Genomic DNA, 57671 nt, shown 5'->3' on the forward strand with positions numbered 1-57671 from the left:
CTATTCTTTGCATCACTGTTTGCTCTTCCATTTGTCAAATTAATTCCTGATAGTGCCATTGCACCAATCTTAATTATTATTGGCGGGCTGATGATTACAAGCATCCAACAAATTCCTCTGAATGACTTTTCAGAAGGATTTCCAGCATTCTTAATTATCGTTATGATCCCGCTCACATATAGTATCGCTGATGGCATTGCGTTCGGATTTATCGCTTACCCTATCTTAAAAGTTGCTCTTGGAAAGCGTAAAGAAGTCGCACCATCTATGTATATCATTACATGCTTATTCTTAGCTATGTTTGTATTACATGCTATTGGTTAAAAAAACACCGAGGAAATCCTCGGTGTTTTTTTACTTAAACCATCCTTTTTTATAAAACCAGGCCATCATTCCGCCGCCAATTAGTGCCATGATAAGTAGACAAATAAAATAACTATATTGTCCACCAAGCTCTGGCATATGCGTAAAGTTCATTCCATATACTCCCGCAATAAATGTTAATGGCATGAAAATAGTCGAGAATACAGTTAATGTTTTCATAATGTTATTCATATGATGTGAGTTTAATGAAAAATAACTATCCCGAATATCTGCTGTTAACTCTCGACTTGCCTCAATCATTTCTGTTAGTTTAAGCAAATGATCATGTATATCTTTAAAGTAAATTTCATGATCGCTTATACCATAAAAACGAGTCGAATTTAAAATACGATATAATAAATCACGCATTGGAATGATTGTACGCCTTAGCTTTGATAAATCTGCACGTATATCAAATACCTCTTCTAATACGCTTCCTGCTGTCTCCCCGGTTAAATTATCATCAATTGCATTTAAATGATCCTCAATGTAATATACAGGCGCAAAATAGTCATCTACAATTTGGTCAATAATTGTATGAGCTACGTGTAAAGGACTATTTTTAATACGCTTCTTTTCTCCAAGTGTTTTCCATACTCTTTCGATTGCATTGTTATGAGAAAAGTGGAAAGAAACAATATAACGATCACTAATAAATAAATCGATTTCGTGCGGTTCTAGTCCATCTTCCCCAAATGCATGAAGAACTAAAAAGTTATATCCATCATAAAAATCAACTTTTGGCCTCTGTACGTATTCTATACAGTCTTCAATTGCAAGGGGATGGAACTTAAAATGGTCCTGCAGAATATATGTATACTCTTCTTTCGTTGGCTTATATAAATCTAGCCAATACCATACAATATGGTCTTTCTTTGTTTCTTCTAGAGAAACATCATATAATACTTCATCTGTTTTTGTTACTGCACAAATTCTAATCATAATTTCACCCATTATTATTATAAACAAAAAATAGTAAAAAAAGCCAAGGAGAAACCTCCTCAGCTTTTTTTATTACTTCGTTACGATACCGTGTACTAAAGTTGGTGCATCTACGTGTTCTTTAGAGATCTTCATGTTCTCATAAATTTTCGCTTTTACATCTTCAACATTTTCGCGGTTTGCGTAAATTGTAACGAGAGATTCACCTTGCTTCACGCTATCGCCTACTTTTTTGCGCAGCATTAGACCAACTGCTAAATCAATTTCAGACTCTTTCGTTGCACGTCCTGCTCCTAAAAGCATTGCTGCTGTTCCGATTTCGTCTGCAACGATTTCTGATACATATCCGTCTTCTTTCGCTTCCACTTCAATTTTAAATTGTGCTTGTGGCAATTTAGAAGGGTCATCAACAACAGATGCGTCACCGCCTTGCGCTGATAAGAACGTTTTAAATGATTCTAGCGCTTTTCCGTTGTTCATTACTTCAATTAGCTTTTCACGTGCATCTTCTAAAGATGAAGCTTGTCCAGCAAGGTACACCATTTGACTTCCAAGTGTTAAACATAGCTCTTCTAAATCTTTCGGCCCTTTACCTTGTAATGTATCAATTGCTTCTTGAACTTCTAATGCGTTACCGATAGCTTCACCGAGTGGTTGACTCATATCAGAAATAACTGCCATCGTATTACGACCAACGTTATTACCGATACGTACCATTGCTTCTGCTAAACGTTTTGCATCTTCATCCGTTTTCATAAATGCACCTGCTCCAGTTTTTACATCAAGAACAATTGCATCTGCACCAGCAGCAATTTTTTTACTCATAATCGAACTTGCAATAAGCGGAATTGAGTTTACTGTTGCTGTTACATCACGAAGTGCATATAGCTTTTTATCAGCAGGTGTTAAGTTACCACTTTGGCCGATAACAGCGATTTTGTTTTCATTTACAAGACGCATGAATTCATCGTTTTCAATTTCCACATGGAATCCTGGAACTGCTTCTAATTTATCAATTGTACCACCAGTATGTCCTAAACCGCGTCCAGACATTTTCGCTACTGGTACATCTAAAGCAGCTACTAATGGACCTAATACAAGTGTCGTTGTATCACCAACACCACCTGTTGAATGCTTATCTACTTTTACACCTTCAATAGCCGATAAGTCGATTGTATCACCGCTATTTACCATTGCCATCGTTAAATCAGCACGCTCTTGATCGTTCATATCTTGGAAGAAAATTGCCATTGCAAGTGAACTTACTTGATAATCAGGAATATCACCATTCGTATATCCTTCAACAATAAAGTTAATTTCTTCTGTCGTTAATGCATGTCCGTCACGTTTTTTTGCAATTAGGTCCACCATTCTCATTGTGAAGTCACCCCTTCATTTGTTTTACGATTGCTTTTACTAATGCTAAGAAGTTAGCTTTAACACGTTCTGTCGTTTCAATTACTTCATCGTGATGAAGTGGTTGATCTAAAATACCAGCTGCCATATTTGAAATACAAGAAATACCTAATACTTTCATACCAGCATGACGCGCTACAATTACTTCAGGTACTGTTGACATACCAACTGCATCTCCGCCAAGTGTACGAAGCATACGAATTTCAGCAGGTGTTTCATATACAGGACCTGTCATTCCCACGTATACACCTTCTTGTACTTTAATATTTAAGTCTGCTGCAACTTGTTTCGCCATTTCGCGAAGTTCTACTGTATATGATGTAGACATATCAGGGAAACGTACGCCCATTTCAGAATCATTCGGTCCGATTAATGGATTCGTACCCATGAAGTTAATGTGGTCTGAAATTAACATAAGATCGCCTGGCTCAAATGATGTATTTACACCACCAGCTGCGTTTGTTACAACTACTGTTTCTACACCTAGTTCTTTCATAACACGAACTGGGAATGTTACTTTTTGCATGTCGTATCCTTCATAGAAGTGGAAACGTCCTTGCATTGCTACTACTGTTACACCTTGAAGTGTACCAAATACTAGTTGACCTGCATGGCCTTCTACAGTTGATACTGGGAATTCAGGGATTTCACTGTACGGTACTGTTACTGCGTTCTCAATTTCGTCTGCTAATACACCTAGTCCTGATCCAAGGATTAGTCCTACTTGTGGTGTCTCTTGAAATTTCTCTTTTAAGTATGAAGCTGATTTTGTAATAAGTTCACGATTCATTTGTTTATCCCCCTATTTCTTTAGCTCATTTAAGAAGCTTGTTCCGTATTCTGGCATTTTCACACCGAAGTTTTCTGCTACTGTTGCACCAATATCAGCAAATGTTTGACGAAGTGGTAACTCTTGTCCGCCTTCTTTCATGCTTGGGCTATATGCTAATAATGGTACATATTCACGTGTATGGTCAGTACCAGGGTGAATTGGATCATTACCGTGGTCTGCTGTAATTAATAATAGATCATCTTCTTTTAGTTTTGCGAATACTTCTGGAAGACGTGCATCATATTCTTGCAGAGCTTCTCCGTATCCTTGTGGATCACGGCGGTGGCCGAATAATGCATCAAAGTCAACTAAGTTTAAGAAGCTAAGACCTGTAAAGTCCATATTTAATGTATCTACAAGCTTATCCATTCCATCCATGTTAGACTTCGTACGAAGTGATTCCGTTACCCCTTCGCCATCATAAATATCAGAGATTTTACCGATAGCAATTACATCGTAGTCACTATCTTTTAATTCGTTCATTACTGTACGGCCGAATGGTTTTAATGCATAGTCATGACGATTTGGTGTACGTGTAAAGTTTCCAGGTTCACCAACGAATGGACGAGCAATAACACGACCTACCATGTATTTCTCATCTAATGTTAATTCACGTGCAATTTTACAGATTTTATATAACTCATCAAGTGGCACTACTTCTTCGTGTGCTGCAATTTGCAATACGCTATCAGCAGAAGTATAAACGATTAAAGAACCTGTTTCCATTTGCTCTTGACCAAGTTCATCAAGAATCTCAGTTCCAGAAGCTGGCTTATTACCGATAATTTTACGGCCTGTTTTTTCTTCTAATTCATCAAGTAATTCTTTCGGGAATCCTTCCGGGAACACTTGGAATGGTGTATCAATGTAAAGGCCCATGATTTCCCAGTGACCTGTCATTGTATCTTTACCAGTAGATTTCTCTTGCATTTTTGTGTAATATCCAAGTGGTTTCTCTACTTTAGAGATACCTTTCATTTCTCGAATGTTACCAAGACCTAATTTCACCATGTTAGGCATTTGTAACCCACTCATATGTTCAGCAATGTGACCAATTGTGTCAGATCCTAAATCACCAAATTGCTCAGCATCTGGTGCTTCACCGATTCCCACAGAGTCCATTACGACTAGGAATATACGTTTATATTTATTCATAACTGCGACCTCCTATAAGTTCAGTTCTACTTCTTGTAGTATGTTCAAAACGCTATAAAGTGAAACTGTTATCAAAAAGAATTCTCATTGTCAAACAGTACTTCTTTAAATCATTTTCTAACCTATTTCGTTTACTTGAAACGATTCAAAAACATTTCTAGTTTTTTCTAAGTCAGATGTCAGACATCTGATACTGATATCATAACATGTTTACGCTTTCTTTTTAATACATTTTCGTAGAATTTCTCATTTTCTTCACACTTCTATTGTAATCCATTCTGCAACGAAGTGCTAATTTTTTTATGATTTATTTCTTCATAAAAAATAAAAAGTAGCTCTAAAGAGCTACTTTTTATTTTACTTCTATTGTTTCCTCTTTATGTTCATGCAATTCGCCTTTTCTTACATGTACTTTCACTTTGTAAGCACCGTTCTCTTTGAAAGTATGTTTCGTTTCATACTCTCCTTTATTCCCTTCTTTCGCTGGAATAAATTCGTGTTTTTCAACACCATCTTTCCAAATCTCTAGTTGTACTTCAGCACCAGTTAGGGCTTCTTCTTTTTGTTTTAAATGAACTTTCATTGTAGATTCAGCATTTGCCTTTATGTCTCCAGCCATAAGATGGATCATTGTGTCACTTTTATGATCTCCATGTCCTGCACTGTGATCACTATTTTCTTTTTTCGCATCTTCTACTTTCGCATTTCCTACAGCAACTTTCACTTCTGGCATAACGTGCATTTCACGTGCATTTGTGTGAGCGATAATATGGTATACTCCATCCGTTTCGAATGTTTTCTCTACTGCATAAACACCTTTTCCTTTATGCTTACCATCTAACATCTCGTGCTTTTCGTCGCCATCTTTCCAAATTTCAAACTTTACATCATCGGCATCCGTTACTTTTTCTTTCCCTTGTGTAACAAGTGCTTGTACTTCTGTTTTTTCACCTGGTTTAATTTCTTTCGGATTTGTTTGGACTGCTACTTTTACAGCTTCAAGTTTCTGTTCTTCTTTGTTTGTATTACAGCCAGCCAACGCTAGCATCGCGATAAATAAAGTTATAATCAGTTTTTTCATCATCATTTCCTCCTTTATACTTTATTTAGTATAGAGGAAATACATTGTAATATTCCAGTCTTCTGCTGAAAACAATATACGAAATGTTTGTGAAGTTTCTGTGAAACGGTCTTCCCCTCTTAATCTATGAAAAAAAGAGCATAGTAACTATGCTCTCGGATGAAACTGTTTATATACATCTTTTAATCTAGTTTTTGAAACGTGCGTATAGATTTGCGTCGTTGAAATATCTGCATGTCCAAGCATTTCTTGTACAGCACGTAAATCTGCTCCATTTTCTAATAAGTGCGTAGCAAACGAATGACGCAACGTATGAGGTGTAAGCTCTTTTTCAATGTTTGCTTCTTTCGCTAATCGTTTTAATATTTTCCAAAATCCTTGTCTTGATAATCGATTACCATGATGGTTTAAAAAGAGTGCATCTACTACTTTTTTCCCCATTAATTCTCTTCTTCCTTTTTCAATATACTTTTGAATCGCTTCCGTTGCTAAACTTCCTAGTGGAATAATTCTTTCTTTATTCCCTTTCCCTATGCAACGAACAAATCCCATCGTTAAATGTACATCTTCTAAATTGAGTGTAATCAATTCTGAAACACGAAGTCCTGTCGCATACAGTAACTCTAGCATCGCCTTATCACGAATACCAAAAGCACTTGTCATTTTTGGTGTTTGAAGTAACGCCTCTACTTCATCAACTGATAATACTTTTGGTAATTTCCGTTCCCCTTGTGGCGTTTCAATATGTACGGATGGGTCGTGTTCTACCGATCGTTCACGAAGTAAAAATTGGTGGAACGAACGAATTGATGCGATATGACGCGCCAATGTTTTCGAAGATTTTCCGTTCTCTTTTAAATACTGCAAAAAGTTAACAATGTGTAAACGGGTCACTTCATGAAAAGTTTTCGTCTGTTCCACATTTTGCAAATACTTTACGTAGCTTTTTAAATCACGTTCATACGATACTACTGTATTCTTTGCTAATCCTTTTTCGACAACCATATAATGAATAAAATCTTTTAATTGATCTTCCACTCTACACTACTCCCCATTTTCATAGAAAAACATCATTCTATTTACGAAAGCATCCTTTGCCGGTTCTTCATTCCCTGATACTTTTTCTACAGTCTCTTCTTTAGGTTTTTCATAACGATGATAGCTTTCATATTCTTCATTTATCCATAGTATAGCGAAATAAAACAAAATCGTACAACTTGTAAATAATAAAAATACTTTTATTCCATCAAAAGTTAATTTTAAAGCTCGGCGCATTGTAAATTCCTCCAAAATATAAGTTATTACAACATATGCCAAGCTTTCACCAATTTATACCTTATTCAAATAAAAAACCTCTTCCTAGATAAATAGGAAAAGGTTATTTTTCATCCGTTTCATTTTCTTGACAATTTTTACAAATCCCATGGAATGTTAAACGATGATCTTTCACCTTAAAGCTCCAGTCTCGTTCTACTTTCCTTTCCACTTCACCAAGTAAATCTTCTTGTATTTCTTGTACAGCACCACATTGTGTACAAATCAAATGATGGTGGAAACGCTGCGCACCTTCTTGGCGTAAGTCATAGCGTGAAACACCGTCTCCGAAGTTAATCTTATCGACAACTTTTAACTCAGATAATAGTTCTAAAGTTCGATAGACGGTTGCTAATCCGATCTCTGGCGACTTTTCTTTTACAAGGAGGTAAACATCTTCTGCGCTTAAATGATCTTCTTCATTTTCTAGCAGCACACGAACTGTTGCTTCACGTTGCGGTGTTAATTTGTAGCTCGCTGCATGTAATTGCTTCTTAATTCGTTCAATTCTTTCTTCCATTCGGTACTACTCCCTCCTCGCCACTCTTACACCATTATATCAGAAGAAGGGCTTCTGTCAAAAGAAAAAACAATAAAAACAAATTGATAATTATTCTCAAAAAGTATTTATTTTTTATTAATAGCCTCAACGACTTCTTTCATTAAAACTGGTGATGCGTAAGCCTCCACACTAGAAGCAAGTGCTAACACCACTCCAATTACGAGAAAGAAGCATGTATAACGGATTAATAATGGTAATAGTGGCTCGGTTATTTTTCTAATAAATTGATGCCTAATCATCCGTAAAGAAAAACTTGCAGCAATGGTTGTCATAACGAGAAAGACTGGAATGATAATTAAATTTTGTGGCAAAACAGATACAAATGCTAATAATAGTCCATTCCATCCATGCTGACTTACTAAAAAACCAACTGTAAATCCAACGACAACTCCTTTTACAAATAATAAAATAAAAATAAGTGGTAATCCAATAATTGAAATTCCTAAAATCCAAATAAATCCGATGTATTTTAATTGCGAAAAGTAACTTTCTCGAAACATTTCGCCCGCAATGGCAAATTCTCCTTTAGAGACTTGTCCAAAAAAACGTTGTAAATAAAATGATAAATCTTGTTTTTGATTGATTTGTAAACTATTCACGAGAATGGCTCCGAATATTACTCCCATCAATAATAAAACAGCGTTAAATATATATAATGAAGAGTTTTCCTGTATGTGAGACATTACACGGTCTTGCCAATTTTTTCGCCACATTTTTCTTCCCTCCGTTCACACTCTTATTAAAAATGTATGAAAGAAAGAAAAAAGTATGACGAATTAACATTGAAATTCCGCTCTACTTTGCTAAACTAAAAAGTAGAGAATAGGAGGGATTTCTCTTGAAACCATTATTATTAGATTTTCCAACATTATTTCAAACTGAACGCTTGCAAGTTCGTAAACCATTTCCAGGTGATGGTGCAGAAGTATATGAAGCAATCCAAGCTTCTCTAGAAGACTTAGTACCGTGGATACCAATTAACGCTGAAACAGAAGAGAGTGCTGAAGAAATTGTTCGCGAAGCTCACGGACAGTTTTTACTTCGTGAAACACTTGATTTTCACTTATACGATAAAGTATCTGGTACATTCATCGGAGCAATTACACTAAAGCCTGAAAACTGGGATATTCCAAAGTTTTCACTTCACTTCTGGCTACATAGTGCCTATACAAAACAAGGCTATATGACCGAAGCTGTTAAAGGTGCAATTCAGTTCGCCTTTGATAAACTAGGCGCTAGAAGAATTGAAATTCGTACTGATGCAACAAATATAAATGCATGTAGCTTAGCAGAACGTCTAGAATTCATTCTAGAAGGGACAATGGAAAATGATTTCCTAGCACCAGATGGTAGCTTACGTGATGCACGTGTATATGCAAAAATCAATTAAAAAACACTCGCCTTTGGCGAGTGTTTATTTTTGTAGTTGTAAATATTGTACTGCAAACATCGTCTTCGCATCATGAATACGAAGATCTTTCATAAGAGTAATCGCTTCTTCTAACGATACTTCCATTAATTCCACAAACTCATCTTCATCTAACTCAGCTTTATTTTCTTTTCTTGTCAAACCTGTCGCTTTATATACATATAAAATTTCATCTGCGAATCCTGGAGATGTATAGAAAGAAGTAATGAGCTCCATATTTTCACATACATATCCTGTTTCCTCTTCTAATTCACGAACTGCTGTTACCTCAGGTTTTTCACCAGGTTCTAACTTGCCAGCCGGAATTTCTATAATCGCCTTTTCAAGTGCTTTACGATACTGCTCAACAAGCACAATTTTCCCCTCATCAGTAATAGCAATAATAGCAACTGCACCAGGGTGATTTACAATTTCACGTTTACTCATTGCTCCATTTGGTAATACTACATCATCAACACGAACTTTTATAACTCTACCATCAAAAATTGGCTCAGTTTTTACTGTTCTCTCTGCAAGATTACTCATACTACTTCATCTCCCTGTTCTATTTCCTATTCTTTCCTCATACATTTTACCACATTGAAAGGAGCGTGATAGAAATGAAAGTTTATATTTTACCAAATCGCGTCACTTTAGTCGGAAAAGCATGGCAAATTCGCCATAAGCTAAAGCAATATAGCAAAGAGTATACAACTGTACAAGAGTGGATTACAGCAAATAAAGTGAAACATTAATCATGCTTTTACGGGCAGTTAATGCGAAGCGGAAAGTAAACGTTTGTCAACCTCTTTTCCCTCTCGTACAATAAAGGTAAGGAGGTTGACCTATGAAAAAACGTCAATTAGGAAACTCAGATTTGTTTGTTACAGAAATGGGCCTTGGCTGTATGTCTCTCGGTACATCTGAAACAGAAGCTATGCATATTATCGATGAAGCGATCGATTTAGGAATTAATTTTTTTGATACAGCAGATTTATATGATTACGGATTAAATGAAGAATTTGTTGGAAAATCCTTGAAGGGAAGAAGAGACCAAATTGTACTTACAACGAAGGTTGGAAATCGTTGGACAGAAGAAAAAAATGGCTGGTCTTGGGATCCTTCTAAAGCTTACATAAAGACTGAAGTAAAGGAAAGTTTACGTAGACTTCAAACTGATTATATTGACCTTTACCAACTTCATGGCGGAACAATTGAAGATCCAATAGATGAAACAATTGAAGCTTTTGAAGAATTGAAAAAGGAAGGTATTATTCGCCATCACGGTATTTCTTCTATACGCCCAAATGTCGTTCGTGAATATGCAAAACGCTCAAACATCGTTAGTGTACTAATGGAATATAACCTTTTAAATCGTCGTCCAGAAGAATGGTTCCCCCTTCTAAATGAACACCAAATTAGCGTCATTGCCCGCGGGCCACTTGCAAAAGGAATTTTAACTGACAATAATGCAAGAAAGATAGAAAGAGTAAAGGAAAAGGATTATCTCTCTTATTCTTACGATGAATTACATGCAACTCTAGCAAGTGTAAAAGAAATAATTGGAGAACGCTCTTTAACAGGAACAGCTATTCAATATTGCTTACATAATAAGACTGTTGCAGCTATTATACCTGGTGCAAGCTCTCTTCAACAATTACAGGAAAATATACGAGCTAGTCAACAGTTACCTTTAACGAAAGAAGAATATATACAACTTCAAAAGATTGTTAAATATGACACATATGCTTTGCATCGTTAAAAATATCGAATTACCGATAAAACAGAAGACTGTCTCCAGTATTAGGAGACAGTCTTTTTTATAACGTATCATATTTATCAGGATTCGTTCCTACATGTAAATCACGATTCAACGTGTTAATTTGACGTATCTCTTCTTCAGTTAGTGCAAAATCAAAAATAGTAAAGTTTTCTTTAATACGAGATGGTGTAACAGATTTAGGAATTGTAACAATCCCGCTTTGAATATCCCACCTTAATATAACTTGTGCAGGTGTTTTTTCATATTTGTTAGCAATAGCCTGAATGATTGGATGCTGGAATACTTCTCCGCCCCTCATTAACGGACTCCATGCTTCCATTTGAATTTGCTCATCTTGACAATAATTTCGCAACTCAAATTGCGTCAACATCGGATGAAGTTCCACTTGGTTTACCATCGGCTTCACTTTGCAATTTGGTAATAATAGTTCTAAATGATGTTTATGAAAATTAGAAACACCAATCGCACGCACTTTACCTTCTTCATACAATTTCTCTAAAGCTCGGTACGTATCAACATACTTCCCTCTTACCGGCCAATGTATTAAATATAAATCTACATAGTCCATTTGTAATTTTTTCAAACTCTTTTCAAACGCCTCGAGTGTCTCCTCATATCCTTGATCGTCGTTCCATACTTTTGTTGTAATAAATATATCTTCTCTTGGAATTCCTGATTCACGTATCGCCTCTCCGACACCGCTTTCATTTTCATATACAGTTGCTGTATCAATCGAACGGTATCCAACTTCTAACGCTGTTTTTACTGCTTGCTTTACTTCGTCTCCTTCTTTCGCTTTATATACGCCTAGACCAATCATCGGCATTTTCACGCCATTATGAAGTGTAGTTGTTGGAATATGCACAGTCGTCTCCCTTTCATTGTTACATTTTTTATAAGCCACAATTTTATTTCAACAAGATTCATCCCAAAAGTCAAAACATACGTACAGTTTACATAACACTTTTATATAGCTAAAAAATAGCGTGAACTCATTCATTCACGTTATTTTTTCTCCATTCTTTCGCTTTTTCATCCACATTGCGCACAAACTCATTTTTTCCTTCCATATATAACGCGCCATCATATGTATACTTTTCGGCTAATTCTTTCTTTAAGGTTGCATATGCCTCTGCTTCTTCACAATGAGCCATCATATAATCACGAAATGCTAAATGCCTTACTATCTCTGGATTTCCTTTTTCAAACACGTGTAAATGATACGAGCGTTTTTCTTCAGTTCCATGAATAAAATATCGGCGTCTTGAAATACCATTTTCCCCTTTTACGATGTAACCAAGCTCTATAAATCGTTCATTCCACCCATCTACTCTTTCGATATTTTCTACTTCCATGATCATATCAATAATAGGTTTAGCTGCCAGTCCGGGAACTGACGTACTTCCAATATGATGAATTTTTACCGTTTCTGGCATCGCTGATTTTAATCTTTTAGCCTCCATTTGAAATTTTTCACTCCAATGGTTTTCATGTGGAACAACGACAATTTTTCTCATTCTAACTCCCCTTTTCTTACAAGCTCGTCAAAAAATGATCAGTGGTATTTCACTGATCATTTTTTTATTATTTAAAGTCTTTCCAAGTAAGGTTACTTTCACTTAGCAGTTCTTCAAATGATTTATTCTTTTCACGTTCTTTTTGTTCTTGGCGCTTTCTTTCCAGTTCAGCTGCCTCTTTTTCCTCTTCCCTCACTTGCAACTCTTTCTTCTTACTCTTTAATTGTTGCATGAGTGAATCATTTAATTGATCGCCTAATGTAAGTGTTTCTTTCTTTGGTTGATTCACTTGTGATTGTCTTTGCATTTGTCTTTGTCTTTGTTTCTTTTTCTTCATGCTACTCACCTTTTACTTTTTTCTCCATTATAGTAGATACACAATGAAATCGACAATAAAAAAGGGTCTTTACTCTATTATTCACTTTTTGTAAATATGTTAATTTTTCGAAAAGACTAAATTTTTATGTAGCTATAATCCTATGAATCTATTAAAATTATGTCGTATGATGTCAGATTATAAAAAAGGAGAATTATATTATGTGGAAAAAAATTATTCCTGCCGTTGCTGTTTTAAGCACCATTACTTTTTCAAGCGTATTTGCCGCTCCCCCATCTCAGAATCCAGCTGAACAAAACCGCTACATAGACGTACAAATGCTTGGTATTAATGATCTCCATGGACAACTAGATACTGTTAAAAAAATCAATAATAAAGAAGCTGGTGGCGCTGATTACTTAGCTACTTATTTAAAAGAACATAAAAAACAAAACCCTAATACACTTCTCGTACATGCTGGTGATATCGTCGGAGCTAGTCCACCAGTTTCAGCATTATTACAAGATGAACCGACGATTGAATTTTTAAATGACTTAAAATTTGATGTCGGTACAATCGGGAACCATGAATTTGATGAAGGCATTGATGAAATGAAACGCCTCATTTACGGTGGATATCATGAAAAAACAGGAAATTTCAAAGGGGCTAACTTCCCCTATGTAGCTGCTAATTTCTATAACAAATCAACTGGCCGCTTATTTTTACCACCATTTACTGTAAAAATGGTAGATGGTGTTCCTGTAGGATTCATTGGGGTTGTTACAACTGATACACCAAATGTTGTTATGCCTACGATGCTTAACAATGTACAAATTACTGATGAAGTAGAAGCAATTAATAAATCAACACAACAATTAAAACGCCTCGGCGTTAAATCTATCGTCGTTCTTGCTCATGTCGGTGGAACAACCGATGAGTCTGGGGTAACAAATGGCGACCTTACTCGAATTGCAAATGAAACAGACCCAGAAGTTGATGTTATCTTCGGTGGACATAGTCATACGTATGTAAATGGTACAGTAAATAATAAACTAATTGTCCAAGCAAATTCATATGGAATGGCTTTCTCAGACGTCGATGTAACAATTGATCGTAAAACAAAGGATATTGTAAAGAAAAAAGCTGAAGTTGTTACAACGTATCATGAAGGTGTAGAACCTGATAAACAAGTAAAGAAAAAACTAGATCAATATAAAGAAAAAATCGCACCACTTGTAAATGAAGTGGTCGGAAAATCTACAGCACCTATCGACCGTAAACAAAATGATGCTGGTGAGTCCACTCTTGGAAATTTAGTTGCCGATGCTCAGCGTCAAACGATGCAAACTCAAATCTCCCTCATGAATCCTGGTGGCATTCGTAATGACTTAGATGCTGGTGATATTACGTGGGGTGAGTTATACGGCATTCAACCTTTTGGAAATCAATTGATTAAAGTAAATTTAACAGGTCAAGACATTCGCGATATTTTAAATCAGCAATGGCAAAAGGGAACAACAAGAATGCTTCAAATTTCAGGTATTCAATATACGTGGGATGCAAATAAACCAAACGGTGAAAAAGTTACAAATATACGTTTAACAAACGGAGAAGAATTATCTCCATCTACAACGTATAGCGTAGTTGCAAATGCCTTCTTAGCTTCTGGCGGTGATGGATTCGTATCATTTAAAAATGGTAAAAATGCAGAAACTGGGCCAAACGACTTTGAAGCGTTAGTCAATTACGTAAAACAATTAAAAGAACCAATTCAGCCAGTTATTGATGGAAGAATTCAAAAAGTAAATTAAGTGTTTCTCTAATAATAAATTTCATTTTTCACGCATAAAGGATTTGTACTGGTCCTCTATTTTATACGTAATATACATCATAAAAAGGATACTCGTTCTTCTAATGAACACAGTATCCTTTTCTTTAGTTATCAAAATGTGATGTTTTGTCAACTTCATATTGCTGTAAAAATTGTTGCAACGCCTCTTCTACAAGTTTAGATTTTTGAATTCCTTTCGATTCTGATATAAGGTCCAATCTTGCTAATATTTCTGTATTAATAGAAAAGGTCCGTCTCTTTTTCTCTGTACTTTTACTCACAATTGGTGCAATTACTTCTTCTCTTTTTCTTAATAACTCATAAATGCTTTGTAATTGCTCATAAATTAATAATTGATAATCTGTTTTCTCATATTGAAGGGCGGTCGCTTCTTGGAGTTGTAAGTGACGTGGTTCTTCTCCATCTCCTACAAAAATACGTTTCTTCTGCTCTCCATCATATTCGTATCCAATCAATCTTAATTTCTTCGATAATGTATACGGGCTTATTTCAAGACGTTTTGCTATAATAGCGATGGATTCACGTCTATTTAAACCATCTATAATTTCTCCAATCGTCACAATTTCCCTCCTCCCGTGTTGAAATGACACTAGTATGGTATGTTACAATGATTTTCTAACAGTATATGCAAAATGAATAGCCTGTGCGATTCATACGATTTCACAAAAGGAGGTTTTCAATATGCTTTTTCGTAGCTACACCCCTCAGTTCTATAACGAAAACAAACAACTCATTCCTAATAGTATCGCTACGATAGAAAGCGTTATGATTAATAATCGAAAACAAACTCTCCTTATGCGTGGACAAAACGTAGAGCAACCTATTTTATTATGCTGTCACGGCGGACCTGGGATGGCACAAATCGGATTTATTCGCCATTTTCAAAAAGAATTAGAGAAGCAATTTATTGTTATTAATTGGGATCAGCGCGGGGCTGGTAAATCCTTTTCAATGAAAGATTTCGGAGCAAATTTCACAATCGAACAATTCGTTTCCGATGCAAAAGAAGTGATTCAATATGTACTTAAAAGGTTCAACAAACAAAAACTATTTCTCGCTGGTCATTCTTGGGGAAGTATTATTGGGCTTAACATAGCACATCAATATCCAAAGTATATCGAGGCTTACATCGGTATTGGGCAAATTGTACATATGAAACAAAATGAAGAATTGCTATATCAACATTTAATTCATTCTGCAAAAAAACATGATCATAAAAAAGCATTAGCTTCCCTTTTAAAATTAGGCAAACCACCATTTTTAGATACGAGACGTCTCATTATTCAAAGAAAGTGGCTTGGCACATTTGGAGGCGCAATCCAAAACGGATCTTCCTTTTCTTTCATACGAAAAGGTTTCTTTTCTCCTGAATATACGCTATTAGATTGGTTCAAGTTTCTCGCAGGAAATTTAAAATCTGGTGTTTTATGGGAAGAAATGCTGACAATCGATTTCTTTTCTTCTATTTCAAGTTTATCTATTCCAGTTTATTTTTGTTCTGGTCGCTATGATTATCAAACTCCTTATGCACTCGTTCAGGAATATTGCGATATTATTGAAGCGCCTATAAAAAAGATGATTTGGTTCCCAAATTCAGCACATTCTCCTGATTTAGAAGAACCAGAATTATTCGCTAATTCTTTACAATCAATTAAACAAGAGCTAGCTTTTCAGCATTAGTAACAAAAGGCTCTTTTACATTTCATAGAAAACATTTTATAATAATATGTCGCAAGCATGTATAAACATAGCAAAATGTTTCATATTTACTTGTCTTAACAGAATAAAAATTTAGGGAGATTACATTTATTATGAACGCTGTACTCGTCGCAGTAGCAATTATGCTATTGCTTAGTTTGTTACGTGTCCAGGTCATTGTCGCCATCATTGTTGGAGCTTTAACAGGCGGACTTATCGGCGGACTCGGTATTTCAGAAACGATTAACACTTTTACAACTGGTCTTGGAAACAGTGCTCCAATCGCTTTAAGTTATGCAATGCTTGGTGGTTTCGCTATTTCCCTTTCCAAAACAGGACTTCCAGATGCTATGATTCAAACTGCATTAAAATGGATTGGCAATGAACAAGACACGAAAAAACAAGTTTATTCTAAAATACTTATTTTATTCATTATTTTAACGATGGCTTGTTTCTCACAAAATGTGATTCCTGTTCACATTGCTTTCATCCCCATCTTAATTCCAGCACTTTTAAAAGTATTAAATGAGCTGAAAGTGGATCGCAGACTTGTCACATGTATTATTACATTTGGATTGATTACTCCTTATATGTGGATCCCTGCAGGATTCGGAAAAATTTATCATGACGTATTACAAACCAACGCTGCGCAAAGCGGCCTTACATTTGATGTCACACTTATTCCAAAAGCAATGACTATTCCAGCAATTGGTATGATTATTGGATTATGTGTAGCGGTATTCATTACGTACCGAAAACCTCGTACGTATGAAACAGAACAAATTCATACTACCGAAAATGAAATCGTTCCCTATACAAAACGTAGCATTACTTTCGGTTTATTATCTATCATTGCTACATTAACTGTTCAATTAACAACAGAATCAATGATTTTCGGTGCTTTAGCAGGTATTATCGTCTTATCAGTTAGTGGCAGTCTACCACTTAAAGAAGCAGATGCGATATTAACAAGCGGAATGCGTATGATGTCCTTTATTGGCTTTGTTATGATTGCTGCCGCTGGATTCGGCGCTGTTCTTCGAAAAACAGGACATGTTGAATCTCTAGTGCAAACGAGTGCACATATAATTGGAAATAACAAACCACTCGCTGCATTTCTTATGCTCGTTATTGGACTTCTCGTTACGATGGGAATTGGTTCATCCTTTTCAACCATCCCTATCTTAACAACCATTTTTGTACCTCTTTGCATTCAGCTTGGATTTAGTCCAATGGCCACAATTGCAATTATCGGTACAGCCGGAGCACTAGGTGACGCAGGATCTCCAGCATCGGATAGTACCCTTGGACCAACATCCGGTTTAAATGCTGATGGTCAGCACCATCATATATGGGATACATGTGTACCCACTTTTCTACATTACAATATACCGTTACTTATATTTGGCTTTATTGCCGCAATTACATTATAAAAAGGTGCGTATAAAACGCACCTTTTACTTTTTTATTTTTCCTTTTAATTGTTGAAAAGCTACTTTTCCGTTATCTTTGACATAGCTTTCAATTGTCGGTAGTGATGAACCTATCCATTCACACTCTATACTCCCATTCGGTCCAACAATTTTTAATTTATCTGGTATATGTATATTTAGAAATCTCGCTGACCGAATTAACTCAATAGCAATCTGATCACTTGAGGCTACAATTCCATCTATATACGGATTGTTTTGCAATAATGTAATAAATTGTTTATTTGTATACCCTTGTACACATTCTTCTCGATAAGAGATTCCTTCATCCCAAACAGCGTCTAAAAACCCTGCTATATGATCTTCCATTTCTTCACTTTCTTCTCCCTCACCGAAATATGCAAGAAAATGACACCCTTTCTCTTTTAATAAAGAAACAGCTCTCTGTCCACTTTCATAATAATTTCCATGTGATTGTTGCTCATCGATCACAACAAACGGAAATGGAATTTCTCCTACACTTTTAAAAACTGCTCTCGTCAAAATAACACCTGCAATGTTATTTTGCTTCAGCATATGTATGTATCTATCTTTATTCTCTATATTACAAATAATGATTTGATAGCCTTCTTTATATGCTATTTCCTCAATACAATGTAGCAAAGTGATGTTTGATTGGTTACATAAATTATCTACAAGTAATGCAATTATCGTTGAATTCTCTTTAAATAGTGGCTTCGCTGCACTGTTTGGCCTATAACGTAATTCTTCAATTGCTTCCTTTACTTGTTTTACTGTGTCCTCATGAACGTATCCTTTTTCATTAATAACTCGTGAAACGGTTGCGACTGAAACACCTGCCAATTTTGCAACATCACGTATAGTTGCCACATCGTCACCCCTTAATATGGTAATAGATTACAATTTTACGGTAACCTAAATTACACTATCCGTCAAGATTAATAACTCACATTTCTGAAAATTGTTACATCATTTCACTAAACGATACTCCAACTGAATTTCATGTAAAATTGGGATATTATCATATCCCATACGTGGAATTTCTTTCTTTATTTTTCGTGCCTCCTCTACCGTATTCACATATAAATTAGTCATTACAAAATTACGTTTTTGGTAAAATCGTAACGCATTCATATTATCATTTGTTGTAATAAGCAAAACCTGTCTGCACCGTTCTTCTTCTGCAACTTGTAATACACAATCCACAAGTTTCGTCCCTATTCCTTTTCTTTCTTCAAAGCTATCTAGCGATACAATTTCGCATATATTTCCGGTCACTTCATACGTTATAATTCCGATTATTCTGTCATCTGAGAGCGCAACAAATCCTGGCAACTCTTCTAATTGATGTCCCTTACCACGTGAAACCATCAATGAACTTCCCCAGTTCTCACACATAAACATTCGGATTGTTTCTTTCATCGCTGGCGTAATTTTTTGTATATGCAGCATTTCCTATTTCTCCCCTTTTATATCATTGTGATACAATATAAGTGTATCACATGTAACGGTATTTGGAGGATGAGGTAAAGTATGAAACGTTTTTTTGCAGCATTGTTTACTATACTAGGTGCAATAACTGCCCTTGGGATTTTCTTTACAAATAAAGTGATGTACTTAAAGAAAAAAACAGAGGAAGAAGTACTCGAAAGAGAAACGAAAAAACATTTTCGTATAGAGGATTTTGATGCTCTTCATAAAGAAGAAATTCATATCCCTTCACAATTCGGATACGACCTTCACGGATATTACATTCCTGCTGGTCATTCCACCAATAAGTTTATGGTTTTTTGCCACGGTGTAACTGTAAATAAAATAAACTCTGTAAAATATGCAAACTTATTCTTAAAAAGGGGATATAACGTCCTCATTTACGATCATCGTCGTCATGGTAAAACTGGCGGAAAAACAACAAGCTATGGATACTATGAAAAACATGATTTAAAATCCGTAGTTGACTGGCTAAAAAACCGTTTTGGCACCAATATTACACTTGGTATTCATGGTGAATCTATGGGAGCTGCAACACTTCTTCAATACGCAGGACTTGTAGAAGATGGTGCTGATTTCTATATTGCAGATTGTCCTTTCTCTGATTTTCGCGGACAATTACAGCACCGTTTAAAGGTTGAATTCCATTTACCAAAATGGCCTTTATTACCTTTAGCAAACGCATTTTTGAAAGTTCGTGACGGTTATACAATTCGTGAAGTTTCACCAATCGACTGTATAAAAAACATTAACAATCCCGTTCTCTTTATTCATAGTAAAGATGACGACTATATTTTAGCTGATATGACAAAAGCGTTATATGAAGCGAAAGAAAATAATAAGCAGCTTTATATTGCAGAACACGGTGCACACGCTTGCTCTTATAACGAAAATAAAGAAGAGTACGAAGCAGCCGTCGATCAATTTTTAAACACATATGTGAAAGAAACAAAAAACAGGCTTGCATAAGCCTGTTTTTTATTGCGCTAAAACGTCTGTAACTTGTTCCATATTTTCAGAAATCCATTGCATTGCATCATCTAACGTTGGGAATTCTGTCGTTTGAAATGTTACTTCATCTTGAAGTAACCAAACATCCTTTGCCTCTTGCCCTACACCTGCAATGGACCAATGTAACAAACTATATGGATGATTATCATTCAAAAATGATGCCCACGTGCGCTCATTTGCAATGTTTCGTAATGTATGTAATTGTTTATCCATCTCTCGTCACCTTACTCTAGTCAGTTATGAAAACTATTATAACACTCTCTTCTTTCTCAAACAAAGTGCTCTTTTTATATTGTCAAGCACTTCCCTTGATTATATGATGAAATTAAGCGTTTGGGAAGGAGGGATAACGTTGGCAAAAGTACAAATTAAAGTAAATGATAATGGCTCTTTTCGCGTTACAGGGGACGTGGAATTAGTCGACTCACAAGGGAATGTATTCCCAGCAAAACCGGCATTTTCTTTATGCCGTTGTGGTTTATCAAAAAATATGCCTTATTGCGACGCTTCGCATAAAGGTAAATTCGAATCTGTTGTTAGAGCACCAGAGGCAGAATAATTTTACATGTGACATGCACATTTTTTTGTGCATGTTTTTTCTTTTTAGCAACTCCGTTATATCCCTTCTCCTTACAACATTTCTAATACTTTTATTTCCATTCCAGCCTGCATATATTTTCACACAATTCTTCACATTCGAATATTTTTTACTAGCCTTTTATTTTTTTTGTGCTATAATTTGAGCAAACAGCATCCTTCGGGGTCGGGTGAAATTCCCAACCGGCGGTGATGAAGTGAAAACTTCTAAGTCCGTGACCCGTTTTCAACTCGAAAACGGTGGATCTAGTGAAACTCTAGGGCCGACAGTATAGTCTGGATGGGAGAAGGATATGTTTCTAGTTTTTTATATAGTGAATACACTTTTATTTCAGTATGCATATTTTTAAAGATTCATTTTGATTCTTTATATATGTTTAATTTTCTATACTTATTTTTTATACTGAAATAAAAAGAGACAACTAGCGTTTAAAAATTCGATATTTTGCTAGGTTTTTTCCTTATGCAGAAATATCAATTATCGTTAGGTTTCTTTCCTATGCTTTCGTATTCAAACTATATTTCTAGAAATCACGTCTCCCAAACCCCAAGGATATTAAATCCTTGGGGTTTTTTGATTTTTTTAGGAGAGGTGAAGAAAATGACAGATCAAGAATATATGAGGATTGCCCTGCAGTTAGCAGAAGGGACATCAGGACAAACAAGTCCAAATCCTATGGTTGGTGCTGTTGTTGTAAAAGATGGAAACATCGTTGGTATGGGGGCTCATTTACGAGCTGGTGAAGAACACGCAGAAGTTCATGCCCTTCAAATGGCTGGTCAGAACGCCAAAGACGCTACCGTTTATGTAACACTGGAACCGTGTAGCCACTTTGGAAAAACACCACCTTGTTGTGAATTGCTCATCGAAAAAGGAGTTAAGCGTGTTGTAATTGCTACTCTCGATTGTAATCCGCTCGTTTCTGGTAACGGAAAAAGAAGATTAGAGGAAGCTAGAATTGAAGTAACTACCGGTGTTCTTGAAGCAGAAGCAGTTTTATTAAATCGCTACTTTTTTCACTACATGAAAACGAAGCGCCCTTTTGTAACAATCAAAACAGCGATGAGCTTAGATGGAAAAACAGCAACTGTAACTGGTGAAAGTAAGTGGATTACAGGTGAAGAAGCACGTGCTGATGTTCACCAATATCGCCATACACATGATGCAATTCTTGTTGGAGTGAATACAGTTATAGCTGATAATCCTCATTTAACAACAAGAATTCCAAATGGTGGGAAACATCCTATTCGCGTTGTTTTAGATACCCATTTACGAACGCCACCATCTTCTCATGTTATAACAGATGGTTTAGCACCGACATGGATTATTGTCGGTAAGGATGTAAAGAAAGAGAAGATATCTTCTTATGAATCTAAAAATATAGCTATATTCCAAATGGAAACGAAGCATATAGAAATCGAGGACCTTCTTTCCTTTCTTGGAGAAAAACAAATTCTTTCTCTATTCGTTGAAGGTGGCCAATCGATTCATGCAAGTTTCTTAAAAACAAACAATTTTAATGAAATTGTAACCTATATAAGCCCGAAATTAATTGGTGGGAAAGATGCTCCTACTTTATTTGGAGGAAATGGTTTTTCAAAATTACAAGATGCGCTTTCCTTGAAAATTCAAGAGATGAAACAAATTGGTGATGATATAAAAATCGTTGCGAATGCCCGAAACGAGGTGACAAAATGTTTACAGGAATTGTAGAAGAATTAGGAACGATAGCAAACATGCAACAAAGTGGAGAAGCGATGAAATTAACGATTCATGCAAAGAAAATTTTATCAGATGTTCACTTAGGTGATAGTATCGCGGTTAACGGTATTTGCTTAACTGTAACAAACTTTACAACTACTTCATTTACAGTTGATGCAATGCCTGAAACGATGCAGTCGACATCACTTCGCATGCTTAAACCGCACTCTAAAGTAAATTTAGAGCGAGCAATGGCTGCAAACGGACGATTCGGTGGACATTTCGTTTCAGGACATATTGATGGAATCGGAACGATTTTAAATAAAAAACAACATTACAATGCCGTCTATTACAAAATAGCAATTTCTGATGACCTGCTGCGCTATTGTTTGCAGAAAGGGTCCATTGCTGTTGATGGAACGAGTTTAACGATATTTGATATAGACGAATCTTCCATAACGATTTCACTCATCCCGCACACAGTAAGCGAATCTGTCATTGGAGAAAAAAATGCCGGAGATATCGTAAACATTGAGTGTGACATGATTGGTAAATATATCGAACGCTTTATTACTAAACCTACAAAACGAGTAGGTTCAATGACCGAAAACTTTTTACAAGAAAACGGATTTCTATAAGGGGGAAGCACAATGTTTCATCGTATTGAAGAAGCTCTAGAAGATTTAAAAAAAGGTAAAGTCGTTATCGTATGTGATGATGAAAACCGAGAAAATGAAGGCGATTTTATTGCTTTAGCAGAGTACATTACACCAGAAACAATTAATTTTATGATTACACATGGCCGTGGTCTCGTTTGTGTACCGATTACGGAAGGGTACGCAGAACGTCTACAATTAGAACCAATGGTATCTCACAATACAGATTCACATCATACTGCGTTTACAGTGAGCATTGACCATGTCTCTACAACAACAGGGATTAGCGCTCACGAACGTGCAACTACGATACAAGAATTGTTAAACCCCGCATCAAAAGGCGCTGATTTCAATCGACCTGGACATATCTTTCCATTAATTGCGAAAGAAGGCGGTGTCCTGCGTCGTGCAGGTCATACAGAAGCTGCTGTTGATTTAGCGAAGCTATGCGGTGCCGAACCAGCTGGAGTTATTTGCGAGATTATAAATGAGGACGGCACGATGGCACGTGTACCTGATTTAATAGAATGCGCAAAACAATTTGATATAAAAATGATTACAATAGAAGATTTAATTGCTTACCGCCGCCATCATGAAACACTTGTGACGAGAGAGGTGGAAATTACATTACCTACAGATTTCGGTACTTTCCACGCAATTGGCTATTCTAACTCATTAGATACGAAAGAACATATCGCACTTGTAAAAGGTGATATTTCAATAGGTGAACCGGTACTTGTGCGTGTTCATTCTGAATGCTTAACAGGAGATGTATTCGGTTCACATCGCTGCGATTGCGGACCACAACTCCATGCAGCACTTGCTCAAATTGAGCGTGAAGGAAAAGGTGTTCTTCTTTATATGAGACAAGAAGGAAGAGGCATTGGGCTTCTTAATAAGCTTCGTGCTTATAAATTACAAGAAGAAGGATTCGATACTGTAGAAGCAAATGAAAAACTCGGCTTCCCTGCTGATCTTCGTGATTACGGTATCGGAGCACAAATATTAAAAGATTTAGGTTTACAAAGTTTACGATTATTAACGAATAACCCAAGAAAAATTGCTGGCTTACAAGGTTACGATTTAGAAGTAGTCGAGCGTGTACCGTTGCAAATGCCAGCAAAAGAAGAGAATAAATCGTATTTACAAACGAAAGTAAACAAATTAGGACACTTACTAAACTTATAATTAAAGGAGAGATTTATTATGGTATTCGAAGGTCATTTAGTTGGTACAGGATTAAAAGTTGGAGTTGTTGTTGGACGTTTTAACGAATTTATTACAAGTAAGTTACTTGGCGGCGCTTTAGACGGATTAAAGCGTCACGGTGTAGAAGAAAATGATATTGATGTTGCTTGGGTTCCTGGTGCATTTGAAATTCCTTTAATTGCTAAAAAGATGGCTAGTAGCGGAAAGTATGATGCTGTTATTACATTAGGTACTGTAATCCGAGGTGCTACAACTCACTACGATTACGTTTGTAATGAAGTAGCAAAAGGTGTTGCGTCTTTATCACTACAAATGGACATCCCAGTTATTTTCGGCGTATTAACGACAGAAACAATTGAACAAGCGATTGAACGCGCAGGTACGAAAGCTGGTAATAAAGGATATGAATCAGCTGTTGCTGCAATTGAAATGGCTCACTTATCAAAACAATGGGCATAAAAAAAGAGGCTGCGGCCTCTTTTTATTTTTTTACCTTTTTTTGTACATCTTTTATTAATTCATTCATCGTTTTTCCTTCTGTTTTTATATGAAGAGCTTGTGCTGTTCTCCATACATTCTCTCTTTTTTTCGCTTCTTCTATAATAGTAATTTCTTTTCTAACTTCCTTTAAATCTTTTCCTTCCGTTTTCAATCCAAAATGTTCAGCTTTCGTTCGAAAGTGTTGTTCGATTCTTTGTTGCATCTCTTTTTGTTCAGGATTTTCAGCAGCCTTAACTGGATCAGAACTTATTGCTTTTATTAAAATTAAACAAGTCATAATCGCTAATATGTATTTGTACATGTAAAATCCTCCAACCCAATATAAATTACATATTTACTATGTACAACTAGGGCTTGGAAAATTCGTCCACAAAAATTCTTTTTTTCGCTCAAAAACCAATAATATCAAGCGTTCACAACTATTTATTACATTTTATTTACAAAAAAGCAAACTCTTTTACAAGTTTGCTTTTTCATCTATCTTATAATGCACATTCTTCAATCTCAAATCCTAAATCTGCAATCATACCCCAGTCCGCAGTCGGCTCTTGTCCAGCTGTCGTTAAGTAGTCCCCGACAAAAATAGAATTTGCTGCAAATAAACCGATTGGCTGTACAGAGCGTAAATTGATTTCACGTCCTCCTGAAATACGAATTTCTTTTGTTGGGTTTACAAAACGCATCATTGCAAGTACTTTTAAACATTCTACTGGCGTTAACTCTTTTTGCCCTTCAAGAGGTGTCCCCTTTACAGCAACAAGGAAATTACAAGGGATAGAATCTGCATCTATACGTTGTAATTCAAATGCAATTTCAGCACGCTCTTCAATTGTTTCTCCCATGCCAAAAATCGCTCCAGAGCATGGTGAAATACCAGCTTGTTTTGCTTTTTGAACTGTATCAACACGATCATCATACGTATGAGTTGAACAAATACTATCGTAATTATTTGCATGTGTATTTAAGTTGTGGTTATAACGGTGCACGCCTGCTTCCGCTAAACGTCCTGCTTGATCTTCATTTAAGAAACCTAAACAACAACAAATCTTCAAGTCTGTCGTTTCACGAATTTCCTTAACTGCTCCAATTACGTGATTTACCTCTTTATCCGTCGGACGACGACCAGACGCTACAATACAATATGTACCTGCTTTACGGCGTATTGCTTCATGTGCCCCTTCTACAATCTTCTCCTGCGTTAACCATGCATATTTATCAATCGGTGCTTCTGAAATAATAGACTGTGAGCAATATCCACAATCTTCAGGACATAATCCAGATTTCGTATTAATAATCATATTCAATTTTACTTTCTTACCAAAGTGATGATGGCGAATAATGTAAGCTGCATTCATAATTTCTAAAACTTCTGTATCATCAGCTTCTAATATCGCTATTGCATCTTCTTTCGTAATCATTTTCTCTTCCACTACGTCGTATGCAAGTTTTTTCCAATCCCTTTTTGTTTGTACTTGTTTCATTTCATCTCTTCCCCTCTTTTGTTATATGTATAAATAAAGCATGATACGTTGCCATTATCCCTTCATTTCCCGTGAAGTCTCTTTCGTATATGCGTAGCATCGCACGAAAGAGTGAGGGACTTTGACAATATGATCCTTCATTGCTATTAGTTGCTCCTACTTTTCGAATAGAATGCAGAAACTCCTTAACTTCTGTAAAACTCTCTATGTAACATGTTTCAGAAACATGCACATCCCCTGTTTCTATCTTACATATATGAAGGAACTGATCTTTTGAATAAAAACGTTGACCAATCGATATTTCATTTTTTATATTTCTTTCTTCTTTCGCACGTTGGAACGAAGCATGCAATTCTTGAAATGTTTCATGTCCAAACGTTGAAAAGAGTAATATCCCATCTATAGACAAATGTTGAAATAAATTTCTTAACACTTGTTGAAAATTATTTAACCATTGAAATGTAGCATTTGAAATAATGACATCATATGATTCTTCTAATCGTAATTGCTCAATATCTTCACAGTGAAACGTTACATTTTTTACATTTTGTCTAGTTTGCGCAATCGCAATCATACTTTCAGCAAAATCAACTGCTGTAATATGTGCTTTCGGAAATAACTTTGATAATTGTTCTGTTACATACCCCGTCCCGCATCCCAGTTCTAAAATACGTATTGATGCCGTTTCACTATATCGTTCCTTTAAGATTGAAAGTAATGAATGTGCCATCTTTTTTTGTACATTTGCATATCGATCGTAAGATACGGCTGCCCCATTAAACCGTTTTTGTAGTAACGTTTTGTTGATCATGTCGTATCCCCTCTACAAATTGAATTATCTCATTTGCACAATATTCAAAATTCGTTACACATAATGCATGCCCTGCTTCACTTACTACTTTCAGCTCGCTGCTGCTATTCTCCGTCATACTACGTGCCGCAGACAATGGGCATATTACATCCTGTTCTCCGTGAATAAGTAGTATAGGTACTTTAATTTCTTTTAGTTCTTCTCTCATATCTGTTTCTATTAAATAATCCAAACCTAGTTGTAAAGACTGAATAGAATCACCTTTAAAACGGTCTACAATGTCTTCAAAGTTTTTATTCCCTTTTAGCTCATCTTTCGTAAACATATTTTCATAAAACCGCTTGAGCGTATCTTCTTTCCTTCTCGCCAAATTCCTTTTCAGCCGTTCTACATGCAAAGCATTCCATCCATTACTATAGTCGCTCGTATTTGTAAATTTAGCAGTCCCACCAATTAATACGATGCCTTTTGCCTGAATCTTTTTATAAGCTTCAACTGCTGCTAACGCTCCTAGTGACCATCCAACTAAAATTACGTTGGCGTTATGCGCTACATCTATAATTCGTTCCGCAAATTCACTTCGTTCTTTCACATTACGCCAATCTACGCATTGAACAGGATATCCTTTAAAATACGGAAGTACTAAATCCCAAATATTCTCTTCCATTCCCCATCCGGGGATAAAAATAATCTTTAGCTCGTTCATACGAAAATCTCCTCTTCTTTCGCAATGTGAATAATTCGGTCAATAGCCCATTTTAAATCAGCTATTGTATGTTGCGATGTAACTGCAAAGCGAATTCGAGAACTATGAACCGGCACAGTTGGCGGACGAATTGCAATGGCCGCAATCCCTACCTCTTGCAACCTTTTACTAAATCGTAAAGCATGTTCATTTGAACCGACTACAATCGGTACAATATGAGTTGAACTATTCCCAATATCAAAACCAACATCCCTTAATTTAGTTCTGAAGTATTCTCCGTTTGCTATAAGGTTCTCTCTTCTTTCGTTATCTTCTTTTACAATTTCAATTGCTTTTTGCACTGCTCCTAACGTACTTGGTGGTAAAGCTGTAGTAAAAATAAAGCTTCTCATCATATTTTGTAAATACTCTATATAAATTTCATCACCTGTCAAATACGCACCATAACACCCTAAAGCCTTGCTAAACGTCCCCATATGTATATCAATTTTTTGAGCAAGATTTTTTTCTATATGAGATAACCCAGCTCCGCCGATTCCATATATTCCACTCGCATGTGCTTCATCGACTATAATGATTGCCCCGTATTTCTCTTTCAGCTGTACTAAATCTCTTAGAACCTGTCTGAAATCTATGATATAATCTATACAAAAAAGGATGTTTCCTAATGATACATGATTATACCAGTAATATTACTCGTAAACAGTTTGAACTGATTCGTGAAGATTTAGAAAATGCACGGAAAACGACGCGCCCACGCACAGTTGATTTGTACGAGGTATTCTGCGGTGTACTATATTTGCTTACGACAGGTTGTCAATGGCGTAATCTGCCAAGGGACTTTCCAAACTGGAAAACAGTCTATTCCTACTACCAGATTTGGCGGAAAGTAGACGAGAATGGCATAAGTCTTCTTGAAAAAGTGCATAAAAAAATTGATCGAAACCTATCGTGAACAAGAGGGGCGAAAAAAACAGACAAGCTTCTGCATCGTAGATGCACAAAGTGTAAAAAACACATGGATAGCGAGTGAAAAAGGCTACGATGCGGGAAAGAAAGTATCAGGAATCAAACGACATATCGCTGTAGACACCAATGGTCTCATTCATGCGATTGAAGTAACAACTGCGAATATAACAGATCGAGAAGGTGCTATCCAAATGTGTGAAAAGCATAAAAAATCATTGGACAAAGTGACAAATATACTTTGTGATGGTGGATATACGGGCCCATCATTTGCACAATCGATAAAAGAAACGATTCATTGTTCAGTTGAAATTATCAAACGCTCGGAACTTCACAAGTTTGTTGTGTTACCCAAACGCTGGATCGTAGAGCGAACTTTTGCTTGGTTGGAAAATTACCGCAGACTGTGGAAAAACTGTGAACGAACACTTGAAAACAGTAGACAAAGTTGCTTATTGGCCGGTGTGGCAATTTTATTAAAAAGATTCTAGACAGGTTCTTAAATACGCAGTATCACCATCCATACTAAAAACGGTATCTGTTACGATTAATTTCCTTTTTTCAGGCGAAGCCATTTTCAACAGCTTCTCTAAATGATCCAAATCATTATGACGATACCTTTTATGCTCTGCCCCGCTTAATAGGATTCCATCAACAATACTTGCGTGATTTAACTTATCACTAAAAACAATATCGTGCCGAGAGGCCAAAGAAGATATGGCACCTATATTTGCCGTATACCCACTATTTACAATTAAAGCTCTTTCAGTACCTTTCCAGTCACATATGCTTCTCTCAACCTCTTCATATAATGGATGATTTCCTACAACGAGACGAGAGGCAGTCGCTCCAGTTCCATATCTTTTTGTACAGGCAATAGCAGCTTCTTTTAACCTTTCATCTCCAGCTAACCCTAAATAATTATTTGACGCTAAATTTAACATCCTTTTTTTATCTCGAATAAGCCAAGTCTCTTCTGCCTTCTCTGTTACATGCAAATCACGATACTGCCCTTGCTCATGTAATTGTTGTAATTTACATTGAAGGTGCGCCCGCCACGTTTGATTCATTTTGGATAAACTCCTCTAATTTTGAAATCATAATATGTTCTTTTGCAGATTCTAATACTTCTTCTTTCGTAAACTCACCTTCAAAGAATGGTAATAATCCTAAAACTGGTACCCCGCTCAGCTCTTCAATCATCTCTTTATTTTCTTGCACTCTTTCCATTTCACATTCTTTGCAACCTGATAAAATGACACCCGCTACGGTTAAGCCATGCGCCTTTGCGTAAGCAATCGTTAACACTGTATGATTTACTGTTCCTAATATAGGACGAGCTACTACAATAAGAGGCAACTGTAATTCTTTTGCAAAATCAATTACTAAAGCATCTTCTGTATATGGGACAGCAAGCCCACCTGCCCCTTCTACAAATAAGCTATTAAACTCTTTTAATAGTTCATTATAGTAATCAGTAATTTCTTTTAACTTTACTACTCTTCCAGCTCTTTTCATGGCAAGTCTCGGAGCAAGTGGTTCTTCAATAGAATAAGGGCAAATTTCATTTTCTTGTGTCGGCACACCTGATAATGCTTTTAACCTTGCCGCATCTCCCTCAGGGTTTGATGCAACATGCCCACTTTGCAACGGTTTATATACTCCGATGTTATATCCCAATTCTCTAAATACACCGGCTAATGCACCGGCAACGACAGTTTTCCCCACTTCAGTATCTGTTGCTGTTATAAAAAAACCGCTCATTATTCTCCCTCCGTAACATCCGAGATTGCTTTATACAAAATACGTAACATATCATCAATCTCCTCAATTGTAGAAGCAAGAGGTGGCATAAATACAATCGTATTACCGAGCGGTCGTAAAATCATACCCAGCTCTCTTGAGCGTTTACATACTTGAACACCGACTCTCTCTGTCCAGTCAAACGCTTCTTTCGTTTCCTTATTCTTCACAAGCTCAATACCAACCATTAATCCGCACTGACGAATATCACCTACATGTTTATAAGCAAAGAGCTTTTCTAATTGCGCTGCCACATAATCCGTTTTACGTGCCACTTCTTCTATTAAATTTGTTTTTTCATATAGTTCTAGATTCGCGATTGCTACGGCACACCCTAACGGATTGCCTGTGTAGCTATGTCCATGGAAAAATGTTTTTTGTTCTTCATATTCTCCTAAGAAGGCATTATATATTTCATCTGTCGTTACCGTAACTGCAATTGGTAAATATCCACCTGTTAAACCTTTCCCAGCAGTTAAAATGTCTGGCGTCACATTTTCATGTTCACAAGCAAACATTTTCCCTGTACGCCCAAATCCAGTTGCTACCTCATCTGTAATAAATAATACATTGTACTTAGTACATAAATCGCGCAGTCCTTTTAAATATCCTTTTGGCATTGTAATCATCCCGCCAGCACCTTGCATTAATGGCTCTACAATGATGGCAGCTACTTCTTCATGCTTTTCTTTCAACAATTCTTCCATTTCTTCTAAATGGCTTTTTACAATTTCCTCCTTATTATTTCCGTAAGGAGAACGATATGTATATGGATACGGCATTTTAATCGCATCAAATAAGAGCGAACTATACACTTGGTGAAACAAGTCTATTGCTCCTACTGAAACAGCTCCAATTGTATCACCGTGATATGCTTCTTTTAATGTAACGAATCTTTGTTTCTTTGGTTTCCCTTTATGCTGCCAATATTGGAAAGCCATCTTAATTGCAATTTCAACAGCGGTAGAACCTGAATCAGAATAGAATACCTTCTTCAATCCATCTGGTACAACCTCAATAATTTTTTCTGCTAATAAAATAGATGGAACGTTAGCAAGTCCTAGCATAGTAGAATGAGCAATTTTATTTAATTGCTCACGAATTGCTTCATCTAATTCCGGTACTTGATGTCCGTGAACATTTAACCATATAGATGAAACACCATCCCAATATTCATTACCATTTACATCGTATAGCTTTCTTCCCTCTCCACGTTCAATAATGACAGGATCTTCTTCTAAATAATCTTTCATTTGTGTAAATGGGTGCCATACGTAAGCTTTATTTTTCTCTGCTAATTCTTCATATGTATAAGATGATTTTTCAATCGTTTTACTATTTATTGTCACAATTGTCACCCCTAATGTTAACTTGTTTATAAACAAAGTTAACATTAAATCTGAATGACTGTCAATTATTTTAAAATCAAATAGTTCTTAAAAAAGAACAACTTATCATACGATAAGTTGTTCTACTTTCCATGCTGTATCTTTCCAATTTCTAAAATAATTTCTTCATCTTTTTTTCCCTCTGTATTAATTCCAAGCTGCTTCGCATGCTCAATTAATAAATCATGACGCTGCTCAAATCTAGCCTTATTTACTTCTTTCGTAATTTCTTCTTTTGTTTTTCCATCACTAGAAACCCCTAGTTTCGTAGCTGCTTTCTCCATCGACTTCTTCTCTTCCGCTTCTTTCGCTTTCTTCACTTCTGACTGCTGTACTTGCTTTTTCTTCGCTTGCTCTGATTCAGCTGCAAAAGCTGTGTAAATGCCAGCACTTCCGCCAATGACTAGTAAGGTGGTAAAAAGAATTATTTTTTTCTTCACTCTTTCCTCCCCTTTCAAATTCATTATAACGCACATTTTTTAGTGTTAAAACCTATCTCCTTTATTTCCCTAAAAAAATATCACATATTTTTATTGACATGTATGATGAATATATGATAAAAATTTAACTAACATCATATGAATCGGCGTTGATAGGATTTAGTAGTATTTCGATTTCTGATTTCAGAGAGCTGGTGGTCGGTGCGAACCAGTACAGAGCGAATTATGAATTACCCCCTGGAGCTTCTTTTACGAAACGTAAGGAGTAGTGAAAGACGGTTATAGACCGTTATGTCTAAAGAGTGGTGAAACGAAACTGTTTCACAATTTAGGGTGGTACCGCGAATTTTTCGTCCCTGCATATATTGCAGGGGCGTTTTTATTTTATAAGCGCATATCATATGACCCTTTATTTTGTGATACATTCATTTCACAAGCTAGGGTGGTACCGCGATTTCTTCGTCCCTGCATAATTATATGCAGGGACGTTTTTTTATCCAATCATTTCCGTATCATATAGAAGGACTAACAATTACCGGTAATTTGTCACAAAATTCTAAATTTTAGAAGGAAATATACAATATTGGCGAATTTTATATAAAAAAGAGCTATTTCACATTACTTAGGAGGGGAAAACAATGGTTTCAAAAATTGAGTCTGTTCTTTTAACAATTTTTATCTTTTTCTGTATTGGTTTTAGTGTTATTCAATTAGAAGTTTCACCACACATCCCAATTTTATTTGGTATCGTTCTTTTATTAGCATTTGGATTCTTGAAGAAAATCTCTTGGTCTACTATGGAGAAAGGGATGATTAGTAGTATTTCAGCTGGCATTCCATCTATATTTATTTTCTTACTTGTAGGCGTATTAATTAGCGTTTGGATCGCAGCTGGAACTATTCCCACTTTAATGGTATACGGCTTCCAACTTGTATCTCCAAAAATTTTCGTTCCAACTGTTTTTGTTGTTTGTGCAATTGTTGGAACGAGTATCGGTAGTGCATTTACAACTGCTGCAACTGTAGGACTTGCCTTTATGGGAATGGGTACTGCCCTTGGATACGATCCAGCTCTTATTGCTGGTGCAATTATTTCTGGTGCATTCTTCGGAGATAAAATGTCTCCTTTATCTGATACAACAAACTTAGCGCCTGCTGTAACAGGTGTAGATTTATTTGAACATATTCGTAACATGCTTTGGACAACAGTGCCAGCTTTCATTATTGCTTTTATCGCATTTTTCATTTTAGGAAGCGGATCTGGTGGAAACGTTGATTTCTCAGCATTTATTAACACACTAGAAAAAAATGCAACGATTTCTATCGTTACACTGATTCCTATTTTATTACTGTTCCTATTCGCATTTAAAAAGGTACCCGCAGTTCCAACATTACTTGCAGGAATTGTGGTAGGGATTATTATTCTCTTTATTTTTAAACCTAGCACTTCTTTAGCTGATTTAATAAAAATTATGCAAGACGGTTACGTTTCTAAAACTGGTATCAAAGACATTGACAGCTTATTATCTCGCGGTGGCCTGCAAAGTATGATGATGTCAATTGCTCTTATTTTCCTAGCTCTTTGTATGGGAGGATTATTACAAGGAATGGGTATTATAGCGCAGCTGATGAATATTATCTCTAGCTTCGTAAAAACTAGTACACGCTTAATTATTTCTACTGCTTCAACTGCAATTGGTGTAAACTTCTTACTTGGTGAGCAATACTTATCTATCGTTTTAACAGGACAAGCATTCGCTAATAAATACGATGAAGTCGGTTTAGAACGTCGTAATTTATCACGAGTATTAGAAGATGCTGGTACAGTAATTAATCCACTCGTACCATGGGGTGTAAGTGGCGTATTCTTAACAAACGTTCTTAGCGTTCCAACATTCGATTACCTGCCATACGCAATCTTCTGTTTAGCTTGTCCAGTCGTAACCATTATCGTCGGTTTTACTGGATTCGGTCTTTCATGGAAAAAAGAAAAAGCAGTACCAGTTTCATAATATAATAAAAAGGATTACCAAATCGGTAATCCTTTTTATATTTCTCGACTATCTATTCGCTTTCTTTCTTCTAAATAACATAAGTAATCCCGCTCCAACAAACGCAAGACCCGCTCCAATTGTAGAAGCAATACTTGCACCTGTTTTCGGTAAATCACGTTCATCTTTTTCAGCTTCTTTATTTTCACTTACAGTTGTTGTTTCTTTTGTATTTTGATCATCTGTTGTAGTTTGTCCAGATCCAGTATTGTTTCCATCTTGCTTTGGTTCATTACCATTATTACCTTCTTCTGTTGGTGGTGTTGGGTTTTCTCCATTACCTGTTGGCGGTGTCGTTTGGTTTTCTCCACCACCTGTTGGCGGTGTTGTTGGATTTCCTTCACCAGTTTCTTTATCATCATTTTTCTTCGTTATATCAATTGCATATTTCGCAAATTGATTTTCAGATGGTCCAACATATGAAATCTTTCCATCTTTCTTTATATACTTTTGTGCATTTGGTGAAGAATCAAATGTTGTATTTAATTTATCTGCAACAATCGGTTTAAATGTCCAATTTTGATCAGCTGCTGGATCAATATCTTTTATTTTTTGCATATACTTCACAATGATTTGACGTGTTTCATCTTGTGATTGGTATACAACTTCCCCTTTACTTACACCTGGGAACGTTTGGCTACTTCCACGATAGTTATTTGTAGCGACGATGAACTCTTGATTGTCAGCTACTGGCTTACCTTCATATGTCATATTTACAATACGATTAGCATTTGCATTTACAACTTTTCCATCTTTATCGTATTTCGCCGGTTGTGTTACATCAATTTCGTATTTTAAGCCATCTAAAATATCGAAGTTATATGTAGGATAGCCTATATTTACTAACGGCTGTTCTTCTGTTTTCTTTGGATCAATTTGATTAAACTGACCTGCAGACATTTCAAGCCATTCTTTCACTTGTGCCCCATTTACTTTTACAGCATATAACGTATTTGGATACACGTATAAATCTGCAACGTTTTTAATTGCTAACGTTCCAGCTGGAATATCAGTATAATATGTCGCACCGTTTCGGCCACCTGCTTTAAATGGTGCTCCTGCAGATAAAACTGGAATATCTTTAATCTTTTCGTATTCTGGTTTTTTAAGTTCTTGTTCTACATACCATTTTTGCGCATTTGTCACAATTTGTACGGAAGGATCATCTTGTACTAATGAAAAATAACTATTAATTGGTGCTTTCGTTTTACCTACATGTGTATTTACATATTCGATTGTCTTTTCATGTTCATCTTTAATTTCATTAACTAATTTTTGATCAGATGCTACTAATGGATTACCTTTACTATCAGCAATCGGACGAAGTTGCGGCTTAGACTGATCTTTTTGCACTTCCCATTTTCCGTTTACCTTTTTCAATTGCATATCAATAATACCTAAGTTACTACCAAAAACACCCGGCATTACAACTGGAACACCATTAAATACATCCTTCACTTCAGTATGTGAATGTCCCATTAATACTGCATTTACGCCAGGAACTTCTGTCGCTAAATAAAACGATGAATTTTCCATTCCTTCGTTGTATCCACTCTTATCAACACCTGAATGCGCTAGTGCAACTATAATATCCGCACCTTGCGCCTTCATTTCCGGAACTAATTTTTTCGCTGTTTGCACAATATCTTTTGCTTTTACTTGTCCTTCTAAATTCGCTTTATCCCAATTCATAATTTGTGGTGGAACAAATCCCATTACACCAATTTTCACTATTTGTTTTTGGCCTGCTTCATCCACTACTTCTTTCTCTAAAATATGATATGGTCTATCAAAGTAATGCTCGTCATTCTCATCATTACCATCATGGTCATCTCTGTAGACATTCGAGTTAATAACCGGAATTTTTGCTTTACTAGTCACTTCCTTTAAATAATCTAAACCGTAGTTAAATTCATGATTCCCAAGAGAGATGACGTCATACTTCATTAAATTCATTACACGATATAATGGATGTGTATAACTAGGATCCACACGATTCTTCGGATCTTTTATTTTATTCGCTACATAATCCCCAAGCGGTGTCCCTTGTAATGCATCCCCATCATCAAATAGGACAGAGTTTTTCATTTCTTCACGTGCTTTATTAACGAGTGTTGCCGTTTGTACAAGACCTACTTTATTATCTGTTTTCGTTTGATAATAATCGTAATTCATTAAGTTAACGTGAATATCTGATGTTTCTAGAATTCGTAAGTTAACTGTACTCTCCCCAGTGTTCTCATCTGCATGAGCTGTTGCTGGCATTACTTGCGGTGCCATTACACCAATCGCAAGAGTTGCTCCAGCTAGCATTTTTTTTGACTTTTTCACAAAAAATCCCCCTTATACAATTACCAGAAATAATGAAATGAATCCCTATCTGTCTCTAACCACATACCTTTTTTCTTCTATTAGAGACAAAATTTTCATTTCACCCTGCGCTAACGAGTAGTCCCCTTAAACGCCCGATTGATGAAGACTAACAATTAATAGGAAATAAAGCTCCCACTCATTAAAGTTTCACCTTATCTGACATTATCATATATAAAGTTCTTTCCTATCGTCAATATTTTTTGACAAACTTCAACAAATTTTCTGTAAAGTTATTATAAACTTTTCATAAACATATAATATGCCCTTACATTGCTAATACTGCTGAATATGATACAATTACCAATTACAAGGAGGATGAATTTATGAAAAAAGTCATCTTAACAATTGTTTGTCTCCTCCTTCTGATCATTTCTTATTCTTATTTTGAAAAGAACGACGAGACAAAACAAAATGAATCTGAAGAAAAAACAGAAAAAACATCTGCCCCAAATTGGATTGATAAGCAAACAAACGAATCTTTTTATCATCTTGTATTAGGTGATTCACTCGCTAAAGGATATGGATCGACACAAGGTGGGTTTGCTGAATTAGCTTCTAAGCAAATAGAAGCACAAATTCACAAACCAATTACAGTAGAAAACCTTGGGGTAAACGGTCTTACAACAGATCGTCTCGCTAAAAAAGTTCAATCAGAAGATGTAAAGGAAAAAATTAGAGCAGCAAATATAATTACAATTAATATTGGAGGAAATAATTTATTTCGTTTAAATCGTGATGTCGGTGTTATAGATGGTATAAAAATGTTAAATAAAGAAAAAGCCCATTTTGAAGCGGATATAAAAAGTATTGTAAAGACAGTTCGAGATCAAAATCCGGATGCTTTACTCATTCTCTCAGAACTCTATAACCCGTTACAACTCGATGACTCCATCGCAAGTTATGCAGATATGTTTTTAGATGGCTGGAATGAATCTGTTTATTCCATTTCCAAAGCAAATCAACCATCTATCGTTTTACCAATTCGCAAATTAATATCGAATGATAAAAAAGAGTTATTATTTGACCAAGTACACCCAAATGATAACGGCTATGCAATTATTGCCAATACATTTACAAAGCAAGTGTTATCCTACAAATATTAAAGCGACCATGAAACAATTCTATTTTTATAACATGTCTTTTTTGTTACAATGATAGTGGAAGGGGGCCTTTATATGGAATCACGCGAGTGGGAACGTATTGTTGATCATCTTCTTTCGCTAGTGCCTCTTTTTTATCGCAAATTTATGCTTCCTGGAGAATTTTCTTCTCAAAGACATATGCCGCCATCACATACACAAGTATTACTGCTTTTGCATGAAAACGGCACATTAGCAGTTTCCGAAATCGGCAAGCGGCTAGCGATTTCACGGCCTAACATGACACCTCTATTAAACAAACTTATTCAAGAAGAACTAATAGAGCGTCATTATAGCGAAAAAGATCGACGGGTCATTTTAATTTCTCTAACAGCTGAAGGGAAATTATTAGTAAATCAGTATCAGCAATTCATTTTAGACAAACTAAAAGAAAATTTCCAAACATTATCTGAGGAAGAGCGCGAAAAGCTCATTCATTCTCTTCAAACCATTCAAAATTTAATTTTGAAAACAAACGTATAAAGCTGCTTCTAAATAGAAGCAGCTTTATGATTCGTAATAATTACCATAGTACACATTGGAATATGGCCATGTTGTTAAATATGGTTTTTTTTCCTGTGTAGGCTGTTGTTGTGGTAATTGTGGTATTTGTGATAATTGCTGTAATTGTTGTTGCCGATATAATTCGTATTGTCTACTCGTATCATAAACCGGATAATAATTTACATATGGATATACTTGAGGTACGTAATAATAATACATTATCCTCTCCTCCTTTTTCTTAAACATATTCAAAGGAGAAAATGGATGTGACATTGTTTATAATTGTACAAGTGGTTCTCTCACTCGTTTCTTCCTTTTCTTCAAGCGTAACTTACGGTTCTTTTCGTATAAATAATGCACAACGAAATACGAAATGAGACCAAACACAACTCCTAAAATCGTCATTCCAATTAATACATACACTTCACTTTGTAATAAGCTCTTTAATATCGTAAAAATGTGACTTGAAAACAAGTCCGATATCGTAAATGGTTCATGATGAATTTTCTGTACATGAAATGGATAAATCATTTTTCCTAGCGCATACGCAAGCGGAAATAAAAATACTGGGAGAAACGATATTTTCCCAATAATATTGCCAATAACTGCCGCAGGAAAAGATCCCTTTGCTAACCTGACGACTGGATAAAATATTACATATACGAGCGATGCCGTATAAATGACTAACATTTCTAAGCCGAATCCTATAGCAAACCCTAACGATACTTTCTTTGCGCCTTCTGGCGATCGAAGCAACTTATAATATTGAAACTTTAATATTCTCCACATCCGCTGAAAAAACGAATATGTTTTCTTAGTTGTTTTCACCCTCATCATCTCTTTAACTATATTTTTATATGTAGTATGTCCTTACACACTCTGAAAAACAAATTTAGTTTTCTCTTTTATTATAAATGATATCGAAATGGTTAACTAAATATACATATGACATTTTAATATAAAAAAACCTCCCTTTTAGGAAGGCTCTTCTACATTTTTAAATAAACTCACTAATAACGCTTTTTGAGCATGCAATCGATTACCAGCTTGCTCAAAGACGATAGACTGCGGTCCATCTATAATTTTTCCTGTTACTTCTTCTTCACGATGGGCAGGTAAACAGTGTAAGAAACGATATGTTTGCTTCGCATGCTTAACAAGTTCGTTATTGATTTGGTAAGGTTGAAATAAAGAATATTTCTCTTCTTCGCCCTCTTGCCCCATGCTCATCCAAACGTCAGTATAAATGAAATCAGCTTCATTCACCGCTAATTCAGGATCATGCAAAACTTCAATTTCAGCTCCTGTTTCCTTGGCAATCGCTAACGCTTTTTTTACAATCTCTTCATTCGGTTCATATCCTACAGGCGTTGCAACAGTCATATGCATTCCGACTTTTGCACTCGCTAGCAACAATGAATGACATACATTATTTCCGTCACCTACGTAAGCCAATTTTATTCCTTTAAATGTATTTGTTTCTTCATATATTGTCATGAGGTCTGCCAATGCTTGACAAGGATGATGATCATCCGTTAAACCGTTAATAACAGGAATACTCGATTCTTTTGCAAGCTCTTCTACATCCGCGTGCGAGAATGTACGTATCATAATCCCGTCAATATACTGCGATAATACTTTCGCAGTATCTGAAACAGTTTCTCCTCTTCCCATTTGCATCTCTTTTCCACTTAAAAACATACCATGTCCCCCGAGTTGTACCATTCCCGCTTCAAAAGATACACGAGTACGAGTTGAATGCTTATCAAAAATAAGCCCTAATATTTTGCCTTGTAATAAAGGCTCTTGCTTATTCTTTTTTAAATATATAGCGAACTCAATTAAAGAAATAATTTCTTCTTTCGTTAATTCTTCTAGTGTTAAAAGATCTTTCGTATTTAATTTCGGTACTTGTACAGTTGACATGAAACTTCCCCCTTATATGATTGATACGTTTTTTGTACAAACTACTTTTTTTATTATATATACTGCCTGTTCTAACTCTTCATTCGTGACAATGAGTGGCGGTAATAGTCTTATAACATTAGGGCCTGCTTGTAATACGAGAAGTCCTTCGTTTTCTAGTTGTTCTATAAAACTTGCAACTTCATGCTTACACTCAATCCCAATCATAAGCCCTTTACCACGTATATTTTGAATACATTCGACATGCTGTAATTCCTCTTGCAACTTCTCTAATACGTACTCGCCTTTTTCTTGTACTTCTTTTAAAAACGATGGTTTTTTACTCACTTGCAATACTTCTTTCGCTGCAGCCATCGCGATGTAATTCCCGCCAAAAGTTGAACCGTGTGATCCTGCAGTAAACGACGTTCCGAGCTCTTTCCCGCCAATCATCGCTCCGACAGGAATCCCATTCCCAAGTGCCTTTGCAACGGTAACGATATCAGGCTCTATTCCCACTTGTTCATAAGCGAATAGTGTTCCAGTTCTTCCTATCCCCGTTTGTACTTCGTCTATAATAAATAAGGAACCGAACTTATTACATAATGTTTCAATCTCTTTCAAAAAAGATAGATCAGCAGGTATTACTCCTCCCTCTCCTTGAACTACTTCTACCATTACCGCCGCAACTTCTTCATTCATTACTTCCTCTAATGCTTTAATATCGTTAAAAGGGATGTGTAAAAAAGATGGAAGTAATGGACCAAATCCTTCTTTTACCTTATCTTGGCCTGTTGCACTCATCGTTCCAAATGTTCTACCGTGAAAAGACTGCTGGCATGTTACGACGAGAGATTTTCCAGTATGCTTACGTGCTAACTTTAAAGCCGCTTCATTTGCCTCTGCCCCACTATTACAGAAAAACACATAATCTAATGCTCTATTTTCTGTTAATAATGACGCAACTTCTTCTTGTAAGCTGTTTGTAAACAGGTTAGATATATGCCATATATCATCAAGTTGCTCTTGTACACCTTTGAGAACAGTAGGGTGACAATGTCCTAAATTACATACGCCAATTCCTGATGTGAAATCTAAATATTCCTTACCGTTATTATCAATAACTTTCGTTCCAGTTCCCTTTACAAACTCAATAGTTCTTCTGCCATACGTTTGAAAAAGATGACTCGTCATGCAATACTCACGCCTTTCGTTACCGTCGTTCCAATACACTCTCCCGTAACCTCAGTAAAATCTTTTGTACCATTCACAATACTTATCTTTTGCACTCCCATTTTTAATGATGCTAGTGCCGCCTGTACTTTCGGAATCATCCCACCTGTAATAACACCTGTTTCTATAAAAGTTGCAATTTCAGATTCATCCGTTTCCTTTACCAAATTCCCTTCATGTAATATTCCATCTACATCCGTAATAAAAACAAGCTCTTTTGCCCCTAACGCGGCCGCAATCCCAGCCGCAGCATTGTCCGCATTTATGTTATAAATTTCATTACCATTTACCCCGATTGGAGCAATAACAGGAATATACTCCATATTTATTAATCCTTTTAATAAAGCTGTTTCTACATAACTTACTTCCCCTACATATCCTATCTCTTCGCTGACAGGTTGAATTTGAAGTAAATTGCCGTCACACCCTGAACAACCTACCGCAAGTAAATTATGCTTTTGTAAATTCATTACGAGTTTTTTATTCGTACTTCCGCATAGCACCATTTGAACAACATCCATAACTTCTTTTGGTGTTATCCGTAATCCATCTCTTTTTTCTACGTTGATGTTACAATCTTTTAATTTGGCATCAATTTCTGGTCCACCACCATGAACAATCACTACTTTATACTTCTGTTGCAATTTCTTTATACATTCAAAAAACACATCATTTAATTGATTCAACATACTACCGCCGCATTTCACTACAATATAATCGCTCATCTTCTCTCTCCTTATGTACGATAACAAGCATTTATTTTCACATATTCATAGCTTAAGTCACAGCCCCAAGCTGATCCTGTCTCTTCACCTAAGTGTAAGTACACATTAATGACTATTTCATCTTCTTGTAACCTCTCTTTCATTTTTTCTTCAGAAAATATTTGAGGCTCACTATTTTTTAATACCGATATAGATTGAAGAGTAATGTCAATTGTGTTCGGATTAATAGCTACTTCACTTTGTCCAATACTGCTAATAATTCGCCCCCAGTTTGGGTCTTCACCATGTATTGCTGTTTTCACAAGACTCGAACCGACTATTTGCTTTGCAATTTTTTTTGCCTCTTCATTCGTTTGAGCTCCTAGCACATTTACTTCTATTAACTTCGTAGCGCCTTCACCATCTTGCGCAATTTTTTTCGCTAAATCTTCACATACCTTCTGTAAAGCACCTACGAAAGTTTCCCAATCTGTATGTTCCATATTTATCGGCCTTGTTTCTGATAATCCACTTGCCATAACGATGACCATATCATTCGTAGAAGTATCTCCATCCACCGTAATTTGATTAAATGTATGATTCGTTATTTGTGATAACGCTGTTTGCAATACGTTATGCTCTATATGAGCATCTGTCGTAATAAAACTAAGCATCGTTGCCATATTCGGATGAATCATCCCTGAACCTTTTGCAACACCCGCAATCACCACTTTCTTCCCATCAATAATCATTTCATAGCAAGTTTCTTTCGTGATAAGATCCGTCGTTAAAATTGCTTCAGAAAAAGAATATGCTTCACTTTCTTCCTTCGTCGGTATAAGAGTTGCAACCCCCTTTCGGATTATATCCATCGGCAGTGGAACACCAATTACACCTGTTGAAGCTACTGCAACGTAATTTTCTTTCATCCCAAAATGTTCCGCCCCTAACACGCGCATCTCGTATGCGTCTTGTAATCCTTGCATTCCAGTACAAGCATTTGCATTTCCACTATTAACGATAATTGCTTGTAACTTCCCTTCTGCCGTTATACTATCCTTCGTTACTTGCAAAGGGGCTGCTTGTATTTGATTCGTTGTATACACAGCGGCACATGATGCTGGTACGTCACAAACGATTGCCCCTAAATCCTTTTTCTCCTTTTTCAGACCATTTACAGTACCAATTGCCGAAAAGCCTTTCGGCGTTACAATTGAACCATTTTCTAATTTTGTAATAGACGCTACTTTAATCATCATGTCCCCCTTATAGATAAAGCGGCATATGTTGTAAACCTGTTGTCTCTTCTAGTCCCGCTATTATGTTTGCATTTTGAATCGCTTGCCCAGCCGCGCCTTTCATCATATTGTCTATAACAGAAACGACCGTAACTCTTTCAGTTCTTTCATCGTAAGCTATGCCAATATCACAATAATTTGAGCCTCTCACTTCTTTTGGACTTGGAAATTTCCCTTGCGTACAAATTCGGATGAAAGGCGATTGTTCATACGTTTCTTCATACAATTTTTGAAGTTGCTTTATTTCCATCTTTTGTTTTACTTTTGCATACAGTGTAATCATAATTCCTCGTGATATCGGTATTAAATGTGTGCTAAATGTAATTGGCTGTGATTCACTATTCCATTCTGTAAGCATTTGCTCAATCTCCGGAACGTGCTGATGCTGGTTTACTTTATAGATATGTAAGTTATCGTATAGCTCAGGAAAATGAGTCATTGTTGTTGGTGTTTTTCCTGCTCCTGATACCCCTGATTTCGCATCAATAATAATTGAATCTTCTTCAATCATGCTACTACGTATTAACGGCGCTATCGCTAGCAATGTGGCTGTAGCAAAACATCCTGGGTTTGCAATTAAATTTGCCTTTTGAATCTCAGTCCTTTTCCATTCACTTAACCCATACACTGCTTTTCTAAGAATTTCTTCTTTCGCTGCTGGCCTTTTATACCACAGTTCATATGACGAAGGATCTATCATACGAAAGTCTCCAGATAGGTCAATTACTTTTAAACCTTCTGCTACTAACTTGGGAGTTAACTCCGCCGATACTCCTGCTGGTGTTGCTAGAAATACGATTTCTGCTTCTTTCCCTATTGTCTTCACATCAATTTCTTGTAACGTATGAACGAGAACATTTCGAAGATGCGGATATACATTTGTTATACACTCACCAACTTGCGAAAAAGAATGAAGAGATGCTATCGAAAAATATGGATGTTGTTCTAATAAACGAATTAATTCAATGCCCCCATATCCAGTGGCTCCAATAATTGCGACTTTCATAAGTTCCTCCTCAAATCGATTCTTTAAATTAAGTATGATTATAATATTGTATATTTATAGAGTCAATTAAATATTTATAAATTTTAAAATCTAAAAAAACTTAATTTTATTAGAAAAATAATATACTCAACCGAATTTTTATACAAAAATAGTGCATAGTAGTTTTTTTATTTCACTTCAAGTACAATAAAACAATACATACGTACATACAGGCGGGGAAAAATATGAACGAAAAATTAATTGAGAAAATGATTATAAAAAGTTTTCAGCAATATCAATGCAGTCCAATATCAAAAGAAGATCAGGAAATGCTAGTGAAACATATTCAAACGGTGACTCATTCAAATATTGAAATTGATTTATACGAGGAGATTGAGGATATTGTTTATGATTATGTAACTGGAAAACAATAAAAAATAGGAGATTTCCATGTGGAAATCTCCTATTTTTTACTTAATGATTTACCTGCTACACGTTCAAATAAACCTGGGAATAAAGCATAAAGTTTTGGACCAATTCCCATCCACTTCGGTAAGTTTACTTCACGTTTTTTCGTGTGCATCGACTTTACGATTTGTTCTGCTACGTATGTTGGTTTTAACATGTAACGTCCCATATTCTTTACATATGTACCAGATTGATCCGCTATTTCAAAAAAGTTTGTATCTATCGGACCCGGATTAATTGCTGTAACATAAATATCTGTATTCGCTAATTCCATGCGTAAACTATTCGTAAATCCTAATACAGCATGTTTCGTTGCTGCATACGCACTTGATTTCGGAGTTGCAATTTTTCCGGCAAGTGAAGCAATATTAATAATATGTCCTTCGTTCTTGTTTACCATATAAGGTAGTACCGCTTTCGTACATGCTACTAATCCAAATACATTTACTTGGAACATATCTTTTACTTCACCCATTGACGCATCTTCAAACGTTTTAAAAATACCAAATCCCGCATTGTTTACTAATATATCAATACGTCCCACTTCTTGTAATACCTTTGAAAAAACAGACTGTACTTCCATCTCTTCACTTACATCTAATACATAATAATAGCAAGGCGTATTATAAGTTTCTTTAATTTTGTCTACTAACGCTTGTAGTTTCTCTTCTGTTCGAGCCATTAATACTGGAGTCGCTCCCTGTGCTGCAACTTGCATTGCAACTTGCTCACCAATCCCACTAGAAGCACCTGTAATGACGATTACTTTATTTTGTAAACGTCCTGTCATTGCTGTCACCTACTTTGCATAATAAATCAATTGTTGCGATGACTCATCAATCATCACTTGTTGATTATATGCTAAATAGTCCAATTGTCCAACCGTTTCTGAAATAGTAAGTGGTAATTGTTCTTTATATAATACCGGAAATAGTTTTACACATACTTCAAATGCTGTCATTGGTTTTTCCTTTAATAACTCAAGCACTTTAAAAGCACGTGTTTCTTGCTTTTGTAATCTCGTTTCAATAAGTTGTTTCACATTTAGAACATCTTCCCCATGCCCTGATAAAATGCGTGAAATATTCATTTCGCTTAAACGCTGTAATGTTTGATTATATTGTAGTAATGGGCGTGCCCGCTCTGTTTGCCCTTCATATGGCGGTTCTAGTATTGGATTCGAAGAAATATGACTAATGAGAGCATCTCCACCAATTAATATTCCATCAGATTCTCTATATAAAGAAATATGAGTAGAAGCATGACCTGGTGTTTCAAGTACTGTAAATCCAGGCAAAGAATCAATACGATCTCCTTCTCTCACAGTATGCGTTAACGATCTATTACAAGAATATTTAAGTGTCCTCGTCGTCAATAACGACTCGTCTTTCAAAAATGCTGCTGGCACACCAAACTGTAAGGCCGTCTCTCTAAAAAATTCATGATACCGCTTTAAAAATTCTGGATTTTGTGTAATCCAAGGCTCATTCCAAGGATGTCCAATAATATTCGTCTTCTCAGAAAATATATTTAAAAGTCCACAATGATCTGCATGATGATGCGTAATGACTACTGTTTCAATATCTTCTATCGTATGTCCTAATGCACCTAATTGACTTTCTAACGCATTCCTTGCCTCTTCTGTATTCGTCCCTGTATCAATTAATGTTAATGTCTCCCCCTCAACTAAAAACACATTCACAGTTTCCACTGCAAATGGTACAGGAATCTCCATTCGGTGAATCGCCGTCATGCTTAGCCCCCCTGTCTCTTTCCGGTTCAAAAATGAATACTTCTTCAGTTTACAACTTCTATATATATTTGTCATTATTTTCAGATAAAAAGAGGTGTTTCCTATAAAAAAACGAATGTATGTACATTTATAAGAATTTCTAACCAAAATTAAAGGAGGAACATCATGTCTATTCAAAACATTTCCTTTCTCGGTGCAGGCTCTATTGCCGAAGCTATTATTGGTGGCTTGTTACATGCAAATGTCGTTAAAGGTGAACAAATTACTGTAAGTAATCGTTCTAACGAGACAAGATTACAAGAGCTACATAAAAAATACGGTGTCAAAGGTACTCATAATAAAAAAGAATTACTTACTGATGCAAATATTCTTTTTCTAGCAATGAAACCAAAGGATGTTGCAGAGGCGCTTACCCCTTTTAAAGAATACATAAATAATAACGTGCTTATTATTTCATTACTAGCAGGTGTTTCTACTGACTCAATTAGAAAACTACTTCAAAAAGACGTTCCAATTATTCGTGCAATGCCAAATACCTCCGCAGCCATTTTAAAATCAGCTACCGCTATCTCCCCTTCAAAACATGCAACAGCGGAGCATATTCGCACTGCAACATCTTTATTTGAAACGATTGGTCTCGTCTCTGTTGTAGAGGAAGAAGATATGCATGCTGTCACTGCATTATCCGGAAGTGGACCTGCTTATATTTATTACGTAGTGGAAGCTATGGAAGAAGCTGCAAAAAAAATTGGTTTAAAAGAAGATGTTGCAAAATCACTTATTCTTCAAACGATGATTGGTGCTGCTGAAATGCTAAAAGCAAGTGACAAACACCCTTCTATTTTGAGAAAGGAAATTACTTCTCCTGGTGGAACTACCGAAGCAGGTATTGAAGTATTACAAGAACATAAATTTCAACAAGCACTTATTTCTTGTATTACACAGGCAACGAAACGATCACATAATCTTGGAAAAACATTAGAACAACTAACAAAAGAAAAATAGAAAAAGGAGCTCAAGTTTATTTGAGCTCCTTTTTCTATAATTACACTTAGTTATTGTTCTTCCCAAAAATCTCTTCTTGCAGGCGACGACCAGTCGGCGTTGCTGCAAGTCCACCTTCTGCTGTTTCACGAAGTGCTACTGGCATCGTTTGTCCGATTCTAAACATTGCCTCAATTACTTCATCACATGGAATTGTACTCGTTACACCAGCTAATGCTAAATCTGCTGAAATCATCGCATTCGCAGCTCCTGCTGCATTACGTTTTACACAAGGTACTTCTACAAGTCCTGCAACAGGATCACACACTAAACCAAGCATGTTCTTTAATGAAATTGCCATCGCTGTAGCTGCTTGATCTTGTGTTCCACCAGCCATCTCAACTGCAGCTGCAGCCGCCATTCCACTTGCTGAACCAACTTCAGCTTGGCATCCTCCCGCTGCACCAGAAATACAAGCGTTATTCGCAACAACCATACCGAAAGCTCCTGCTGTAAATAAGAATTCAATCATTTCTTCACGTGTAGGCTGCAATTTTTCTCTTAGTGCAAATAGTACACCTGGCACTGTTCCAGCAGAACCTGCTGTTGGTGTTGCACAAATAATTCCCATCGCTGCGTTTACTTCATTTGTTGCAACAGCTTTGCTTACTGCATCCAAAATCGTATCTCCAGATAAGCCTTTTCCGCTCTTCATATACGCTTGAACTTTTACAGCATCTCCACCAGTTAAACCAGTTGGTGATTTCACGCCGCGAATACCACGTTCTACTGCTTGCTCCATCACGACTAAGTTCTTTTCCATACCAGCAATTACTTCTTCACGTGAAATACTTCTTGTTTCCATTTCACATTGAATCATAATTTCTGCGATTTTTACATTTTGTTCTTTAGCTTGCGCCACTAGTTCCGCTGCGTTCCGAAACATGGTGTGTCCCCCCTGCAATTATTCCATAATAGTTACTTGACAAATATTTTGTTGCGCTTTTATTTCTTCAATTACTTCATCTGCTAATAATTCATCTGTTTCAATGACCATAAGCGCTCTTCTTCCTTTTTCTTTACGAGAAACACTCATTGTGCTAATGTTAATCTCATGTTTCGCAAGGATTGAAGCTACCGCTGCAATAGCACCGAAGCGATCGTTATTTACAATAAGTAGTGCTGGGCTCGTGCCTGATAATTGAAGATCGAATCCGTTTAATTCTACAACTTCAATTTTACCGCCACCAATTGAGCAAGCAACAACTTCAATTTCATCTTCACCTTTATACAAACGAATTCTCGCTGTATTTGGGTGAGGTGCATTGGCATCTTCTTCAATGAATTCCACTTCAATTCCGCGCTCTTTTGCTATTTCTAGCGCCTCTGGAATACGTAAGTCATCTGTTTCAAATCCTAATATTCCACCGATTAGTGCTACATCCGTACCATGCCCTCGATACGTCTTTGCAAATGATCCATATAACGAAATGCTTACTCTTTCTGGTTCATGACGAAACAGCTGGCGAGCAACTTGCCCCATTCTTGCTGCGCCTGCTGTATGTGAACTTGATGGTCCAATCATAACTGGACCGATAATATCAAATACTGAGCGATACTTCATCATAACTCCCCCTAAACCTCTATGAAAAAATTTATTCTACTATTCTATTAAGCTGCTACATCTGTCGCTTTTCCAGTTGTACCACGAATTTGTTCTGCTGTACGAATTGGATAGTTTTTGAATAAAAGTAATCCAATATAACCTGAAATAATACCAGTTATCATAATACATAAGAATCTTAGCATTATTTTCATTTAAAAATGATACAAGATAATCCAGAATAAAGTCTGGTAGCAATCCAAAGTTTAACACAGAAGTCATTGCAAGCATAGCATAAACAAGTGATATAACCATTGCTAATGCAACTAAATTTGCACCCGCTATTCCGCCTAGACTACCTGCTGATGTTCTGAACTCTTTTAAAGAGTGGTGTACCAATTAAATCTCCACTACCTTATTAATAAAAAGCTTCTACTAAGGAACTCGCAATAGCTACACTTGCTAATCATATCGTTTAGCTAAAAAGTGAAAAAGACTTATGACAAATAATAGTAATATCTTTCCTATTATAATTCTCGTGTTACTCTCTCATGATTTAGTCAACTTCACTTGTTACGATAATGACTAAAATACATGCGACTTATCATAAATTATAATCTGCCCTCATTATAGCTTGTTTTTTATAAAACGCTTACTTTTGTTGAATTTTAAAAGTTCTGAATAAAAGTCCATTTCTGCTATTTGTATCACTTGTATGTCATCTGACTTATATAACAGTTTTTCTAAATAATCATTATTTCGTATTTTTATCCTATATATTCAAACCATCCTAATTTTCTGTATCATCCAAGTATAAGTATAAAATAATAACAGTTTTATTTTTAAATTTTTTTAGACATAAAAAAATGGTAATCCGCTGTTACCATTTTTTACAAAATAATTATTTTTCTACTGGGAATGATTTCAAATCTGTCGCTATTTCTGTATTAGAAAACAACTCTCTAGCCTCTTTCAATAATTCCTTATATGTATCTCCTTGATAGCGAGAACTAATGTGAGTTAATATTAGTCGCTTCGCATTTGCCTGAAGTGCAATGCTCGCAGCTTGCTTAGATGTAGAATGAAAATAATCATACGCTTGTTGCTCATCTTCTGCTGCGAAAGTCGCTTCATGGACAAGTACATCTGCATCTTGCGCAAGCTCCCTACTCGCTTCGCAATATCGCGTATCACCTAAGATAGTAATAATTCTTCCTTTTTGAGGTGGGCCGATAAACTCATTTCCATTTAATATCGTGCCATCCTCTAATTCAACTACTTCACCATCTTTTAAACGTTTAAAGATTGGACCTGGTTTCACACCCATCTCAAGCAACTTATCAACTAAAAGAGCACCTTGTATATCTTTCTCTACAATACGATATCCAAAGCATTCTATACCGTGTGACAATCTTTTCGTTTCTACATAAAATTCATTATCTTCAAATACGGTACCTTCTTCTGTTATCTCCACAACTTCAAGTGGATATTTCACATGTGTCGTACTTACCGATAATGCCACTTCAATAAATTGTTTAATTCCTTTCGGTCCATACACCGTTAAAGGCGTAGTTCCTCCTTGAAATGAACGGCTACCTAATAAACCAGGCAATCCAAAAATATGATCGCCATGTAAATGCGTAATAAATATTTTTTCAATGCGGCGCGGACGTACAGATGTATGTAATATTTGATGTTGCGTGGCCTCACCACAATCAAATAACCAAGTTTGTCCTCGTTCTTCTAACAATTGTAAAGCAATTGCTGAAACGTTCCTTCCTTTTGAAGGAACACCTGCACCAGTTCCTAAAAATACAAATTCCACTTTCTTTCCTCCAGCTCTAAATATACTCTATCTCTCATCTTACGGAATGTTATTTCAAATGGCAAATTGAATTTACATAACCAAACATCTAGACAACTATATAACACGAACGTTATACTCAAAAAATTTAGCTATCGTTCGTGTTTTGTGTTAAAATAATTATACTACATTTTAAGGGAGCGTTTTATTATGAAAGAAGTATTTCGTTTACAAACTGATTTTTCATCTTCATTTGATCGCTGGGTAAGTTCTTTCGTGTCTGATCACCCAGCACAATTAGAATGGACAACTTTAAAGGAATTAATCCATGAATATACAACATCACATACAAATGATACGTTACCAGCATATATTTCTTCAGCTTTAACATATTACGCCCAACGCGTTTCAACTACAAACAGTTCAGAGATTGTTATTTTTGAAAACCCTACAATCTCGTAATCTATAATAAAAAAGCACTGGTTACAGTGCTTTTTTATTTATACTTATTTAACAAATGATCATATTCCATCCAAAAGTCGGTATACATACTTCGCTCAAACTCATTTAAAATTATCTTTTCACTTGATTTATTGAATAATTCTTTTGCCTGTAGCGCAAAAGAAACAATTTGTTTTCTATATTCATTTTCATTTACTTCTATATGAAGCCCTTCATAGTATATAGCCTTTTGATTAGTAGAAATAACTTTGACAAAATCCTTTAAAACCACATTTTCACCTATATGGTTTATAGTCCAATGAATTGAAATTGGGCATCCTAACATGAGCATAGTGCCACATCCGTGCAAAATAAGCCCCTCTTCATTTTCAATATCACAAATATATTCTTTATCTAAAGTTCGTAACAGAGCTAAAGCTGATTCACTTATTCCCCATTCCTCATCCATACCTGTTTGTGTAATAATCGTTCCATCCACATTTAAATAAATTTCCCCGTGAGAACATAAATCTTCCTGCTCATTAAACAACCACTTTTGATTCTCAATATTTATAATAAAATTTTGTGGTACCATTACAAATTCCCCTCGTAGAATATAGTTTAGATCAGTATTTCTGCTTTCTAATTACCCTGATTTTAAAAAAAATAGATAACAAGATTCCTTACGGAATTTGTTTCGATATTATTGAATTTCCCAGATACAATGGATGTATGGAAAGGATCTATCGGGAATTTGCTCATTTCCCCTGTAGCTCTGTCTACGATAAAAAGTCTGTTACCCGAGCCATTGCTATCACTACCAACACACTAGCTGTTTCGATAACTGATTGGGCTTTTGGATAGTAGTTCAAAAGGTAGCCCCCAAAAGTTGTCATTGTATTCTCGTAGGCGAGGTTGTGGTTACGCAATGAGCTTCTGGGAAATCCCATAGTATCGAAGCATATTCCAAATAACCAATGAAAGGAGGTCCTTCCAAATGAACTTATTTGTCGGATTAGATGTCNGTCTGAAAATACGCCCTTAACCAAACAAGGCAATCGTTATCTTCGCTATTACTTAGTTGAGGCTGCCAATTCAGTAAGAAGATATTTGCCTGAATATCAAGCATTTTATCAAAAGAAATACAAAGAAACACCCAAACATCAACACAAAAGAGCCATCGTCTTAACCGCAAGAAAATTTGTGCGTCTGGTGGATACGCTACTACGTAACCATCAACTCTACACGCCACCAAGGAGCGTGATAGAAAAATAACACTTTGTTATTGACGCAATCTTGGAAACGGCCCGAAAAAATTTCATTTTTGGTCGGGTCTATTTCCGTATGCTGAAAAAATCGCACCTAGAAAAAATCAGTCTTGTTTTACTCTTGACTTATTACCACTAGACTTTTATAAAAATATTTATTTTTCATATTATTTATAATCAATATCATACATTTCATCCCACATATCTATTATAAATCCGTTTAATATTTTAAAAACACAGATAAAAAAGATATTGACACTACAATTTTACAGTGCTAACATTCAACATGTAATTGAATATGGTCTCTGTTAGGTGAGGCTCCTGTATAGAGAAACGCTGCTGCCCAAAAATGTCGAGAGACGCCAATGGGTCAACAGGAAAGGTCGGAATGAAGGCCTTTTTTAATGTAGCTGGTTTCAGTACCTATGCTATACAGTGCTAAAACTCAACGAGGGAGAGGTGCATGTATTTTGTCATACACAAAAACTGTTTTTATTTATGTCTACTAACAGTCTTTGTTGTGGACTCTTTTAACTGCGAATTCAGACCTTTACTCGTTTTGAGTAAAGGTCTTTTTACGTCTATATGCACCTTACTATGAAACAAACATAGCATATTCAGAAACTACTAAATTGTACGGAGGTGAGGAACAGTTGGCAATTGATGATTCGGCCCAGATACCCATACGTTTTACATTCATATTTCATCATGTAGGTAGGAAAGAAACTGTTCCTCACCATTTCAAATAGTTAGGTAACAGATTGTTTCCTCCTTCATGACAGAGGAGGAACTACCGATGTTTAATTTACAAAGACAAGAAACAAAGCATGCTTATGAGCAAGATAGCATGAAAACAAATAACGAATTATTAGTGGAGGTTGCAACACAAGATGTAAGCTCTGCGTTAAAACTTTTAGAAACAACACAAGATGGATTATCTAAACAAGAAGCGTCTCGTAGACTTTCTTTATATGGTCCGAACGAAATAGCTCATAATAAAATGGCACCGTGGTACATTCAATTTCTGTCGGCATTTAAAAATCCATTTATTTTCGTTTTATTAGCTCTTGGAGCACTCTCCTTTTTCACTGATGATATGCAAGGAACAATTGTCGTATCTGCAATGGTACTACTTAGTGCAACAATTCGGTTTTCCCAAGAATTTCGTTCTCAAAAAGCTGCCGATAAGTTAAAGGCTATGGTTCGAACAACTGCGAGCGTATTTAGAATAAATGGATTTGTACATGAAACAAAAAATGTAACGAATTTAAATCGAAATTACACAACAGAAATTCCAATTGAGGAACTTGTACCTGGCGATATCATTTCCCTTTCAGCCGGTGATATCGTTCCAGCTGATGTGCGTATTGTATCCGCTAAAGATTTATTTGTTAATCAATCTTCTTTAACAGGGGAAGCACTTCCTGTAGAAAAATACGAACACTGCTACCATACAGAAAATAAGCATATCTTACCGACAAACATGAAAAAAAATTACAATCCACTCGATATGGAAAACCTTTGTTTCATGGGAACAAATATTGTAAGTGGTAGCGCAAAAGCTGTTGTCATCTCAACAAGTACCGATACGTATTTCGGCTCTTTAGCCAATAAGGTAATTGGAAAGCGTGTAGAAACAAGCTTTGATAAAGGTGTAAACAAAGTAAGCTGGCTCTTAATTACATTCATGCTTATTATGGCACCTATTGTCCTTCTCATTAATGGATTCACAAAAGGTGATTGGCAAGAAGCTTTCTTCTTCGCTATTGCCGTCGCTGTCGGCCTTACACCTGAAATGTTACCGATGATTGTAACTGCTAATTTAGCTAAAGGTGCCGTTAACATGTCTAAACAAAAAGTAATTGTAAAACAGCTAAATTCTATTCAAAACTTAGGTGCTATGAACATTCTTTGTACAGATAAAACCGGAACTTTAACAGAAGATAAAGTTGTCCTTGTTCGTCACTTAGATCCCAAGGGAAATGAATGCAATCGCGTCTTGCAATTTGCCTATTTAAATAGTTTCTATCAAACTGGATTGAAAAATTTAATAGATAAAGCTGTTATTAAGCATACAGAGGAAAACAATACATTTAATCCATCAGCTTTTCAAAAGCTAGATGAAATTCCATTCGATTTCGCCCGCCGGCGTATGTCAGTCATCGTAAAGGATATTTCAGGTGAACATACAATGGTTTGTAAAGGTGCCGTAGAAGAAATTTTATCAATTTGTAACTACACTGAAGTGGATGAAAAAATCGTTCCACTCACCGAGGAAATACGTTCAAATGTCAAAAAACTAAGTGAGACACTAAATAGTGAAGGTATGCGGGTTATTGCTGTTGCTTATAAAAAAGATAGAAGAATAAATGATACAGAGTACGCAGTAAAAGACGAAACTGATATGATTCTCGCTGGATATATCGGCTTTTTAGATCCACCGAAACCATCTGCAGCAGCTGCAATTCAAGCATTACAAAAACATGGTGTACAAGTGAAAATTTTAACTGGCGATAACGAAATTGTTACAAGAAAGGTTTGTATAGAAGTTGGATTAGATATCTGCGAACCAATCCTCGGTTACGAGATTGATTCTTTACCAGATAAAGCATTAGCAAGACTTGCCGAAGAAACGACTGTATTTGCGAAGCTTAATCCCATGCAAAAATCTCGTATTATACACGCATTACAAGGAAATGGACACACTGTAGGTTACATGGGAGACGGCATTAACGATGCTGTAGCATTACGTGAAGCTGATGTCGGAATATCCGTTGATACTGCTACTGATATTGCGAAAGAAGCTTCCGATATTATTCTACTCGAAAAAAGTTTAACTATATTAGAAGCAGGGATTTTAGAAGGACGTACTACATTCGGAAATATTTTAAAATATATTAAGATGACAGCTAGCTCTAACTTCGGTAATGTGTTTAGCGTGTTAGTAGCAAGTGCTTTCATTCCTTTTTTACCGATGCTTGCCATTCATCTTTTAATTCAAAACTTACTTTATGATATTTCACAACTTTCTATTCCATGGGACAAAATGGATAAAGAGTTTCTAGAAAAACCACGAAAATGGGATACTGCAAACTTACGAAACTTCATTATTTGTATCGGCCCAATTAGTTCTATATTTGATATTATCACATACGTAGTCATGTGGAATGTATTTGGTGCAAATACATCGAGCGAGCAATCATTATTCCAGTCCGGTTGGTTTGTCGTTGGATTGTTAACACAAACTTTAATTGTTCACATGATAAGAACACAAAAGATTCCATTTATTCAAAGCACTGCATCAACACCAGTCGTTTTATTAACCGCTCTTATTATGGCAATTGGGATTTATATTCCATTCTCACCACTTGGTACAGCCGTTGGTTTACAAGCATTGCCACTTAACTATTTCCCTTGGTTAGTAGGAATACTATTAGGCTACGCTTTTTTAACACAATTCCTGAAAAAGCTTTATATTAAAAAGTTTCATAGCTGGTTGTAAAAATAAGAATGAGTGGGTATCCCCCGCTCATTCTAAAAAACATAACACATATTATATATGGAGGTGACCATGATGGTATGGTACGACATTGTATTCAGGTTAGTTATAGCAATTATTGTAGGAGCTTGCATTGGAATGGAAAGACAATGGAGACACCGAATGGCTGGGTTACGGACAAATGCTCTCGTATCACTTGGTGCCTGTATAATAGGAAAGGTGTCATGATTTTACTACTTCATGACACCTTCTACATAAACTTATTTTCTAACTTTTGTTGAAACGACTTCTCTTGCTTACGTAGTAGTTGACTACCTCGTTGTAAAATCGGTGTTCCATACTTATCGTTAATTTGATCAATGACAGCAAGTAGTGGTTCTTTTTTCGCATCCTCTTCAAATGAAAATAAATCTAATTGTTTCACCGATTCTGTCTTCCACTCTATTTCAGTAGCTGTAACACCTAGTAAACGAACGGAATCACCATCCCAATGTTGCTTCCATAAACGGGATGCTGCTTGAAAAATATCGCGTTCTTCCCAAATTGCATTTTTCAATTGCTTACTCCGTGTTACTGTTCGCCTATCATGGTATTTAATCATAATTTGAATATTATAGCTGACAAGGGTTCGCTTTTGTAATCTTTTACTCACTGATTTTGATAACCGTTCTAACATATCAAGTAATTCTTTCTCTTCATCCATATCCTTTGAAAAAGTCATCGAGTTACCGACACTTTTATGTTGGCCCATTTGACTCGGATCCACTTCCCTATCATCCGTACCTTTTGCACGCTTTTGTAAATCAATACCGTGCTTGCCAATTTTAGCGCGAATGATATGCTCGTCTCCCTTCGCTAACTGTTCAATTGTATGTATATGAATTTCATTTAATTTTTCAGCTGTTTTTTCTCCAATCCCATGCATTGCTTCAACTGAAAGTGGCCAAATCATTTCTGGAATATCACGTTTTCGAAGTACGGTAATACCGAGAGGTTTTTTCATATCAGAAGCTGTTTTTGCTAGGAAAAGATTTGGAGCGATTCCGATACTACACGGAAGCTGCAACTCTGTTAATAGTGCTTGTTGAATCATCTTTGCTATTTCAAGAGGCGAACCAAGTGCGTAGCAATCTGTAATATCTAAATATCCTTCATCTATTGAGACTGGTTGTATCTTTTCTGTAAAACGAGAAAGGACTTGAAACAT

At 36.0% G+C, this 57671-nt stretch carries 60 protein-coding genes, 4 pseudogenes, 2 riboswitches and 1 other annotated feature (2 of these 67 running past the window's edge); of the genes and pseudogenes, 23 read left to right on the forward strand and 41 right to left on the reverse strand.

Translation table 11 applies throughout. The features are described 5' to 3' along the window. A protein-coding gene (locus tag V6946_RS21790; RefSeq protein ID WP_000676238.1) for an NCS2 family permease crosses the window boundary here: on the forward strand, positions 1–324 show its final stretch. 966 nt of this gene lie to the left of the window's left edge; the window shows 324 of its 1290 coding nt (coding positions 967–1290); its start codon lies beyond the left edge, outside the window; the stop codon is at positions 322–324. Between the two features lie 30 nt (positions 325–354). Here V6946_RS21790 and corA read toward each other — a convergent pair whose 3' ends face one another. From corA to spoIIM, 9 genes are all read right to left on the reverse strand, one after another. Continuing rightward, positions 355–1317 (reverse strand): magnesium/cobalt transporter CorA, encoded by a 963-nt coding sequence (corA, locus tag V6946_RS21795; RefSeq protein WP_002000765.1) that lies wholly within the window; start codon positions 1315–1317, stop codon positions 355–357. A 60-nt stretch (positions 1318–1377) separates the two neighbouring features. Continuing rightward, positions 1378–2682 (reverse strand): pyrimidine-nucleoside phosphorylase, encoded by a 1305-nt coding sequence (locus tag V6946_RS21800; RefSeq protein WP_001243069.1) that lies wholly within the window; start codon positions 2680–2682, stop codon positions 1378–1380. 7 nt (positions 2683–2689) lie between these two features. Beyond that, a complete protein-coding gene (locus V6946_RS21805; RefSeq protein WP_001078446.1) occupies positions 2690–3511 on the reverse strand; it encodes a purine-nucleoside phosphorylase in 822 nt (273 codons plus the stop codon). Between the two features lie 12 nt (positions 3512–3523). Further along, positions 3524–4708 carry a phosphopentomutase gene (deoB, locus tag V6946_RS21810; protein WP_366982015.1) on the reverse strand — a complete coding sequence of 395 codons (1185 nt, stop codon included), beginning with the start codon at positions 4706–4708 and terminating at the stop codon, positions 3524–3526. 352 nt (positions 4709–5060) lie between these two features. Further along, positions 5061–5789, reverse strand: a complete 729-nt coding sequence (locus V6946_RS21815) for a FixH family protein (protein ID WP_366982014.1) — start codon at positions 5787–5789, stop codon at positions 5061–5063. A 147-nt stretch (positions 5790–5936) separates the two neighbouring features. Beyond that, positions 5937–6827: a site-specific tyrosine recombinase XerD gene (gene xerD / locus V6946_RS21820; protein WP_406622119.1), complete on the reverse strand. Its 891-nt coding sequence runs from the start codon at positions 6825–6827 to the stop codon at positions 5937–5939. A 6-nt stretch (positions 6828–6833) separates the two neighbouring features. Then, positions 6834–7064, reverse strand: a complete 231-nt coding sequence (locus V6946_RS21825; RefSeq protein WP_001250432.1) for a YqzK family protein — start codon at positions 7062–7064, stop codon at positions 6834–6836. 103 nt (positions 7065–7167) lie between these two features. Beyond that, positions 7168–7623: a Fur family transcriptional regulator gene (locus tag V6946_RS21830; RefSeq protein ID WP_000392657.1), complete on the reverse strand. Its 456-nt coding sequence runs from the start codon at positions 7621–7623 to the stop codon at positions 7168–7170. A gap of 107 nt (positions 7624–7730) precedes the next feature. After that, complete coding sequence (gene spoIIM / locus V6946_RS21835) at positions 7731–8348, reverse strand: stage II sporulation protein M (protein WP_013142149.1); 618 nt, start codon at positions 8346–8348, stop codon at positions 7731–7733. Between the two features lie 155 nt (positions 8349–8503). On the opposite strand from spoIIM, the gene V6946_RS21840 reads away from it, so the two are divergent. Continuing rightward, positions 8504–9055 (forward strand): GNAT family N-acetyltransferase, encoded by a 552-nt coding sequence (locus V6946_RS21840; protein WP_000803479.1) that lies wholly within the window; start codon positions 8504–8506, stop codon positions 9053–9055. 24 nt (positions 9056–9079) lie between these two features. Here the strand turns inward: V6946_RS21840 and V6946_RS21845 are convergent, their stop codons facing one another. Then, positions 9080–9619, reverse strand: coding sequence for an NUDIX hydrolase (locus V6946_RS21845; RefSeq protein ID WP_000067042.1), 540 nt, complete (start codon positions 9617–9619; stop codon positions 9080–9082). A 74-nt stretch (positions 9620–9693) separates the two neighbouring features. Between V6946_RS21845 and mciZ the strand changes: the two genes are divergently transcribed. Beyond that, on the forward strand, positions 9694–9828 hold the full coding sequence (mciZ, locus tag V6946_RS21850; protein ID WP_000870302.1) for a Z-ring formation inhibitor MciZ: 135 nt from the start codon (positions 9694–9696) through the stop codon (positions 9826–9828). Positions 9829–9920: 92 nt separating this feature from the next. Further along, a complete protein-coding gene (locus V6946_RS21855; protein WP_366982012.1) occupies positions 9921–10835 on the forward strand; it encodes an aldo/keto reductase in 915 nt (304 codons plus the stop codon). 58 nt (positions 10836–10893) lie between these two features. On the opposite strand, the gene V6946_RS21860 is transcribed toward V6946_RS21855, so the two are convergent. From V6946_RS21860 to V6946_RS21870, 3 genes are all read right to left on the reverse strand, one after another. Further along, on the reverse strand, positions 10894–11721 hold the full coding sequence (locus tag V6946_RS21860; RefSeq protein WP_000547992.1) for an aldo/keto reductase: 828 nt from the start codon (positions 11719–11721) through the stop codon (positions 10894–10896). Positions 11722–11848: 127 nt separating this feature from the next. Continuing rightward, positions 11849–12373, reverse strand: coding sequence for a GrpB family protein (locus tag V6946_RS21865; RefSeq protein WP_006921453.1), 525 nt, complete (start codon positions 12371–12373; stop codon positions 11849–11851). A gap of 67 nt (positions 12374–12440) precedes the next feature. Then, positions 12441–12710, reverse strand: coding sequence for a YqkE family protein (locus tag V6946_RS21870; RefSeq protein WP_006921455.1), 270 nt, complete (start codon positions 12708–12710; stop codon positions 12441–12443). Between the two features lie 200 nt (positions 12711–12910). Here V6946_RS21870 and V6946_RS21875 point away from each other — a divergent pair, with 200 nt between their 5' ends. After that, entirely contained in the window at positions 12911–14500 is a 1590-nt protein-coding gene (locus V6946_RS21875; RefSeq protein WP_000265553.1) for a bifunctional UDP-sugar hydrolase/5'-nucleotidase, read from the forward strand. Between the two features lie 124 nt (positions 14501–14624). Here V6946_RS21875 and V6946_RS21880 read toward each other — a convergent pair whose 3' ends face one another. Further along, the gene (locus V6946_RS21880) at positions 14625–15101 is read right to left on the reverse strand and encodes a ribbon-helix-helix domain-containing protein (RefSeq protein ID WP_000151931.1); all 477 of its coding nucleotides are present in this window, start codon (positions 15099–15101) and stop codon (positions 14625–14627) included. Between the two features lie 121 nt (positions 15102–15222). Between V6946_RS21880 and V6946_RS21885 the strand changes: the two genes are divergently transcribed. Together V6946_RS21885 and V6946_RS21890 are read left to right on the forward strand one after the other, a co-directional pair. Beyond that, positions 15223–16221, forward strand: a complete 999-nt coding sequence (locus V6946_RS21885; protein WP_000898973.1) for an alpha/beta fold hydrolase — start codon at positions 15223–15225, stop codon at positions 16219–16221. A 131-nt stretch (positions 16222–16352) separates the two neighbouring features. After that, positions 16353–17672, forward strand: a complete 1320-nt coding sequence (locus V6946_RS21890; RefSeq protein WP_000994816.1) for a Na+/H+ antiporter family protein — start codon at positions 16353–16355, stop codon at positions 17670–17672. Between the two features lie 24 nt (positions 17673–17696). On the opposite strand, the gene V6946_RS21895 is transcribed toward V6946_RS21890, so the two are convergent. Both V6946_RS21895 and V6946_RS21900 read right to left on the reverse strand, forming a co-directional pair. Beyond that, the gene (locus V6946_RS21895; protein WP_000201346.1) at positions 17697–18560 is read right to left on the reverse strand and encodes a LacI family DNA-binding transcriptional regulator; all 864 of its coding nucleotides are present in this window, start codon (positions 18558–18560) and stop codon (positions 17697–17699) included. 99 nt (positions 18561–18659) lie between these two features. Then, positions 18660–19142, reverse strand: a complete 483-nt coding sequence (locus V6946_RS21900; protein WP_336456320.1) for a GNAT family N-acetyltransferase — start codon at positions 19140–19142, stop codon at positions 18660–18662. An 81-nt stretch (positions 19143–19223) separates the two neighbouring features. On the opposite strand from V6946_RS21900, the gene V6946_RS21905 reads away from it, so the two are divergent. Then, the gene (locus tag V6946_RS21905) at positions 19224–20150 is read left to right on the forward strand and encodes an alpha/beta hydrolase (RefSeq protein ID WP_003317744.1); all 927 of its coding nucleotides are present in this window, start codon (positions 19224–19226) and stop codon (positions 20148–20150) included. A gap of 9 nt (positions 20151–20159) precedes the next feature. Here the strand turns inward: V6946_RS21905 and V6946_RS21910 are convergent, their stop codons facing one another. Then, positions 20160–20405 carry a DUF2552 family protein gene (locus tag V6946_RS21910; protein ID WP_000360793.1) on the reverse strand — a complete coding sequence of 82 codons (246 nt, stop codon included), beginning with the start codon at positions 20403–20405 and terminating at the stop codon, positions 20160–20162. Between the two features lie 139 nt (positions 20406–20544). On the opposite strand from V6946_RS21910, the gene V6946_RS21915 reads away from it, so the two are divergent. From V6946_RS21915 to ribH, 5 genes are all read left to right on the forward strand, one after another. Continuing rightward, complete coding sequence (locus tag V6946_RS21915; protein ID WP_001151582.1) at positions 20545–20751, forward strand: CDGSH iron-sulfur domain-containing protein; 207 nt, start codon at positions 20545–20547, stop codon at positions 20749–20751. A 190-nt stretch (positions 20752–20941) separates the two neighbouring features. Then, positions 20942–21085, forward strand: a riboswitch (FMN riboswitch). 305 nt (positions 21086–21390) lie between these two features. Continuing rightward, positions 21391–22503, forward strand: a complete 1113-nt coding sequence (gene ribD / locus V6946_RS21920; RefSeq protein WP_000131988.1) for a bifunctional diaminohydroxyphosphoribosylaminopyrimidine deaminase/5-amino-6-(5-phosphoribosylamino)uracil reductase RibD — start codon at positions 21391–21393, stop codon at positions 22501–22503. Next, positions 22485–23129, forward strand: coding sequence for a riboflavin synthase subunit alpha (gene ribE / locus V6946_RS21925; RefSeq protein ID WP_006921463.1), 645 nt, complete (start codon positions 22485–22487; stop codon positions 23127–23129). Before ribD ends, ribE begins: the two co-directional genes overlap by 19 nt. A gap of 12 nt (positions 23130–23141) precedes the next feature. Further along, the gene (gene ribBA, locus V6946_RS21930; RefSeq protein ID WP_006921466.1) at positions 23142–24335 is read left to right on the forward strand and encodes a bifunctional 3,4-dihydroxy-2-butanone 4-phosphate synthase/GTP cyclohydrolase II; all 1194 of its coding nucleotides are present in this window, start codon (positions 23142–23144) and stop codon (positions 24333–24335) included. An 18-nt stretch (positions 24336–24353) separates the two neighbouring features. After that, positions 24354–24815 carry a 6,7-dimethyl-8-ribityllumazine synthase gene (gene ribH, locus V6946_RS21935; RefSeq protein WP_000230895.1) on the forward strand — a complete coding sequence of 154 codons (462 nt, stop codon included), beginning with the start codon at positions 24354–24356 and terminating at the stop codon, positions 24813–24815. 22 nt (positions 24816–24837) lie between these two features. On the opposite strand, the gene V6946_RS21940 is transcribed toward ribH, so the two are convergent. The 5 genes and pseudogenes from V6946_RS21940 to V6946_RS21960 all read right to left on the reverse strand — a co-directional run. Further along, positions 24838–25158: a hypothetical protein gene (locus V6946_RS21940; protein ID WP_000280032.1), complete on the reverse strand. Its 321-nt coding sequence runs from the start codon at positions 25156–25158 to the stop codon at positions 24838–24840. 181 nt (positions 25159–25339) lie between these two features. Then, positions 25340–26338, reverse strand: coding sequence for a biotin synthase (bioB, locus tag V6946_RS21945; RefSeq protein ID WP_000815856.1), 999 nt, complete (start codon positions 26336–26338; stop codon positions 25340–25342). Between the two features lies 1 nt (position 26339). Next, on the reverse strand, positions 26340–27149 hold the full coding sequence (bioC, locus tag V6946_RS21950) for a malonyl-ACP O-methyltransferase BioC (protein ID WP_006921468.1): 810 nt from the start codon (positions 27147–27149) through the stop codon (positions 26340–26342). Further along, positions 27115–27855 carry an alpha/beta fold hydrolase gene (locus V6946_RS21955; protein WP_006921469.1) on the reverse strand — a complete coding sequence of 247 codons (741 nt, stop codon included), beginning with the start codon at positions 27853–27855 and terminating at the stop codon, positions 27115–27117. Before V6946_RS21955 ends, bioC begins: the two co-directional genes overlap by 35 nt. Continuing rightward, positions 27852–28472 (reverse strand): annotated as a pseudogene (locus V6946_RS21960) (aminotransferase class I/II-fold pyridoxal phosphate-dependent enzyme); the annotation flags it as partial. The pseudogene V6946_RS21960 and the gene V6946_RS21955, both read right to left, overlap by 4 nt. A gap of 50 nt (positions 28473–28522) precedes the next feature. Here V6946_RS21960 and V6946_RS21965 point away from each other — a divergent pair. Further along, positions 28523–29312 (forward strand): IS5 family transposase gene (locus V6946_RS21965; protein WP_372584424.1). Its coding sequence is split into 2 segments (ribosomal slippage): positions 28523–28780 and positions 28782–29312, totalling 789 coding nucleotides; the frame shifts between segments, so codons are not numbered across the junction. On the opposite strand, the pseudogene V6946_RS21970 reads toward V6946_RS21965, so the two are convergent. From V6946_RS21970 to V6946_RS21985, 4 genes and pseudogenes are all read right to left on the reverse strand, one after another. Continuing rightward, positions 29307–29891 (reverse strand): annotated as a pseudogene (locus V6946_RS21970) (aminotransferase class I/II-fold pyridoxal phosphate-dependent enzyme); the annotation flags it as partial. The gene V6946_RS21965 and the pseudogene V6946_RS21970 overlap by 6 nt on opposite strands. Further along, entirely contained in the window at positions 29857–30585 is a 729-nt protein-coding gene (bioD, locus tag V6946_RS21975; RefSeq protein ID WP_006921472.1) for a dethiobiotin synthase, read from the reverse strand. The pseudogene V6946_RS21970 and the gene bioD, both read right to left, overlap by 35 nt. After that, positions 30585–32018, reverse strand: coding sequence for an adenosylmethionine--8-amino-7-oxononanoate transaminase (gene bioA / locus V6946_RS21980; RefSeq protein WP_050566503.1), 1434 nt, complete (start codon positions 32016–32018; stop codon positions 30585–30587). Before bioA ends, bioD begins: the two co-directional genes overlap by 1 nt. Positions 32019–32095: 77 nt before the next feature. After that, positions 32096–32452 carry a hypothetical protein gene (locus V6946_RS21985; protein ID WP_016123313.1) on the reverse strand — a complete coding sequence of 119 codons (357 nt, stop codon included), beginning with the start codon at positions 32450–32452 and terminating at the stop codon, positions 32096–32098. 140 nt (positions 32453–32592) lie between these two features. Continuing rightward, positions 32593–32813, forward strand: a binding site (T-box leader). Between the two features lie 277 nt (positions 32814–33090). On the opposite strand from V6946_RS21985, the gene nhaC reads away from it, so the two are divergent. Then, positions 33091–34464 carry a Na+/H+ antiporter NhaC gene (gene nhaC / locus V6946_RS21990; RefSeq protein ID WP_000253730.1) on the forward strand — a complete coding sequence of 458 codons (1374 nt, stop codon included), beginning with the start codon at positions 33091–33093 and terminating at the stop codon, positions 34462–34464. A 48-nt stretch (positions 34465–34512) separates the two neighbouring features. Here the strand turns inward: nhaC and cpdB are convergent, their stop codons facing one another. Beyond that, on the reverse strand, positions 34513–36834 hold the full coding sequence (gene cpdB / locus V6946_RS21995; protein ID WP_366982142.1) for a bifunctional 2',3'-cyclic-nucleotide 2'-phosphodiesterase/3'-nucleotidase: 2322 nt from the start codon (positions 36832–36834) through the stop codon (positions 34513–34515). 365 nt (positions 36835–37199) lie between these two features. On the opposite strand from cpdB, the gene V6946_RS22000 reads away from it, so the two are divergent. Together V6946_RS22000 and V6946_RS22005 are read left to right on the forward strand one after the other, a co-directional pair. Then, a complete protein-coding gene (locus V6946_RS22000) occupies positions 37200–37979 on the forward strand; it encodes a GDSL-type esterase/lipase family protein (RefSeq protein ID WP_000755850.1) in 780 nt (259 codons plus the stop codon). 72 nt (positions 37980–38051) lie between these two features. After that, positions 38052–38498 (forward strand): MarR family winged helix-turn-helix transcriptional regulator, encoded by a 447-nt coding sequence (locus tag V6946_RS22005; RefSeq protein ID WP_000445819.1) that lies wholly within the window; start codon positions 38052–38054, stop codon positions 38496–38498. A 24-nt stretch (positions 38499–38522) separates the two neighbouring features. On the opposite strand, the gene V6946_RS22010 is transcribed toward V6946_RS22005, so the two are convergent. The 7 genes from V6946_RS22010 to argC form a co-directional block, all read right to left on the reverse strand. Beyond that, positions 38523–38738 carry a hypothetical protein gene (locus tag V6946_RS22010; RefSeq protein ID WP_000291956.1) on the reverse strand — a complete coding sequence of 72 codons (216 nt, stop codon included), beginning with the start codon at positions 38736–38738 and terminating at the stop codon, positions 38523–38525. A gap of 57 nt (positions 38739–38795) precedes the next feature. Beyond that, positions 38796–39356, reverse strand: coding sequence for a DUF2062 domain-containing protein (locus V6946_RS22015; protein WP_033692310.1), 561 nt, complete (start codon positions 39354–39356; stop codon positions 38796–38798). Positions 39357–39494: 138 nt separating this feature from the next. Beyond that, the gene (gene argF, locus V6946_RS22020; RefSeq protein ID WP_000108862.1) at positions 39495–40445 is read right to left on the reverse strand and encodes an ornithine carbamoyltransferase; all 951 of its coding nucleotides are present in this window, start codon (positions 40443–40445) and stop codon (positions 39495–39497) included. A 12-nt stretch (positions 40446–40457) separates the two neighbouring features. Continuing rightward, entirely contained in the window at positions 40458–41618 is a 1161-nt protein-coding gene (locus tag V6946_RS22025; protein ID WP_000200552.1) for an acetylornithine transaminase, read from the reverse strand. Continuing rightward, entirely contained in the window at positions 41615–42382 is a 768-nt protein-coding gene (gene argB, locus V6946_RS22030; RefSeq protein WP_001286797.1) for an acetylglutamate kinase, read from the reverse strand. Before argB ends, V6946_RS22025 begins: the two co-directional genes overlap by 4 nt. A gap of 11 nt (positions 42383–42393) precedes the next feature. Further along, complete coding sequence (gene argJ, locus V6946_RS22035; RefSeq protein ID WP_006921488.1) at positions 42394–43617, reverse strand: bifunctional glutamate N-acetyltransferase/amino-acid acetyltransferase ArgJ; 1224 nt, start codon at positions 43615–43617, stop codon at positions 42394–42396. Between the two features lie 10 nt (positions 43618–43627). Beyond that, entirely contained in the window at positions 43628–44665 is a 1038-nt protein-coding gene (argC, locus tag V6946_RS22040; RefSeq protein WP_000861258.1) for an N-acetyl-gamma-glutamyl-phosphate reductase, read from the reverse strand. A gap of 224 nt (positions 44666–44889) precedes the next feature. Here argC and V6946_RS22045 point away from each other — a divergent pair, with 224 nt between their 5' ends. Then, on the forward strand, positions 44890–45078 hold the full coding sequence (locus V6946_RS22045) for a YqzH family protein (RefSeq protein ID WP_001003222.1): 189 nt from the start codon (positions 44890–44892) through the stop codon (positions 45076–45078). Between the two features lie 29 nt (positions 45079–45107). On the opposite strand, the gene V6946_RS22050 is transcribed toward V6946_RS22045, so the two are convergent. Next, complete coding sequence (locus tag V6946_RS22050; RefSeq protein ID WP_000147794.1) at positions 45108–45902, reverse strand: SDR family oxidoreductase; 795 nt, start codon at positions 45900–45902, stop codon at positions 45108–45110. Between the two features lie 9 nt (positions 45903–45911). Continuing rightward, positions 45912–46865 (reverse strand): MBL fold metallo-hydrolase, encoded by a 954-nt coding sequence (locus tag V6946_RS22055; RefSeq protein WP_000125119.1) that lies wholly within the window; start codon positions 46863–46865, stop codon positions 45912–45914. A 165-nt stretch (positions 46866–47030) separates the two neighbouring features. Here V6946_RS22055 and proI point away from each other — a divergent pair, with 165 nt between their 5' ends. Further along, entirely contained in the window at positions 47031–47870 is an 840-nt protein-coding gene (gene proI / locus V6946_RS22060; RefSeq protein ID WP_000027249.1) for a pyrroline-5-carboxylate reductase ProI, read from the forward strand. Positions 47871–47916: 46 nt separating this feature from the next. On the opposite strand, the gene sdaAA is transcribed toward proI, so the two are convergent. The 3 genes from sdaAA to rnz all read right to left on the reverse strand — a co-directional run bounded on the left by sdaAA (position 47917) and on the right by rnz (position 51277). Then, on the reverse strand, positions 47917–48795 hold the full coding sequence (sdaAA, locus tag V6946_RS22065; protein ID WP_000489461.1) for an L-serine ammonia-lyase, iron-sulfur-dependent, subunit alpha: 879 nt from the start codon (positions 48793–48795) through the stop codon (positions 47917–47919). An 18-nt stretch (positions 48796–48813) separates the two neighbouring features. Then, the gene (gene sdaAB, locus V6946_RS22070; protein WP_000877450.1) at positions 48814–49473 is read right to left on the reverse strand and encodes an L-serine ammonia-lyase, iron-sulfur-dependent subunit beta; all 660 of its coding nucleotides are present in this window, start codon (positions 49471–49473) and stop codon (positions 48814–48816) included. A gap of 880 nt (positions 49474–50353) precedes the next feature. Continuing rightward, positions 50354–51277, reverse strand: a complete 924-nt coding sequence (rnz, locus tag V6946_RS22075; RefSeq protein ID WP_000397455.1) for a ribonuclease Z — start codon at positions 51275–51277, stop codon at positions 50354–50356. A gap of 189 nt (positions 51278–51466) precedes the next feature. Here rnz and V6946_RS22080 point away from each other — a divergent pair, with 189 nt between their 5' ends. Beyond that, on the forward strand, positions 51467–51718 hold the full coding sequence (locus tag V6946_RS22080) for a DUF3932 family protein (RefSeq protein WP_000665709.1): 252 nt from the start codon (positions 51467–51469) through the stop codon (positions 51716–51718). A 34-nt stretch (positions 51719–51752) separates the two neighbouring features. On the opposite strand, the gene V6946_RS22085 is transcribed toward V6946_RS22080, so the two are convergent. Then, the gene (locus V6946_RS22085) at positions 51753–52292 is read right to left on the reverse strand and encodes a hypothetical protein (RefSeq protein WP_006921492.1); all 540 of its coding nucleotides are present in this window, start codon (positions 52290–52292) and stop codon (positions 51753–51755) included. A 431-nt stretch (positions 52293–52723) separates the two neighbouring features. On the opposite strand from V6946_RS22085, the pseudogene V6946_RS22090 reads away from it, so the two are divergent. From V6946_RS22090 to V6946_RS22100, 3 genes and pseudogenes are all read left to right on the forward strand, one after another. Further along, positions 52724–52972, forward strand: a pseudogene (locus V6946_RS22090) (transposase); the annotation flags it as partial. A 290-nt stretch (positions 52973–53262) separates the two neighbouring features. Then, positions 53263–53430: riboswitch (M-box (ykoK) riboswitch) on the forward strand. Positions 53431–53761: 331 nt separating this feature from the next. Further along, positions 53762–56467 (forward strand): magnesium-translocating P-type ATPase, encoded by a 2706-nt coding sequence (gene mgtA, locus V6946_RS22095; protein WP_006921493.1) that lies wholly within the window; start codon positions 53762–53764, stop codon positions 56465–56467. Between the two features lie 72 nt (positions 56468–56539). Further along, a pseudogene (locus V6946_RS22100) lies at positions 56540–56674 on the forward strand (MgtC/SapB family protein); the annotation flags it as partial. A 40-nt stretch (positions 56675–56714) separates the two neighbouring features. Here the strand turns inward: V6946_RS22100 and V6946_RS22105 are convergent. Beyond that, a protein-coding gene (locus V6946_RS22105; protein WP_001208858.1) for a DNA polymerase IV crosses the window boundary here: on the reverse strand, positions 56715–57671 show its 3' portion. Its footprint extends 282 nt past the window's final position; only the last 957 of its 1239 coding nucleotides appear in the window; the start codon falls outside the window, past its right edge; it ends in the stop codon at positions 56715–56717.

It is taken from the genome of Bacillus sp. PPSBB_2 (assembly GCF_045291115.1).
GTDB lineage: Bacteria > Bacillota > Bacilli > Bacillales > Bacillaceae_G > Bacillus_A > Bacillus_A cereus.

Coding starts and splice junctions, on each gene's coding strand:
- ribE (WP_006921463.1), top strand. CDS start 22,485: ATGTTTACAGGAATTGTAGAAGAATTAGGAACGATAGCAAACATGCAA.
- sdaAB (WP_000877450.1), bottom strand. CDS start 49,473: ATGAAGTATCGCTCAGTATTTGATATTATCGGTCCAGTTATGATTGGA.
- corA (WP_002000765.1), bottom strand. CDS start 1,317: ATGGGTGAAATTATGATTAGAATTTGTGCAGTAACAAAAACAGATGAA.
- V6946_RS21900 (WP_336456320.1), bottom strand. CDS start 19,142: ATGCTGCATATACAAAAAATTACGCCAGCGATGAAAGAAACAATCCGA.
- V6946_RS21955 (WP_006921469.1), bottom strand. CDS start 27,855: ATGAACGAGCTAAAGATTATTTTTATCCCCGGATGGGGAATGGAAGAG.
- V6946_RS22025 (WP_000200552.1), bottom strand. CDS start 41,618: ATGACGAGTCATCTTTTTCAAACGTATGGCAGAAGAACTATTGAGTTT.
- V6946_RS22055 (WP_000125119.1), bottom strand. CDS start 46,865: ATGACGGCGATTCACCGAATGGAGATTCCTGTACCATTTGCAGTGGAA.
- V6946_RS21940 (WP_000280032.1), bottom strand. CDS start 25,158: ATGTACAAATACATATTAGCGATTATGACTTGTTTAATTTTAATAAAA.
- bioD (WP_006921472.1), bottom strand. CDS start 30,585: ATGAGCGGTTTTTTTATAACAGCAACAGATACTGAAGTGGGGAAAACT.
- V6946_RS22000 (WP_000755850.1), top strand. CDS start 37,200: ATGAAAAAAGTCATCTTAACAATTGTTTGTCTCCTCCTTCTGATCATT.
- ribD (WP_000131988.1), top strand. CDS start 21,391: ATGACAGATCAAGAATATATGAGGATTGCCCTGCAGTTAGCAGAAGGG.
- V6946_RS22015 (WP_033692310.1), bottom strand. CDS start 39,356: ATGATGAGGGTGAAAACAACTAAGAAAACATATTCGTTTTTTCAGCGG.
- argJ (WP_006921488.1), bottom strand. CDS start 43,617: ATGATTAAAGTAGCGTCTATTACAAAATTAGAAAATGGTTCAATTGTA.
- proI (WP_000027249.1), top strand. CDS start 47,031: ATGTCTATTCAAAACATTTCCTTTCTCGGTGCAGGCTCTATTGCCGAA.
- V6946_RS22010 (WP_000291956.1), bottom strand. CDS start 38,738: ATGTATTATTATTACGTACCTCAAGTATATCCATATGTAAATTATTAT.
- V6946_RS21870 (WP_006921455.1), bottom strand. CDS start 12,710: ATGAAGAAAAAGAAACAAAGACAAAGACAAATGCAAAGACAATCACAA.
- nhaC (WP_000253730.1), top strand. CDS start 33,091: ATGGTTTCAAAAATTGAGTCTGTTCTTTTAACAATTTTTATCTTTTTC.
- argF (WP_000108862.1), bottom strand. CDS start 40,445: ATGTCAACTGTACAAGTACCGAAATTAAATACGAAAGATCTTTTAACA.
- bioC (WP_006921468.1), bottom strand. CDS start 27,149: ATGATCAACAAAACGTTACTACAAAAACGGTTTAATGGGGCAGCCGTA.
- V6946_RS22050 (WP_000147794.1), bottom strand. CDS start 45,902: ATGACAGGACGTTTACAAAATAAAGTAATCGTCATTACAGGTGCTTCT.
- ribH (WP_000230895.1), top strand. CDS start 24,354: ATGGTATTCGAAGGTCATTTAGTTGGTACAGGATTAAAAGTTGGAGTT.
- V6946_RS21905 (WP_003317744.1), top strand. CDS start 19,224: ATGAAACGTTTTTTTGCAGCATTGTTTACTATACTAGGTGCAATAACT.
- V6946_RS21890 (WP_000994816.1), top strand. CDS start 16,353: ATGAACGCTGTACTCGTCGCAGTAGCAATTATGCTATTGCTTAGTTTG.
- deoB (WP_366982015.1), bottom strand. CDS start 4,708: ATGAATAAATATAAACGTATATTCCTAGTCGTAATGGACTCTGTGGGA.
- V6946_RS21805 (WP_001078446.1), bottom strand. CDS start 3,511: ATGAATCGTGAACTTATTACAAAATCAGCTTCATACTTAAAAGAGAAA.
- V6946_RS21885 (WP_000898973.1), top strand. CDS start 15,223: ATGCTTTTTCGTAGCTACACCCCTCAGTTCTATAACGAAAACAAACAA.
- bioB (WP_000815856.1), bottom strand. CDS start 26,338: ATGAAACAAGTACAAACAAAAAGGGATTGGAAAAAACTTGCATACGAC.
- V6946_RS21845 (WP_000067042.1), bottom strand. CDS start 9,619: ATGAGTAATCTTGCAGAGAGAACAGTAAAAACTGAGCCAATTTTTGAT.
- V6946_RS21830 (WP_000392657.1), bottom strand. CDS start 7,623: ATGGAAGAAAGAATTGAACGAATTAAGAAGCAATTACATGCAGCGAGC.
- sdaAA (WP_000489461.1), bottom strand. CDS start 48,795: ATGTTTCGGAACGCAGCGGAACTAGTGGCGCAAGCTAAAGAACAAAAT.
- mciZ (WP_000870302.1), top strand. CDS start 9,694: ATGAAAGTTTATATTTTACCAAATCGCGTCACTTTAGTCGGAAAAGCA.
- V6946_RS22045 (WP_001003222.1), top strand. CDS start 44,890: ATGAACGAAAAATTAATTGAGAAAATGATTATAAAAAGTTTTCAGCAA.
- V6946_RS22005 (WP_000445819.1), top strand. CDS start 38,052: ATGGAATCACGCGAGTGGGAACGTATTGTTGATCATCTTCTTTCGCTA.
- V6946_RS22080 (WP_000665709.1), top strand. CDS start 51,467: ATGAAAGAAGTATTTCGTTTACAAACTGATTTTTCATCTTCATTTGAT.
- V6946_RS21910 (WP_000360793.1), bottom strand. CDS start 20,405: ATGGATAAACAATTACATACATTACGAAACATTGCAAATGAGCGCACG.
- argB (WP_001286797.1), bottom strand. CDS start 42,382: ATGAGCGATTATATTGTAGTGAAATGCGGCGGTAGTATGTTGAATCAA.
- argC (WP_000861258.1), bottom strand. CDS start 44,665: ATGAAAGTCGCAATTATTGGAGCCACTGGATATGGGGGCATTGAATTA.
- bioA (WP_050566503.1), bottom strand. CDS start 32,018: ATGTTAACTTTGTTTATAAACAAGTTAACATTAGGGGTGACAATTGTG.
- V6946_RS21815 (WP_366982014.1), bottom strand. CDS start 5,789: ATGAAAAAACTGATTATAACTTTATTTATCGCGATGCTAGCGTTGGCT.
- V6946_RS21825 (WP_001250432.1), bottom strand. CDS start 7,064: ATGCGCCGAGCTTTAAAATTAACTTTTGATGGAATAAAAGTATTTTTA.
- V6946_RS21855 (WP_366982012.1), top strand. CDS start 9,921: ATGAAAAAACGTCAATTAGGAAACTCAGATTTGTTTGTTACAGAAATG.
- V6946_RS22085 (WP_006921492.1), bottom strand. CDS start 52,292: ATGGTACCACAAAATTTTATTATAAATATTGAGAATCAAAAGTGGTTG.
- V6946_RS21865 (WP_006921453.1), bottom strand. CDS start 12,373: ATGAGAAAAATTGTCGTTGTTCCACATGAAAACCATTGGAGTGAAAAA.
- V6946_RS21800 (WP_001243069.1), bottom strand. CDS start 2,682: ATGAGAATGGTGGACCTAATTGCAAAAAAACGTGACGGACATGCATTA.
- V6946_RS21875 (WP_000265553.1), top strand. CDS start 12,911: ATGTGGAAAAAAATTATTCCTGCCGTTGCTGTTTTAAGCACCATTACT.
- ribBA (WP_006921466.1), top strand. CDS start 23,142: ATGTTTCATCGTATTGAAGAAGCTCTAGAAGATTTAAAAAAAGGTAAA.
- spoIIM (WP_013142149.1), bottom strand. CDS start 8,348: ATGTCTCACATACAGGAAAACTCTTCATTATATATATTTAACGCTGTT.
- mgtA (WP_006921493.1), top strand. CDS start 53,762: ATGTTTAATTTACAAAGACAAGAAACAAAGCATGCTTATGAGCAAGAT.